The following is a 56,242-nucleotide window of genomic DNA, read 5'->3' on the forward strand; positions in this document are numbered from 1 at the left end:
CTGCCACTTAACCGGCAACAGCACGCAGCAGGTTTGGCTTCGCCCGCCCATGTAAGGCCCAAAATTGGAGCCTCCATTGCGGTTGACCATGAACCAGTTGATCGCCGCCCCCGTATGGTTCCACCCCTCGATCGGCGCACCCAGCTTGCTCGGCGGCTTCGGCGTGCAACCCACCAAAAACACCACACCCAACAGCGCAAGCAGCTGGATGACGCGGATAAATGCATCAGTCATGGCGCGGGGCATGTGGCGGGCTCCTGCATGTTTGAAGGGAAGTCGAAGGGATAGCCCTTCATGCCAGGCAGTTCGGCCACCGCAGACACCGCGATCTTGTCGCAAGGCAGGAAATGCACATCGACAACACCCAGCTTGTCGTAGGGCGCTACCTCGACCCAGGCGCTGTGGTGGGTGTATTTGGCTCGGTGATCAGCCATTCGCTCATGCCAAGCCTCCGAAAACATTCGCTCTTTCCAATATCGCGACGCCCCGACATTCGGATCCTTCTCCCACTCCACCAACACCTTCAACCCCGGCTGCCACCTAACCGGCAACAGCACGCAGCAGTTCTGCTTGCCTCCCCCACCGTAGGGCCCAACGTTCGGCCCCCCATTGCGGTTCACCATGAACCAGTTGATCGCCGCCCCCGTATGGTTACGCCCCTCGATCGGCGCACCCAGCTTGCTCGGTGGCTTCGGCGTGCAGCCCGCCAGCACCATCACCACTGCCGCAAGCCATCGGTAGGAAACGTTCATCAAACCTGCCAGGTGCGGGCGCTGTATTCGCTGTGCTGTGCCAGCCACTCGTCGACATAAGCATCCAGTTCCAACGCCACGGCTTTGTTACGTTGGGCAGCCATATGGGCCATCCATACGTGATGCGCCAGTGCTTCGCGCAAGGTGATGCCGTAATCACCCGAGCGCAGCAGGCGCTGCCGACACCAACGCTCCGCCTGGCTCCAGGCAGCGAAAGCATCCATCTGGTACGCATTCAGGGTCAGGGGTGCGTCGGGCAGCACGTTGTTGGCCAGCGGCTGGTCCAGCCCATACACTTGGCAAGCTACCCCGTCACGGTCACGCCACTGCCAATGGACAATGCCGGCGTGCAGCAGGCTGGTTTGCCCAGGGTGGAGCTGCTCCAGCACCGCACCGAACAGCACAGGGTCGTAAAAACGAAAGATGCCGCTTTTCTGGCCACCGTCCCACACGCCCTGAGTGAAGTACATGAGCTGCGCAGCCAGGTTTTCCAGCGGCCAGCGGCTGGCGATGACCAGGTAGCAGGGGTTGCGGTGGTGGGCGATGAGCAGTTGGGCCATCCAGGCGCAGTGGCTGGGCTCGGCCCACTTCAGGCGCAGCAGGATCGGGCCCTGGGTGGCCAGCGCGCGCTCCGGGGTGGCGGCCAGCAGTGGGCATTCGACGAGGGGCTGCGGCAGCGCCAGGCGGCTAGCCCATACAGGGCAATCCAGCGCGGTAGCGTCCACCAGCAAGTCGAGGTGGCTGCGGCCTTCCTGCTGGCTTTGCAGGCTCAGGTGTTCAATCCATTGCTGGGCGGTGGGTTGCATACAGGCTCCAGAGGGTCAGCGGGCGATGGACAGTTCAGCGTGCGCCTTGGCTCGCTGCAGGCAGGCTTCGCACACCACCGGGGTGCGCTCTTCAGGCGAGGGAGCAACCGAAACGACAGGGGGGCGAAGGGCCATCAGCCGACCTGCTGCCTCCTGGGCAGTTTCGCCAGGGCGCTGCGGCAACCCTTGCAGCAGAGCTGCGCCTGCCGTAGGCGCGCCGCCCTGGTCGATGGGCACGCTGCTGGTAATCCCGGCGTCGGTGATCATCAGAAACTGGCCGCCCACCCGCAGGGTCAGCGAGCTTGATGCACTGAGCACCAGGTGGCTGCCCGCCTGCAGGCTCAGGTCCTGGTCGCTGTGCAATACGCCGTGGCCGCCGAGGTGGATATGCTGGCTGCCTGTGACACGCAAGTAGTCGTCGGCCTGCAATTCGGTCTTCCGGGCCCCGACCACACTGACGTGCAGCTCGCCCTGCACTTGCTGGTAACGGTTACCACCGATCAGCACCCGATCGTCGCGGCCCACTTGACGTGCCTGATCATTGCCCACCACTTGTTCCAGGTTGCGCTGGGCATGGATATAGATGCGCTCCGCGCCCTTGCGGTCTTCGATCTGCAGTTCGTTGCTGCCACCGCCACCCGGGGAGCTGAGGCTCTTGAACACGCTGCGGGTCTTGTTCGCCGGCAGCTCGTAGGGCACGTGATTCTTGCCGTTGGGCAGGCAACCGGTGATCAGGGGTTGGTCCGGGTCGCCATGCAGGAAGGTGACCAGCACTTCCATGCCGATGCGCGGGATGACCATGGCGCCATACCGGTTGCCGGCCCAGGCGCTGGCCACCCGAATCCAGCAACTGCTGTGCTCGTCGGGGCTGGCGCTGCGGTCCCAACAAAAGCGCACGCGCACCCGACCATGGGCGTCGCAGTGGATTTCTTCCGTGGCGGGGCCGCATACCTGTGCGGTCTGAGTCAGGGGCACCACCGGTTTGGGGTGGGCCAACGCGGGGCGGAAGAATACGTCCCAGGGGCTCACCTTGAAGCGGTTGCGGTAGCCTTGGGTGAGCGCCCCATCCTGCTCGACGGCAACGCTGCCGTGCTCCTCGAGCGCTTGTGGCTGGCGGCCCTCATGCACGACTTCGTACAACAGCCACTGGCCATTGAAATCACCACGCGGGTGGTCATGCAAGGTCATCAGGCAGCCGCTGAGCAAGCGCGAGACATCGCTGCTGCCCTCGGCACGGTATGCCTCGAAACGTTGACGCTCCAAAGCCCTGGCCACATGGCGCTTGCCTGCCTGGGCCGTGGGCAACGGCTGGGGAAAACTGAACACTTCCAATTCGTTGAGCGGTATCGCGCTTCCAGTGGGCGCGGGACGGGCCTCGTATTCGGGAATGAAGCTTGGGTGTTCGAAATCGTAACCGCGCTGGGTCACCCGCACCGGCAAGGTTTGCGCCAGGGCGGTGAAACGCGATACCACAACCTCTTCAGCCGCCATGCCCGAATCGGCGACAAAACGCACCGGCTGCTCGAGCCGGGGGAAAAAGCTCTGGCTGTCCCCGAACACCAGCACATGCTGGCCGGGGGAATGCTGGAAGCGAAAATGCCACCCCTCCTCCTCGCACAGGCGCTGGATGAAGTACAGGTCGCTTTCGCCGTATTGGGTGCAGTAGTCACGCGGGGCATAGGCCACGGGACTGAGTTCGAAGCCCACGCGGTCAGCCAGCAGGCCATGCTCCTTGAGCACCTGGGTAATGATTTGCTGGACGCTCTGGCCCTGGAAGATTCGCTGGTTGACGCGATGGCGCAGGTTATCCAGTTGCGGCACCAGGGTCAGGTGGTAATGGTGCAGACGCGTGCCACGCTCGCCCGCCTTGAACGCCCTGATCACGCCGTGGAAGCCACCGCCATCGATATCGAGGTACGCCGGACACTGAAGGAACTCGGCCGGGTTGAGATCGGGGCGGTCGCTGACCACCTCAACCTCAAAATGATAAAGCTGGCTGACACCCTCGGTGCCACTGAAGCCCAGCACCCTGAAGTCCTGATCAACGCCTTGGAGGGTGAGGTGGAAGCGGCTGGGGTGCGTGGCAGTGTCGAGCATCCGGGATCCTTGAACGCTTGGGTGCGCAAAGGATCCAGTGTCCGGGAGCCGTCAGGGGTTAAATGCCGGACCATTCCCAAGACCATGTAGGAAGTTTCTCCTTCTTGGATTTCCTCGGGTTTTGCGGTTGTGGCCGCCAAAAACCAGGCCTATTGTGGGCCTGTCCCGTCTGATGCGGGATGAGGTTTGACGGCCTCCGACCAAAGAACCGCACAACTGCCAATGCTGTGTTCGTGCATACTCATGCCCGAAACACAGCTCCATGGTGACTGTGCGAGGGGCACCCACGGGTGCGCCGGGTTTTTCCTTTGGACCGGTCCGTCAACCCCCGCGCAGTTGCCACCCATTTGTTTGACGGCGAATGGCTGGCACCCCACTTTCAAAGGAAATATATCGATGAATACTCTATCTCAAGTTTTTACTCAGCCCTCGACCTTCGGCCAAACCACTTCCGGAGCCCCCCTATATAGCGTCCAGGCAGGGCTCCCCCTATCCGAGGTACTGGAACAGGTTGCTATCAATTTGGACAACGCTGCCGTTCTCTGTGCAGAGACGGTGGATGCCGACCTGCAAACCGGCCGCTCGATGAACCAAATCATTGCGCAGTTGGTTGAGGCGAGCCGTGGCTTGATAGATGCGGCGCTGGACGGATGCAATCATCCAGGCCACCTGTTGGATGAGGTGCTGTAAACGCTGAACTGGCCAGACACGCCGCGTAGCCTGGCAGCAGCTACAGGACGGCGTCGACTGCATCGCGGCCAAGGCCGGCTCCTACCACGGACGGCGTAGGAGCCGACTTCAGTCGCGATGCAGACGACGCGGTTTCAAGACAGTTGCTGCTACGGGTCAGACTGGCGCGCGGCGCAAGGTGGCCAGCAAGGTGGCAGCGGCGATGAACAGACCGGCAAAGGTACGGTTCACGCGCTGTTGCTGCCGTGGCGTGCGCAGCAGGCGCAAAACCTTGGACGCCAGCCCGGTATAACCCGCCATCACCAGCAGATCAACGGTGATCATGGTCAGGGTAATGGTGACATATTGGGGCAGTAGCGGCTCATGCGGGTTGATGAACTGCGGCAGCACCGCCAGCATGAACACCAGGGCCTTGGGGTTGCTGACGTTGACCAGGAAGCCACGGAATACGAGGCTCATCGGCTTGCCGATAGGGCGTATGGCCGAGTCGGACGACATGTCCATGGGCAAGGCACGCCATTGCTTCACGGCCAGGTAGACGAGATAGAACACGCCAAACCATTTGATCAGGGTGAAGGCCGTGGCAGAGGCCGCCAGTACCGCGCCCAGGCCAGCGGCGATAATGGCGATCTGCAGGATCAGGCCCAGCTGCAAGCCCAGGGCATTCCAGTAGCCACGCACGAAACCGTACTGCAGGCCGCAGGACATAGAAGCTATTGCGCCAGCACCGGGGGAAAGACTGATGATCCAGCAGGCGGCAAAGAATGCCAGCCAGGTTTGCAGCGCCATGACGCACCTCGTAACAAAATCTGTAGATCGGTAAACCTACTGCTTGTGCACGAAAAACGCCACGACAATATACGTATGCGTGGAGGCCGCGAAGGCCCGCACAGCGGGCCCGCGATTGGCATGACCGATTAAGGTCCTGCGGACCTTTTCGCAGCCTATCGGCAGCTCCGACATCCAACGCATACAAGACAGTTGCTGCTACAAGGGCATGACCGCGCCATGACCACCTAAGACAGCGATTCGAGCTCGGCCTGCAGGGTTTCCAGGGCTTCCAGTGCCATCATCCAGGCCTCTTCAAGCTCCGCTTCACGGACCTTGAGCTTGGCCTGCTGGGCAAGCTGGTCGCGCAATTCATCCTTGCGCGCTGCTTCATAGATGGAGCTGTCACCCAGCGCCGCCTCGACCTTGGCCAGCTGCTCATGCACCTTGCCCAACTCGGCTTCCAGCTTGTCGGCTTCGCGCTTGTGCGGGGCCAGTTGCTGGCGCAGGGCCGCAGCGGCCTGGCGCTGGGCTTTCTTGTCAGTCTTGTCGGCGTTTACCGGGGTGTTGCTGACCGGTGCGTTGCGCAGGCGGTAATCCGCCAGCCAACGGGTGTAGTCGTCAAGGTCGCCGTCAAAGGCCTCGACCTTGCCATCCGCCACCAGCAGGAAGTCGTCGGTGGTGCTTTTGAGCAGGTGCCGGTCGTGGGAAACCACCAGTACCGCGCCGCTGAACTCCTGCAAGGCCATGGTCAACGCCAGGCGCATTTCCAGGTCCAGGTGGTTGGTGGGTTCGTCGAGCAACAACAGGTTGGGCTTTTCCCAGGCGATAAGCGCCAGGGCCAGCCGGGCCTTTTCACCACCCGAGAAGTTCAGTACGGGCTCGTCAATGCGCGCACCTCGGAAGTCGAAACCGCCGAGGAAATCGCGCAGGGTCTGCTCGCGTTCGGTGGGCGCCAGGCGCTGCAGGTGCAACAGCGGGCTGGCCTTGCTGTCCAGCGAATCCAGCTGATGCTGAGCGAAGTAACCCACGGTGAGGTTCTCGCCTCGCACCAGGCGCCCGCCGATGGGCGACAGCTCGCCGGCGAGGTTCTTGATCAGGGTGGACTTGCCCGCGCCGTTAGGGCCCAGCAGACCAATGCGTGCGCCCGGGGTCAGTTGCAGCTTGACCTTTTCCAGGATGACTTTGTCGCCATAACCCAAGCGGCCTTCGGACAGGTCCAGCAATGGGCTGGAGATCTTGTTGGACTCGCGAAACACGAAGTCGAACGGCGAATCCACATGGGCGGCAGACAGCTCTTCCATCCGCTCCAGCGCTTTGATGCGGCTCTGGGCCTGGCGGGCCTTGGTGGCCTGGGCCTTGAAGCGGGCGATGTACTTTTCCATGTGCGCGCGCTGGGCCTGCTGCTTCTCGTAGGCTTGCTGCTGCTGAGCCAGGCGCTCGGCGCGAGCGCGCTCGAAGGCCGAGTAGCCACCCCGGTAAAGGGTGAGCTTGCACTGTTCGACGTGGGCCACATGGTCCACCACCGCATCCAGGAAGTCGCGGTCGTGGGAAATCAGCATCAAGGTGCCGGGGTAGCTCTTGAGCCACTCCTCAAGCCACAGGATGGCGTCCAGGTCCAAGTGGTTGGTGGGTTCGTCGAGCAGCAACAGGTCGGAGGGGCACATCAGTGCCTGCGCCAGGTTCAGACGCATCCGCCAACCACCCGAGAAACTGCCTACCGGCCGGTCCATCTGCTCGTTGGTAAAGCCCAGCCCGGCCAGCAACTTGCGCGCCCGCGCGTCGGCGGTATAGCCGTCGGCGCTGTCGAGTTCGGCGTGCAGGCGCGCCTGCGCGGCGCCGTCGTGTGCGGCCTCGGCGGCGGCCAACTGCTGCTGGACCTCGCGCAAACGCAAATCCCCGTCGAGAACGTAGTCTACGGCTATTCTCTCGAGGGTATCAATTTCCTGCCGCATGTGAGCAATGCGCCAATCGGCCGGTAACTGGCAGTCACCGGAATCGGGCACGATCTCGCCGCGCAGCAAGGCGAACAAGGTGGATTTGCCGGCGCCGTTGGCGCCAATCAGGCCGGCTTTCTGACCGGCGTGCAGGGTCAGCTCGGCGTCTTCTAGCAGACGCTGCGGGCCACGCTGTAAAGTAAGGCTTTGAAGTCGAATCATAATGGCGGCGGAGTCTACCAGCTTCGGCGGCAACTGGCGCGAGAAGGACTATGCACTCTGACCTGTGGAGCTTTTCCCTGGATCTTTACACTCGCCTTGGCATTGAGCAGGCCTGCCTTGAACTGCAGGCCGAAGGCGCCAACGTCTGCCTGCTGCTGGGCGCCGCATGGCTGGGCCAACTGGGCGTGGCGTGCAATGGCGACCGCCTGGCGCGCCTGCGCGACTTGGCCCAGCCGTGGCACGACGAAGTCATACGCCCGCTGCGCCATCTGCGCCAGAGCTGGCGCGAGGCCGCCGCCCACGATCCGGAGCTGGACGCGTTGCGAGATCAGGTAAAGGCGTTGGAGCTGGAAGCCGAACGGCAACTGCTTGAGCGTATTGAAACGCTTGCCCAGGACTGGCAGGCAGAAGGCGCCAACGATTTGTCAGCGTGGCTGGACGGCGTGGCGCCGCCCGTTGCCCGGGAAAAACAACGCGGCGCGCTGCAAAGGCTGCACGCCGCGAGTGCCGCCGGTTAAGAAGCGCTGGGTGCCGGTGCGCTGCTGTTGGCCGGGCTGGAAGGCGCTGCCGCAGCCGGTGCTGGTGCACTGGCAGGCGTGGGAGTGGCCGCCGGCTTGGCTGCAGGGGTTGCGGGCTTTTTCGCCGCCGGGCGCGGTGCGGCCTTGGTGGCCGGTTTCGCCGCTGCTGGCTTGGCGGCAGCAGCAGGTTTGGCCGCGACCGGCTTGGCGGCAGCAGGTTTAGCGGCCGCCTTGGCGGCAACTGGCTTGGCCCTGGTGGCCTTGGCGGCTGGTTTTGCGGCTACAGCCTTGGTAGCGGCAGGCTTGGCAGCCGGTTTGGCAGCCGGTTTGGCAGCCGCAGTGCGGGTAGCGGGCTTGGCGGCGGCCTTGGTGGCCGGTTTGGCCGCAGGCTTGGCAGCAGCAGTTTTGGCCGCTGGTTTAGCTGCTGGCTTAGCTGCCGCAGGCTTGCTTGCGGCCGGCTTGGTCGCAGCACGCGCCGGTGCCTTGCGGGCCGCAACCGGGGTGGCAGTAGGCTTGGCTGTACGCGCGGTCAACGCCTTGCCGGCTGCTTCATGTACTCGCCCAACACCTTGGGCCAGTTTCAAACTTTCCTGGGCATCACGCTTGAGTTGCACAATGTAATTACGTGTTTCAGCCTGCCGATCTTTCAAGGCGTCGAGCAGTTCCTCAAGTTCAGCGCCAGCGGCTTTTGCCTTGGCCTGGGCCTTGGCTTTGCCAGCGGTGGCGGATTCCTGAAGTTTGGTACGCGATTTGTGCAGTTTTTCCTGCGCCTTGCCACGTTGTTTTTCCAACTTGGCAAGCAGTTTCTCGGCATCAGCCAGGGCTTGGGAACAGGCACCTTCCAAATGCTCGAGCAGGCTGCTCGAAAGCTGTTGGAGCAAATGCAACGGGGTATTGACTGGCTTCTTGTTAGCCGACATGGGTTACCTCCTGGCTGACGTGATTGCGGCTCATACTAGACCTGTGCAACTGTTGCCGCTAGGCATAGTTGACAGTATCCAACGGGCCGCGTTGCATGCCTGGGCAAAGTTGTTTTGGCAGTTCGAGACAAGTGTAGAAGTTGTGGAAAAGTCTGCTGTCATCGGCCTGAAATCTCTTCGCTTGGCAACTTGCGAGACTGGCATAATCCCCCGCATTCGAACAGGTATATTCTCCATGCCGCGTCACCTGCTGTTGTCACTTTGGCTACTGCTGCCGCTTGCTCACGCAGCCGAGCCGGCTTCGCCCACAAGCCCGCACGACCTGGCCTACAGCCTGGGTGCCAGCTTGGGCGAACGCCTGCGCGAAGAGGCCCCTGGCGTGGATATCCAGGCGCTGGTGCAAGGCCTGCAGCAGTCCTACGAAAACAAGCCCCTGGCATTGCCACCTGAACGCATTGAACAGATCCTGCGCGAACATGACGCCCAGGCCAGCGAGGCGCCAGCGCCCTCCCCGACGGAAAAGGCGCTGATGGCCGAACAGCGCTTCATGGCGGGCGAGCGCACAAAGGCCGGCGTGCATGAATTGGCCGACGGCATTCTGATGAGCGAGTTGACCGCAGGCGACGGTCCGCATCCCACGGCCGATGGCAGGGTGCAGGTAACCTACGTGGGGATGCTGCCTGATGGCACAGTGTTCGACCAAAACCAGCAAGCACAGTGGTTCCGGCTGGACAGCGTGATAAGCGGTTGGCGCGTTACCCTGCAGCAGATGCCGAAGGGCGCGAAATGGCGGGTAGTGATTCCGTCAGACCAGGCCTACGGCGCCGACGGTGCGGGTGACCTGATTCCACCCTACACGCCTCTGGTCTTCGAAATCAGCCTACTGGACGTTGGCGCCTGACGCCTGCCGCCCAGGGGGGTTGAAGGCAGCCGTCATGCCTGGACGGCGGCGTCTTCCTTGTGTGCGTTGTGCAGCACTTCGATCAGGCAGTCTTCAAGTTCGAAACGCTCGTGCAAGTGGCTGCCCAACTCCTTGAACTTGGTTGTCAGCGTGGTGGCGCAGGAGCAATCGCCCTTGTCGCAGTGGTCATTGAACGCCAGCGCAAACTGGGTAATAGCTTCTATGCGCGGGAACAGTGTGTCCTCCGCCAGCTCCAGACCACGCTTGTCATCAAATGCATTGGCCTCGGCGATCAATTGTTCGTAGACCTCGAAGTGACCCGCCGACACGTAGTCGACCAGCACGCCACAGAATTCCTTGAGCTTCTTGCGATTGCCGGCCAGTGCCTCGGGCGTTTCAACGAGTACATCAAACGCCTCCACCAGCGTCTGGCGCTCTTGCAGCCACCGATCAATCAGCTTGTGAACCCCGCCCCAACGTTCCTGAGCATTCTGACAACTTTCCAACATGGTCTTTTCTTCCCTTTTGGGTCATGCCGCTATCGGCCCATTCCAAGACAACGCAGAACCGGGACCGTTCGAAAGGCGGCAATCAAAGCAGCCTGATTTCTATGGTGCGTGCTGGGAGATTATGCCCGTGCGCCTACAGCTTCAAGGTGCCCCATCGATAAAGTTCATACAAGTGTTTAATCCGCAGCCCGGCTTTTCGGCCCCGTAGATTCGGGCCCAAACCCGCCTATGAAAGGTTGCCCGCCCGTGGGCGCAGGGCGTGCAGCCATCCCAGAAGGGTCAGCAGCAGCAACCCGGCCAGTGCCAACAGGCTCCATTCCGGGACGCTCATGTCCAGTAGCGTCCAATTGACGCGGGCGCATTCAGGGGTACCCAGCAGCAAGGTCTTGAGTGCCTCGGGAAACGGCAGGGTCGCCAACAGGTAATCCAGGCCTGGCTGGCAGGCCACCTTGGGCTGCTCGCCATTGGCCTGCAACCACAATTGGCGCAAGGCGGCGGCAACCGCCCCGGCGATGAACAAGGTGTTGGCCATCAGGTAACCATACACGCCCCGCAAAGCCGGCCGATGAAGGAAGCCGGCCAGGCAGGATACCGCCAGCGCAGCGATGAAGAAGCGCTGCACCAGGCACAACGAACAGGGCACCAGGCCCACCCGGTATTGAAGGAAATAGGCGGCGCCCAATACGCCCGCCGACGCAAGGAAACCTAGCAGAAACAAGGAACGCGAGCGAGCCAGTACCATGACCAATCCAGTAACGCGATAGTTGGAAACCACGTTAGAGGAAAGATGGGAATGCTTTCAAGGCGACTCCCGACGGACATTTCCCTAATTCTGTAGGGAAAGTCCGACGGACAGGAGAGGATGTTGTGCAGATGCTCGTAGGAGCTTGCCTTCAGGCCCGCGCAGCATCTGGCAGGGGCAGTGCCAGCAGGCGCTCGTCCAGCAACCCCAGCCCTTCTTGGAACAGTTGGTTGCTGCGTTCAGTATCACCCAGACGGGCCAGCAAACGCGCCAGTTCGGCACAGGCCTCGGGGTTTCGCTGCAAACGCAGGCTGCTTTCCAGGTAATCGCGCGCCTTGCCCCACAGGCTGTTTTGCAAACTGAGACGGCCCAGCGTCAACAGCAGGCTGGAGTCATCGGCATGCTGCTTGAGCCAGCCTTCCGCGGTATGCAGCTGTTTGGCCGGGTCACTGCCCACTACCAGCCCGTAAAGACGCGCCAGATGACTGTCGTAGTCGCGCTTGAGTGCCCCACGCAAAACAGCTTCGGCTTCGGCCTGGGCGGCCAGCTGACGCAGTTGGTCGGCGTAGGCCAGTACCAGCGTCGGTTCCTGGCGCTGCTCGGCACTAAGTTGCTCCCAAGCGAGTTTGAGCGCTTGCAGGGCGGCTTCGCCTTGCTCATGAGCCGACACCAAGGTGAGGTTCTCGCCCCACGCACGATGCTCGAGCGCCGTGAGTTCGGCAGCGGTGACGGCCTTGCTCTTGCGCAACTGCGGCAACAACTGGATGACGGCCATCCAGTCACCGCGCTGCTGGTGCAGGCGTTGCAACTGGCGCAATACCTGGACATTGCCAGGGTGGCGTTCGCGCATGGCCTCAAGGGCGCTGCGGGCGCCCTCGGTGTCGCCGACATCGGTCAGCAATTGGGCATGGGTAAGCGCCACGGCCAGTTCGGCCTGGGGCTGGCGCTGCAGGGCGCGCTCCAGCAGGTTGTCACGGTCCTCCGGACGGCCCAGTTCATTGGCAGCGCGTGCAGCGCCCAGGTAGTACAGCAGAGGCTGGCGCTCGCTTTCCGCAGCCCGATGGAGGTTGCGCTGGGCACTGGCCCAGCGGCCCTCTGCCAAATCCAGCTGGCCTTGCTCGATGGCGATCTGCACACGGCGCTGGCGATTGCGGCCGGACCAGGGGTTGACTACCCCCGCCGATACCAGCATCAGGTGCAGCAGCACCCAGACGATGAACACGGCGACCACGATGGCGACCAGGGCAGCCAGGGTTGACCACAACCCCGACTCGTAGCGGAACACATGGGGATAGTCGATCAGCACATAGCCCGGGTGCTTGGCGATACCCAGCCCCAGCCCGACGGCTGCGGCAATGGCGACAAAAATAATCACATAGACGCGCTTCATGGGCGCGCCTCCGGCTGTACCTGGGCTCCCGGCTGGGTCATCAGCGCTTCGGCAGGCATGTGCCGATGCTCCAGGTAGTTCTGCACGGCCTCAAGGCTGGCATTCAGGTCGGGGGTCAGCACCGACACCGGCTGGCTCTTGAGTTCGTCGATACGCGCCAGCATCGAACGGCTTTCGGTGTTGTCCTGGTTGAAGCTGACGAGCAGGATACTGCGCGCCTCGTCCAGCGCCTGGCCATACACCTTGGGCTCGCCATTGAGCGCGGCCCACTGGGCCTGCTCCAGCGCCAGGCTCAAGGCCAGGCGTACCTGGTTCAGGCTTTGCCCGGCCAGCAGCGGTCGAATGTTCTCGTCTGGCCGGAAGTCGACGCGGAAGTAGCTGGATATCTTGTCCCACCAACGCTCCCAGCGGTTGTCATCGCTGGCCAGGCGCACGCGCTCGGCGTCACCCTGGGCCTGGAATTCCGGCGCCAGGGCTGACAGCCCCACGGTCTGGTCGCGCAGGGCACCCAACTGCAGGAACAGGCCGGTACGATCTGGCTGCTGCACGCTGCTCAACGATGCCAGGGACTTGGCCAATTGCTCGCGAGCGGCGAACGCCGACGGGTCGTCCTGTTCACGCAGAATCTCGTCCGCCCCTTGCACCAGCGCCTTGGCGCTGGCGATGTCCTGCAACGCCGACAGGCGCAAGCTGGCCAGGCGCAACAGGTGCTCGGCCTCGGCCAGCCGCCAGTCCTTGCGGCTGGCGCCCAGCACGCTTTCCAGGCGCTGGCTGAGGCGTTGCTGATCACCCTGCAACTGGGCCACCAGGCGACGGCGCTCTTCGAGCTCATCGGCGCTGGGCAATTGCCCCAGGCGCGCGGTGAGCGCCTGCTCACCCTGACTCAAGGCACTGGCCTGGCTATCGAGGGCCTGCAACTGGCCAGACTGGGCCTGGTGCCCCGCCTGCAGCTGGCGCAACTGCCAGACACTCCAGCCACCGACCGCGACGCCTGCGGCACCCAGCAGCAATGCCACGACCGCGATACCGGCCGCACCGCGACCGGGCTTTTTCACCGCAGGGGGGACAGCCGCCTCGGGCGTCGACTGCAGATCATCTTGGGGCAAGACTGTTTCGCTCACGTATCCATCCTTTGCATTGGGCAGGTTTCACCCGGGTAGGCGGTATTCTTGCAAGGCCGCCAGCAAGGCCGTGGTACTGGCACCACGGCAATCCACGACATGACGAGCACCGGCGGCCTGGGCCTGGGCGGCAACTCGCGGGCTGGGCACGAACAACGGTAGCCCGGCCAATTGTGGCCAGTGTTCACCAGCCAGCTGCTTCAAATGCTCAAAACCCTGCCCACTGCTGACCACCAGCGCGTTCAGGCGTTCCGCCGTCACCCGCTCGTACAGCGCCTGGGCCGGGTAATCGGGCAGGCTGCGTTGGTAGAGTTGCAGATAATCGACAGTAGCACCCTGCTCGCGCAAGTGCTCAGCCAACAATTGCCGACCGCCCTCGCCTTTCAGGATCAGCACCTTGGGATAGGGCTGGGCCAAGGCCTCGGCCAAGGCCGGCAACGCCATCAGGGCTTCGCTGTCATCGCCCTGAGGGGGCGTGTGCACGCGCAAGCCGTAGCCTTCAACGATGGCGGCCGTCGCTGCGCCCACGCTGAACCAGCTCTGGCTAGGCAACTGTGGCCAGTACTGATCAATCAGGTCCAGCCCCAGACGCGCCGCCGGCTTGCTAATCACGATCACTGCACAGTAATGCGCCAGGTTCAGTACCTGAGTGACCATGGCCGGGGTAACCGGCAGGGGTTCGATGTGCAGCAACGGCAGGCTGGCACTGTAGATTCCGGCAGCCGCCAGCTCTTGCGCCACCGTGACGGACTCCTCGGCCGGCCGGGTCAACAGCAGGCGCCAGTCATTCACGGATGGCCTTCCTCGCCATACACTGCCTTGAGGATCTGATCGGCACCCTGGCGCAGCAGCGCTTCGGCCACATCGATGCCCAATTGCTCGGCTGCGGAGCGCGGCGCCCGAGCATCGGCAGTGAGCAGGCGGGCACCATCAGGCTCGCCCACCAGGCCGCGCAACCACAACTGATCGCCTTCCAGTACCGCGTAGCATGCAATCGGTACCTGGCAGCCGCCATTGAGGTGCTTGTTCAAGGCACGCTCGGCGCTGACCCGCGCGGCGGTGTCGGCATGATGCAGGGGCGCCAGCAGCGCGTGGATCTCGGTATCGGCGGTACGGCATTCGATGCCCACGGCGCCCTGGCCACCGGCCGGCAGGCTGTGTTCGATACTGATGCTGTCGGTGATGCGGTCTTCAAACCCCAGGCGGATCAGGCCGGCGGCAGCCAGAATGATCGCGTCATATTCGCCGGCATCCAGCTTGGCCAGCCGCGTGTTGACGTTGCCGCGCAGGAAACGGATTTGCAGGTCGGGGCGGCGCGCCAGCAACTGGGTCTGGCGACGCAGGCTGGAGGTGCCGACGACGCTGCCGGCTGGCAGCGCATCAAGGCTGTTGAAAGTGTTGGAAACAAACGCGTCACGCGGGTCTTCGCGCTCGCAGATGCAGAACAGCCCCAGGCCCTCGGGGAAGTCCATGGGCACGTCTTTCATGGAGTGCACGGCAATGTCGGCTTCGTTGTCGAGCAGGGCATTTTCCAGCTCTTTGACGAACAGGCCTTTGCCGCCGATTTTCGACAGGGGCGAGTCGAGCAGCTTGTCGCCGCGGCTTGCCATCGGCACCAGGGTCACGGTCAGGCCGGGATGCGCCTGTTCCAGGCGGGCCTTGACGTAGTCGGCCTGCCACAGGGCCAGGGCGCTTTTACGGGTGGCGATGCGGATCTCGCGAGTAGGCATGAATCAATCCGTGCTGGGTAGAGGGGCCGATCATACCAGCATCGCAGGAACAGCATGACGGCTGGAGCGGGCTGCCCCGCCCCGGCCGCGCTACAACTGTTGCATCATTTTGCGCACACCCGCCACGTGCCTACGGCTGACTATCAGCGCATCGCCATTGAGGCCTTTCAAAAATAATTGGAAGTGGCCAAGCGGCGTTCGCTGCAAGCGCTCGATGCGGTCACGGGCCACCAGCGCGTTACGGTGGATGCGCACAAAGCGGTCACCGAACTCGTCTTCCAATGCTTTGAGGGGCTCGTCGAGCAGCACCTCGCCGCCTTCATGGCGAAGCGTCACGTACTTGTGGTCGGCAATGAAGTAGATAACCTGGTCCAGCGGGATAAGCTCGATGCCCTTGCGGGTCCGGGCACTGATGTGGGTCCGGGGGCCGCTGCCGCTCTCGGCAGCCGGACGGGTCAGGGCGGCCAATTGCGCGCGGTTGGGACGCTCGGCCTTTTTCAGCGCCTCAAGCAGGTGCTCGGCGCGAACCGGCTTTACCAGATAACCCAGCGCGCTGGTCTGGAATGCATCCAGGGCGAACTCGTCATGGGCAGTACAAAACACAACCGCCGGCGGCGCTTCGCGCTCGCACAGCTTGGCTGCGACCTGCAGTCCGTCAAGGCCGGGCATACGGATGTCGAGCAACACCACATCCGGCTTGAGGCTGTCGATAAGGGCCAGGGCCTCCTCGCCATTGGTGGCGCTGGGCTCAAGCACACTGTAACCCTCGAGATCGCTGACCAATCGGCTCAAGCGCTCGCGGGCTAGGGGTTCGTCATCAACGATCAGGACATTCATATTGCACTGGATTCCTGCGTGAGTCTCGCACAAGGATAGCGTAGACAGGTGAAGTGACGACCGTCACGGCGATCCACGCTCAGACTCGCGCGCGGGCCAAAAAGTGCCGCAAGTCGAGCACCAATATTCGACAATGCCTGATGGGTACCGCCCGAAACCTGCGGGTGGGCGGCTTCGTCGTAGGGATTGCTTACACACAATATGAACTCTCCCCCTTTATAGTCGGCTTCTACCCGGATCACACCCCCTTCTACTCGAGGGGCCACTCCATGGACCAGGGCATTTTCCAACAACGGTTGTAAGGTTAGCTGCGGGATCGGCAAATCATCGGGAATTGTGTTGATCCTCCAGTCCAACTGTAGACGCTCGCCAAGACGATATTGCTCAATCCGTAAATATCGTTTCGACAAAGCCAACTCCTCCTCCCAGGTCACCAGGGTGCCGACCTTGCCCAGAGTGGCACGAAACAGGTCGGAGAGATCCAGCACCGCCTGCTCGGCGCGTACGGCGTCCACCGCCACAAGGCTGGCGATGCTGTTGAGCGTATTGAACAGGAAGTGCGGCTTGATGCGCGCCTGCAGGGCTTCCAGCCGTGCCTGAAGTTCGGCCTGCTGCTGGAGGCGCCACTGGCTCTGCAGGTAAAAATAGCGCAACAGCAACGCCGACATGATCAGCGCGATCAGCGCATGCCGCAGGTAGCGGGTGAATTCGCTGAAGGAAAAATCCACCGCCTCGGTCAGCCGCGGCACCAAGTGAAAATAGTCGGTCAGGGCCGTGGCGAGCAGCGTCAGCCCCACCACGATAGCGCAGCACAAACCGCCGGCAACCCCGGCATGCAGGCCCGAAAGCCAGGGCCGCAGGCCGCACAGCACCGCGGCGGACAGCAGCACGATCCACTGCACGAACAGCGAAGTCAGCGCCAGCCGCGACCAGTCGAAGCCTGGCGCCATGGGCTCGGCCAGCACCAGCACCATCACCAGCAGCTCGGCCAGCATCACCAGCACCAGCAAAGCCTGGGCTTCACACAGTACCGGCAGAAAAAACTCCTGTTGCGCCCGCTCATGGCGGGCGGCCTTGCGTCCATCTGTGGGCATTATGCGTATTCCGCTGGGCGTTCGATCCCCGACGGGATTGAACCCCTGTTATTATTGCAGGCAATTTCCCGTTCACGCCTTCAACGAGCGAATTCATGAGTACTGACAAGACCAACCAGTCCTGGGGCGGCCGCTTCAGTGAGCCCGTCGACGCCTTTGTCGCCCGCTTCACCGCATCCGTCAACTTCGACCAGCGCCTCTACCGTCACGACATCATGGGCTCGATCGCCCACGCGACCATGCTGGCCAAGGTCGGCGTGCTCACCGATGCCGAGCGCGACACCATCGTCGACGGCCTGAACACCATCCAGGGCGAAATCGAGGCCGGCACGTTCCAATGGCGTGTGGACCTTGAAGACGTGCACATGAACATCGAGGCACGCCTCACCGACCGCATTGGCATCACCGGTAAAAAGCTGCACACCGGCCGCAGCCGCAACGATCAGGTGGCCACCGATATCCGCTTGTGGCTACGTGACGAGATCGACCTGATCCTGAGCGAGATCACCCGCCTGCAAAAAGGCCTGCTGGAGCAGGCAGAGCGTGAAGCCGACACCATCATGCCCGGCTTCACCCACCTGCAGACCGCGCAACCCGTGACCTTCGGCCACCACCTGCTGGCGTGGTTCGAAATGCTCAGCCGTGACTACGAGCGCCTGGTGGACTGCCGCAAGCGCGCCAACCGCATGCCCCTGGGCAGCGCCGCGCTGGCCGGCACCACCTACCCCATAGACCGCGAGCTGACCTGCCAGCTGCTGGGCTTCGAAGCCGTGGGCGGCAACTCGCTGGACGGGGTGTCGGACCGTGACTTCGCCATCGAATTCTGCGCCGCGGCCAGCATTGCCATGATGCACCTGTCGCGCTTCTCCGAAGAACTGGTGCTGTGGACCAGTGCCCAGTTCCAGTTCATCGACCTGCCCGATCGCTTCTGCACCGGCAGCTCGATCATGCCGCAAAAGAAAAACCCTGACGTGCCAGAGTTGGTACGTGGCAAGAGCGGCCGTGTGTTCGGCGCGCTGATGGGCCTGCTGACCCTGATGAAAGGCCAGCCCCTGGCCTACAATAAAGACAACCAGGAAGACAAGGAGCCGCTGTTCGACGCCGCCGACACCCTGCGCGACTCCCTGCGAGCCTTCGCCGACATGATCCCGGCCATCAAGCCCAAGCACGCCATCATGCGCGAAGCAGCCCTGCGCGGCTTCTCCACCGCCACGGACCTGGCCGACTACCTGGTACGCCGCGGCCTGCCGTTCCGCGACTGTCACGAAATCGTTGGCCATGCCGTGAAGTACGGCGTGGACAGTGGCAAGGACCTGGCCGAGATGAGCCTGGAAGAACTGCGCCGCTTCAGCGACCAGATCGACCAGGACGTCTTCGAGGTGCTGACCCTGGAAGGCTCGGTCAACGCCCGTGACCATGTCGGCGGCACTGCCCCGGCACAGGTTCGCGCAGCCGTCATCCGCGGCCAGTCGCTGCTGGCCCAGCGCTGATACGCCCGACCCTGTAGGAGCGGACTGCGTCCGCGAAGGATGCATGGCGCAATGCCTGATACGACGCGGCGCATTCTTCGCGGGCACAGCACGCCTTCCCTGGCCATGCCCACGCTGCAGAGAAAGTAGATATCGGCAAGGCTGGGCTCTGCGGCGAGGGGCCAGCCTATATTTCAACACGCGTCCGAGGTGCAAAGCGTCCCAATACCGTTAAACTGGCGACCTAACGTGAGGAATCCCGCAATGACCGACGCCACCCAACGCGACGACGAAGACGAACAGTTCGCCGAAGACACCCTGATTCAGGCCATCGAGAACCAGATCGAGTCCGACAACCCGCCGGCGGCCAAGGCCACGCTCAACAAGCTGACGCTGGTGGGCTACGAGCGTGACGACATACTGGAAATGATGGCCCACGTATTAGCCGTTGAAATCGACAAGATCCTCGAAGAAGATCGCGCGTTCGACACCGTTTGGTACGAAGCTGCCCTGCGCGCCCTGCCAGAGCTGCCGCCCGAGGCAAAGCCTGAACAAGACTGACTTTCCCGGCAAAACCGCTGCGGCCTTACTACACTGGAAATGCCCCGCTGCCCCGCACGCAAACCGGGGCCGCCACGGCCCTGCCCCTGAGGCGGTCGTCTATTCCTAGAAAAGTCCGGAGTACCTATGTCGTATACCCCTGAGCTGGTCGCCGAACTGGAAATCCTCGTACTGTTCAACCTGGACAACACGCAGGAAGGCCTGAAAGTCCATCATCACACTGCGACGCCGCTAGCGATCGCGGCTGCGCAACGGCTGTACGACAAGGAACTGATCACCCAGCCCGACGGCGGTTACCTGACCAGCGGCGGGCTGCAGGCAGCCCAGCACGCCCAGGCCTTGCTGACCGTGCTGGCAGTGACTGCGGCCGAGCCGGCCTGACTCGGGCGATGTGCCGGTGCCCGCCTTGCGGTACCGGCGTACCATCTTTTTTTGAATTCTGGCTCAAATTCCTCTCAAAGTCGCCGATAACAGACTGAGGGCGACTATCTCGTGCGCCCCTGTCACGTCGCCCAGCAGTCGATTCGAGCCGCAAATGCCGCGCAACCAGGAAATTCGCCCCGATCTGGACGAGGGAATCGATCGCAAGGTTCTCGGGGTTTTGCGCGCCCGCTTTCTGACCCTGAACCAGGGCCGGCTGCACCGTGCCATGGACGGGCTATCGACGCGCCAACAGCAAGTGCTAAGGCTGTTGCCGCTGTTTTTCCACGTCAACCACCCCTTGCTGCCTGGCTACGTATCCGGCAACACGCCGGCCGGCCTGTCAAACTATGAGCCTGACGCCGAGGTATTGGCCGAGGCCCAGCGCCTGACCCGCTCGTTCTCCTACAAGGCGCGCCACGGCAACCCGCCACGGCCGTTGCACGGCCTGTTCCTGATGGGCAGCCTCGGCACCCTGGCCCAGGCCGAGCAGAGCGACATGGATTTCTGGGTGTGCCACGACACCGAACTGGCTGCCGACGAGGTGGCTGAGCTGCGCAAGAAATGCCAGCTCCTGGAAACCTGGGCCGCCAGCCAGGGCGCCGAGGCGCACTTTTTCCTCATCGACCCACCGCGATTCATGCGCGGGCAACGCGATAACCAGCTCAGCTCTGAAGACAGCGGCACCGCGCAGCATTACCTGCTGCTGGACGAGTTCTACCGCACCGCCATCTGGCTGGCCGGACGTACCCCCTTGTGGTGGCTGGTACCGGTATACGAAGAAGGGCGTTATGCGCAGTACACCGCCACCTTGCTGGGCAAGCGTTTCATTCGCGCCGAAGATGTACTGGACCTTGGCCACATGGCCCACATACCCGCCGGCGAATTTATCGGCGCCGGCCTGTGGCAGTTGTTCAAGGGCATCGACTCGCCCTACAAGTCTGTGCTCAAGCTGTTACTGACCGAGGTCTATGCCAGCGAACACCCCAACGTCCAGTGCCTGAGCCTGCGATTCAAGCAAGCGGTGTTCGCCAACCAGCTGGACCTGGACGAGCTGGACCCCTACATGGTGGTCTACCGGCGGATCGAGGAGTACCTGCTGGCGCGCGGCGACGTCGACCGCCTGGAACTGGTGCGTCGCAGCCTATACCTGAAGGTGAACAAGAAGCTCAGCGTCAGCACTCGCGTGCGCCCCGCCAGCTGGCAACGCCAACTCATGGCGCGTCTGGCGCAAGATTGGAGTTGGGACGCCAGGCAGCTGGCACTGCTGGACAGCCGCAGCCAGTGGAAGGTACGCCAGGTCACCAGTGAACGCCGCGCCCTGGTAAGCGAGCTCAATTACAGCTACCGCTTCCTGACGCAGTTCGCCCGCACCCAGCAAGCGGTAAACCTGATCAACAAGCGCGACCTCAGCATTCTTGGCCGCCGCTTGTACGCAGCCTTCGAGCGCAAGGCCGGCAAGATCGAATTCATTAACCCCGGCATTTCCCCGGACTTGGCCGAAGACACGCTCACGCTGGTGCAGTCGCCCAACCGCAAGGAGCCGGGCCAAACGCTGTGGGGCCTGTATAACGGCAACCTGGGCGCTTACGAGTGGGAGCACTTCGCGCCCTTCAAACGCAGCCGACATTTGCTGGAATTGCTGACCTGGTGCCACCGCAATGGCGTGATCGACAGCAGCACCCGCCTGGCCCTGCACCCCGGCGAAAGCGACCTGACCGAGTTCGAACTGTTCAACCTGATCGCCAGCCTGCAACACAGCATTCCCCTGCCCTTGCCCAGCGTTGCCGATGAGCAGTTGCTCAAACTCAGCGTGCCGGTGGAAATCCTGTTCCTGGTGAACGTGGGCGTCGACCCGCTCAAACATCATCGCGACCTGAACATCCTGATGACCACCGAGCGCACCGATTCCCTGAGCTACGCCGGGGTGAAGGAAAACCTGGTGCTGACACTGGACCAGGTCACGTTGAACAGCTGGCATGAAACATCAGTGAACCGCTTCGACGGGCCCACCGCGCTGCTCGACTGCTTGCGCGACTACCTCAATTGCCTGCCGCACGGCACGCCGCCACGGGTCAGGGTGCGCTGCTTCTGCCACAACCGCGCGCAGGCCATCGCCCAGCGCGTGGAAACCCTGCTGGTCACAGCCCAGCAATTGCTGGTCAGCAAACTGAACTATCGCTACGTCATCCAGATAGAAAAACAGTACCACGTGCTTGAACTGGTACCGGGCAAGGTCCGCCACGTGGCACTGCCCACGGTGACGGGGCTGGTACAGTACCTGGGTGAGGATTTGTCCAGCTACAGCCCGGTGCACCTGGACGGCCAGGCCTTGGCGGAACATGACCTGGGGCTGTTGCTACCCCAAGGGCAGCCAGATTGCATCCAGCTGTTCTACCGTTTGCAGGACAGCTGGGCTGATATTTATGTGCTCGATGAGAACAACGCCCTGTGGCACCAGCGCCTGCCCTTCCATGACGAGGCCAGCCTGCTGCTGCCCTTGCAGCGTTTTCTGGAAGCGGTTGTCTATCGACGCAACGCATTGCTTCCCATCGAGAACAAACTGCAGGGCCAGGCGGGCGAGGTGCTGTATTACCAACTGCTGCCCAACGGCAATGGCCGTGCACGCAGCGTTGAACCACGGCCGGGGCCGCCGACCGCAGCCGACCAGCGTTATTTCGAGGTGCAGGCGATTGTCGAGCGCTCGTTGCCGGGCCACACGCATGTGACCCTGTATTGCAACCAGCGGGAATTTTCAGAAGTGGAGCACGGCGGCCAACTGTACGCCGTTGTGGCCAGGCAAATCCTGGAACAGCGTACGCCAGGCATGGCCTACCGCTGCTACATCACCGACCTGGACCTCTCCGGCCTGCTCGGTGATGTGCCCGGCGCCACCCATCTGTACCTGCGCTACAAGGCCGACCTGGAACGGTCATTGAACAACGCCTTGAGCCAGTTGTAGGGAGCCAGCTGCAGGGCTAGAGGAGCGCCCGGCGCGACGCCGCTTCGCGATTGATCTGCCGACGACGATCGTCATCGGCCGAGCGCCATTCGCGGATGTCTTCCACGTGGCGGTAACAGCCCTTGCATACTTTTTGCTCATCCAGCCGGCACAGGCTGATGCACGGTGACGGCACCGCCGGGCTGACGTTGCTGTACAGGGGCTTGGGCGGGCGGGCCGCCGGGGCTTGGCTGCTCACACTCAGATATCTTCGAATTCCAGGTGGATGCCAGCCTGTTCCCAGGTGGCGCGGGTCAGGATTTCACCCAGCAGCTCCTCGGATTTCTCGCAGGCCCACTTTTCGGAGGTTTCGTCGTAATCAAAGTGATAGCCGCCGGAGCGCGCGGCCAGCCAGAGCTGCTGCACAGGTTCCTGGCGGCTGATGATCATCTGGCTGCCGTTTTTGAACGTGATGGTCATCAGGCCGGACGAAATCTCGACGTCATCGGCGTGGTCTTCAAACAATACTTCCAATGCCTGCTGGGTGGCATCGACCAGGTCGTGAAAGCGCGCTTCGGTCAAACTCATTGCGGGAACCTCGATAAGTGTCTACTCACACTGCAAGCGCGGGAAGATACGAGCAGCGGCCGCCGATTGCAAAGTTATTACGACCTGCGGGGTACATCGCCCGGGCCAATGCTGCATCACTTCGTGGGAGCGGGCTCTGCCCGCGAAGCAGGCAATGGGGCGTTTCAGGCACAACAGGTCGGTCTTGTTCGCGGGCAGAGCCCGTTCCCACAGAAATAAAGTGGCGGCCAATGACCTCGAATCGGGTTGCATAGGCAAGCCGCCGGGTGGCCGGTATACTCGGGCGCAATTAATGCTTTTACAAAGGATTTCGTCATGAAGCGCCTGATTTCCGCCATTGCTGCGCTGGTCGCGGTTGCCTGCCTGGTTTCTGCCTGCGGTCAGAAAGGCCCGCTGTACCTGCCCGATGGCGAAAAATCCACCGTGCAACAGGACAACCCGACGAAGTCGCACAAACACATGCTGTAAGGGAAGACCATGGACGCTTTCAACTACCGCGGCAGTGAGCTGTTCGCGGAAGGCGTATCGTTGGCCTCCATCGCCGAACGCTTCGGCACGCCGACCTATGTCTATTCCCGCGCGCACATCGAGCAGCAGTACCGTGCCTATGCCGACGCACTCAGCGGTATTTCGCACCTGGTCTGCTTCGCGGTCAAGGCCAACTCCAACCTCGGCGTGCTGAATGTGCTGGCACGCCTGGGCGCCGGTTTTGACATCGTCTCTGGTGGTGAGCTGGAACGCGTCCTGGCCGCGGGCGGCCGCGCCGACCGCGTGGTGTTCTCGGGGGTCGGCAAGACTCGCGAGGACATGCGTCGCGCCCTGGAAGTGGGCGTGCACTGCTTTAACGTAGAGTCGGCCGAGGAGCTTGAGCGCCTGCAGGCTGTGGCCGCCGAGATGGGCGTACGTGCCCCGGTGTCGCTGCGGGTCAACCCCGACGTCGATGCAGGCACCCACCCCTACATCTCCACCGGCCTCGCCGAGAACAAGTTCGGCATCGACATTGTTGCCGCCGAGGATGTCTACCTCCGCGCGGCGCAATTGCCAAACCTGGAAGTGATCGGCGTGGACTGCCACATCGGCTCGCAGCTGACCAGCCTGGCGCCATTCCTCGATGCGCTGGACCGCCTGCTGGACCTGGTGGACCGCCTGAGCGACTGCGGCATCTTCCTGCAGCATATCGACCTGGGCGGTGGCCTGGGCGTGCAGTACCGCGATGAAGAACCGCCCCTGGCCAGCGACTATATCAAGGCCGTGCGCGAACGCTTGCAAGGCCGCGAGCTGGCGCTGGTATTCGAACCCGGCCGCTACATCGTTGCCAATGCCGGGGCGCTGCTGACCCGGGTCGAATACCTCAAGCATACCGCCCACAAGGATTTCGCCATCGTCGACGCCGCCATGAATGACCTGATCCGCCCAGCCCTGTACCAGGCCTGGATGGACGTCAGCGCCGTGCAGCCTCGCCAAGGCGAAGGCCGCAGCTACGATATCGTAGGGCCGATCTGCGAAACCGGTGATTTCCTCGCCAAGGCGCGCCAACTGGCCCTTGAGGAAGGTGATTTGCTGGCTGTGCGCTCCGCCGGGGCCTATGGTTTTGTCATGAGTTCGAACTACAACACCCGCGGGCGAGCCGCCGAAGTGCTGGTCGATGGTGACCAGGCCTTCGAAGTGCGCCGCCGTGAAACGGTCGCCGAACTGTTCGCGGGCGAAAGCCTGTTGCCGGAGTAACCCCATGCTGCTGCGCTTTACCAAAATGCATGGGTTGGGCAATGACTTCATGGTCCTGGACCTGGTCAGCCAACACGCGCACATCCTGCCCAAACATGCCAAACAATGGGGCGACCGCCATACCGGCATCGGTTTCGACCAACTGCTGCTGGTCGAAGCTCCCAGCAACCCTGACGTGGATTTCCGCTACCGCATCTTCAACTCCGACGGTTCGGAAGTGGAGCAATGCGGCAACGGCGCGCGCTGCTTCGCCCGCTTCGTGCTGGACAAGCGGCTGACGGCGAAGAAGCGCATCCGCGTCGAGACCAAGAGCGGCGTCATCGAACTGGACATCCGCAACGACGGCCAGATCAGCGTCGACATGGGGCCGCCGCGCCTTGTGCCCGCCGATATCCCGTTCGTGGCCCCGGCCCAGGCGAAGAACTATGACATCGAGGTCGACGGCCAGGTGGTGAACCTGGCGGCAGTATCCATGGGCAACCCCCATGCGGTGCTCAAGGTCGATGACATCAATGCCGCGCCGGTTCATCAGTTGGGTCCCAAGATCGAACACCACCCGCGCTTCCCGGCACGGGTAAACGTCGGCTTTCTGCACGTGGTCGACCGCCAGCGCGCACAATTGCGCGTATGGGAACGTGGTGCCGGGGAAACCCAGGCCTGCGGTACCGGCGCCTGCGCGGCAGCCGTCGCTGCCATCAGCCAGGGCTGGATGGATTCGCCGCTGTTGATCGACCTGCCAGGCGGCCGCCTGTCCATTGAGTGGGCCGGCCCAGGCCAGCCCGTGCTGATGACAGGCCCGGCGGTGCGGGTTTACGAAGGACAAGTGCGTCTATGAGCGAGCAACGACCATGACCGACAAGCCCCAGGCACCAGCCCCACAGCCCCTTGATACCGTTGAGGACAGCGCGGCACCGGTCCTTGGGGCCGATGCGGTCGCGGCGTACCTGCGCAGCCACCCGGATTTCTTCGTCGACAACGACGATTTGCTGGTCAGCCTGCGCCTGCCCCACCAGCGCGGCGACACCGTGTCGCTGGTGGAACGGCAGATGAAAGTGCTGCGCGAGCGCAACATCGAGATGCGCCACCGCCTGTCGCAACTGATGGACGTGGCCCGCGACAACGACCGGCTGTTTGAAAAGACTCGCCGGCTGATGCTCGACATCCTTGATGCCGGCAGTCTGGAAGAAGTGGTCATTGCCGTCGAAGACAGCCTGCGCCAGGAGTTTCAGGTGCCCTTCGTCAGCCTTATCCTGTTCAGCGAAGTCGCCACGCCAGTGGGCCGCTGGGTCAGCAGCAGCGAGGCGCACCACGCCATCGGTGCGCTGTTGTCGGGCGGCAAAACCGTCAGCGGCAGCCTGCGCGACCATGAACTGGATTTCCTGTTCGGTGAAGACCAGCGCAAGCAAGTCGGCTCCACGGCCGTGGTTGCCCTCACCCACCAGGGCCTGCATGGCGTGCTGGCCATCGGCAGCCGTGACCCGCAGCACTACAAGAGCTCGGTGGGCACGCTGTTCCTCAGCTACATCGCCGAAGTGCTGGGCCGCGTGCTGCCACGTCACACCAGCAGCCTGCGCTCGGTACGCTGACCGTGCAAACGCACCTGGACGCCTACTGCGCGCACCTGCGCAGTGAGCGACAAGTGTCGGACCACACCTTGCTGGCCTACCGCCGCGACCTGGACAAGGTGCTGGCCTTCTGCGAAAAGGAACAACTGGCCAGCTGGAATGCCCTGGACATCCAGCAACTGCGCCGCCTGATTGCTCGCCAGCACCAGCAAGGGCAAGCGTCGCGCAGCCTGGCTCGCCTACTGTCGGCAGTGCGCGGCCTGTATCGTTACCTGAATCGCGAAGGTATTTGCAGCCACGACCCGGCCAACGGCCTTTCCCCGCCCAAGGGCGAGCGCCGCCTGCCGCGCACTTTGGACACCGACCGCGCCCTGCAACTGCTGGAAGGCGCCGTGGAAGACGACTTTCTCGCCCACCGCGACCAGGCCATGCTGGAGCTGTTCTACTCCTCCGGCCTGCGCCTATCGGAGCTGACCAGCCTGAACCTTGAGCAATTGGACTTGGCCGACGGGCTGGTGCAAGTGCATGGCAAGGGCAGCAAGACCCGCGTGCTGCCGGTTGGCCGCAAGGCCCGCGAGGCATTGCAGCAGTGGCTGTCATTGCGAGGCTTGAGCAACCCGGCCGACGACGCCGTATTCGTCAGCCAGCAGGGCCGCCGCCTAGGCCCACGGGCCATTCAACTGCGGGTCAAGGCCGCTGGCGAGCGCGAGCTGGGCCAGAACCTGCACCCGCACATGCTGCGGCACTCTTTCGCCAGCCATTTGCTGGAGTCTTCCCAGGACCTGCGCGCCGTGCAAGAGATGCTCGGCCATGCCGATATCGCCACCACGCAGATCTACACCCACCTGGACTTCCAGCACCTGGCCACCGTCTACGACAGCGCCCACCCCCGGGCCAAACGCAGCAAGGACAGTGACACATGAGCATCAAGCTGATCACCTTCGACCTGGACGACACGCTGTGGGATACCGCGCCGGTGATCATCAGCGCCGAAGCCGTGTTGCGCGATTGGCTGGCCGCCCACGCACCAAAGCTGGGCGCAGTGGAAGTCGAGCAGCTTTTCGCCATTCGCAAACGGCTGGTCGACGCTGAGCCTGGCTTGAAGCACCGTATCAGTGCATTGCGCCGCCTGGTGCTGTGGCATGCACTGTGTGAGGCTGGCTATACACAGCCTGAAGCCCACCCCCTGGCCGACAAGAGCTTCGAGGTGTTCCTGCATGCCCGCCACCAGATCGAGATCTTTCCCGAAGTGCAACCCGTGCTGGAACAGCTGAGCCAGGGCTACACCCTGGGCGTAGTCACCAACGGCAATGCCGACGTGCGTCGCCTGGGCCTGGCCGATCATTTCGCCTTTGCCCTGTGCGCCGAAGACCTGGGCATAGGCAAACCCGACCCCGCGCCTTTCATGGAAGCCCTGAAACGCGCTGGCAACGTGGCGGCGAGTGCCGCCGTGCATGTGGGCGACCACCCCGGCGATGACATCCTTGGCGCGCAACAGGTGGGCTTCAAGGCCATCTGGTACAACCCGCAGGGTAAACCCTGGGAAGCCGACCACGCGCCGGATGCCGAAGTACGCAGCCTGCTGGAAATCCCTCACGTCATTGCCCGCTGGTAACCCTGACGGCAGCGGGTACAAAATCCCAGGCATGAAAAAGCCCGCAGCGACGGCGGGCTTTTTCAGGCAAGCAGGGGCTCAGATAGGGCGGCTGCCATATTTGTTGTCCGGCTTCTTGGGCGGGTCGGCGACCACATTGGCCTCGACTTCCTGCACCTTGCCACCACGCGCCAGGAATTCATCCATGGCACGGGCAAGGGCATCACGCTCCTTGTTCTTGGCTTCAATGCTCGGCAGTTCGTCTACCGACACAGCAGCCTTGGACTTGCCTTTGGCCGAGGGCGCGGGGGTATCGTCGCCGCTGTCGTCAGCAACGTCTTCGGCTGCCGCCTCCAGGCCTTCCTCGGTATCGTCCTCGTCACCTACTTCGAGTTCGTCGTTTTCCAGATCATCGTCGCTCATGTTCTACCTCATGACTTGCGAAAAGCAGATTATTTATAGCGCAGCCTGACCGTCTGTCGATGGCTGCCAGGAAAAATTCATGGTCGTCGTTTTATCGACGCTCATGGGGTCTCGCCCTGCAACGTGGCGATCACCCTGCGAGCACCGCCGTGATCGCGGTGTTCGCCCAAATACACACCTTGCCAGGTACCCAGCGCCAACCGCCCGTCCCTCACTGGCAACGTAAGCTGACAGCCTAGCAAACTGGCCTTGAAGTGTGCCGGCAGGTCATCAGCGCCTTCGTCGTCATGTTCGAAACCGCTGTCACCCTGGGGTACCAGGCGGTTGAAGAAACGCTCGAAATCACGACGAACCGCCGGGTCGGCGTTTTCGTTAATGGTCAACGACGCCGACGTATGTTGCAGCATCAGGTGCAGCAAGCCGATTCGACATGCACGCAACTCGGGCCAGTCGGCCAGCAGTTCATCCGTCACCAGATGAAAGCCGCGCGGCCTTGGCTTCAAGGTGATCAACCGTTGCTGCCACATACCATTCTCCACACGTTCGGGGCGCATTCTAGCGCGCTCTGGGAAAAAGCAAAGGGGCTAAATTCATCATTATCTGTAAGCCAAACGCCTACTGGACAAGGATGCTGGAACTTGGCTAGCAGAAACCGTTTGCGTCTCCAGCAAATGACAAATTGCAGGCGAAAAAATGCCCGGCGAGCCGGGCATTTTTTCGCAAGCGGCGGTTACAGGTTGTAGCCGCGCTCGTTGTGTTGCGCCAGGTCGAGGCCGACCGACTCTTCTTCTTCATTGACCCGCAGGCCCATGACCACATCCAGCACCTTGAGGATGACGAAGGTCACCACGGCGGTGTAGACGATGGTGAAGGCGACGCCTTTGCACTGAATCCACACTTGTGCGGCAATGTCGGTCACGGTGCCGAAGCCGCCCAGCGAAGGCGCTGCGAACACACCGGTGAGGATCGCGCCGAGGATACCGCCGATACCGTGCACGCCGAAGGCGTCCAGGGAGTCGTCGTAGCCCAGTTTGCGTTTCAGGGTAGTGGCGCAGAAGAAACACACTACGCCTGCGGCCAGGCCGATGACCAGCGAGCCCATCGGGCCGACGGTACCAGCTGCCGGAGTAATGGCTACCAGGCCCGCAACCACGCCCGAGGCGATGCCCAGTGCGCTAGGTTTGCCGTGGGTGATCCACTCGGCGAACATCCAGCCCAGTGCGGCGGCGGCGGTGGCGATCTGGGTAACCAGCATGGCCATGCCGGCGGTGCCGTTGGCAGCAGTGGCGGAACCGGCGTTGAAGCCGAACCAGCCTACCCACAGCATGGCGGCGCCCATCAGGGTGTAACCCAAGTTGTGCGGGGCCATCGGAGTGGTAGGGAAGCCCTTGCGCTTGCCCAGCACCAGGCAGGCAACCAGGCCGGCAACACCGGCGTTGATGTGCACCACGGTACCACCGGCGAAGTCCAGCACGCCCCAGTCGCCCAGCAACGAGCCAGGCCCCGACCAGACCATGTGCGCGATCGGTGCATAGACCAGGGTGAACCAGATGCCCATGAACACCAGCATGGCCGAGAACTTCATGCGTTCAGCGAACGCACCGACGATCAGCGCTGGGGTGATGATGGCAAAGGTCATCTGGAAGGCCACGAACACTGCCTCAGGGATCAGCGCCGAAGGGCCAGTGATGCTGGCTGGCGTGATACCGGCCAGGAAGGCCTTGGCAAAACTGCCGACAAACGAGTTGTAGTTGACGACGCCAGCTTCCATACCAGTGGTATCGAAGGCCATGCTGTAGCCATAAATGGTCCACAGAATGCTGACCAGGCCGGTAATGGCGAAGCACTGCATCATCACGGAAAGAATGTTTTTGGAACGAACCATGCCACCGTAGAACAGGGCAAGGCCCGGGATGGTCATGAACAGCACCAGCGCCGTGGACGTCAGCATCCAGGACGTGTCGCCTGAGTTGAGGACCAGTGCCGGAGCAGGGACCGGATCAGCCGCCAGGGCCATGCCGGGTATTACGAGGGACAACAGGGCTCCTAGCCCTGCGAATTGACGCAGAGTCATATTGTTTTCTCCTGGGGCGTTGGGGTTTGGTCGGCTTAGATCGCGTCGGTATCGGTTTCGCCGGTACGGATGCGAATCGCCTGTTCCAGATTGACCACGAAAATCTTGCCGTCGCCGATCTTGCCGGTGTTGGCCGCCTTGGTGATCGCCTCGATCACACGGTCCAGATCCTTGTCGTCAATGGCGACATCGATCTTCACCTTGGGCAGAAAGTCGACCACGTATTCCGCGCCGCGATACAGCTCGGTATGACCCTTCTGGCGCCCGAAGCCTTTCACCTCGGTAACGGTAATGCCCTGCACGCCGATTTCGGACAGCGACTCGCGTACGTCGTCCAGTTTGAACGGCTTGATGATGGCAGTGACTAGCTTCATGAAACTCTCTCCCGAATTAGTGGACTTGCCCCAGGAAAACAAACCCAGCTCAAGTCTAAGCGCAGTGTCTGGCTTTGTAACGCGTCGTCGGTCCTGCATCCCCTGACCGACCACCAGTACCGCTCCTGACGAAACACGTCCCGCTCCGCCTGCGCACTGCATTCGTCACATCGACTGCATCAGTGCATGGGTCAATTGTGTCTAAGCAGAAAGCTTGCCATGTCCGTGCAACTCAACAAATTCGGCCTGTTTGCCACTATTGCCCAGGTTTGACTCACGCCTGATCAATGGTTGCGCCCCATCCTGGTGCGCAGCGAATCGCGACGATGCGCAAAAAGCGTGCGCCCGCCACGCCACTGACTATAGACGGCTGCGTGTTACACTCCAGGCCATCAGATTCAGGAATTTGCCCATGCTTGCGCCCAAAGCCTTTCTCGACGCCCTTGGCGACCACGCCTCGCGCCTGTTCAGCGGCGACACTGGGCAGCCTCGCGCCGAACTGGAAAGCCAGTTCAAGGTGCTGCTGCAAAGCGGTTTCAGCAAGCTGGACTTGGTGAGCCGCGACGAATTCGACACCCAGATGGTGGTGCTGGCCCGCACCCGCGCGCGGCTGGAAGCACTGGAAGCCAAGATGGCCGAGCTCGAAGCGCGCCTGGCTCCGCCAGCAGAGTAATCGCGCACGCATCTGACTTCTCGTGGGAGCGGGCTCTGCCCGCGAAACATACGCCGCGGGGGGCCAGACACTGCGCGGTGCGGCTTTCGCGGGCAAAGCCCGCTCCCACAGGCATTACCACCAGCAGTTTGTAGCATTGCGCCATACAAAGCTGGCCCTCTACACTCCAGCCATAATGCAAAATGGACCGGGGGCAAGCGCCAATGAATCGCAATGAATTGCGCAAGGCCGACATCAACCTGATGGTGGTGTTCGAAACCTTGATGCTGGAACGCAACGTCACCCGCGTCGCGGAAAAGCTGTTCCTTGGCCAACCCACCATCAGCTCGGCGCTCAACCGCCTGCGCAGCATGTTCAACGACCCATTGTTCGTGCGCGTCGGCCACCGCATGGAGCCCACCGCCCGCGCCGAAGAGCTGGCGCGGCACCTGTCGCCGGCCCTGGACGCCCTGTCCATCGCCATCAGCCTGAGCCACGACTTCAACCCGGCCAGCAGCACCTCAACGTTCCGCATCGGCCTGTCCGATGACGTCGAGTTCGGCCTGCTGCCGCCCTTGCTGCGCGCCCTGCGCCTGGAAGCACCGAAAGTGGTGTTTGTGGTTCAACACGTAGACTACTGGCGCGTGCCGGACCTGCTGGCCTCCGGTGAAATCACCGTGGGCATCAGCCAGACCCGCGGCCTGCCGGCCAACGCCAAGCGCAAGCTGCTGCGACGCATCCAGCCGCGCATCCTGCGCGCCGACAAGTCCGACCACCCGCTCACCCTGGATGAATACTGCGAGCGCCCCCACGTGATCGTCTCGCACATGGCCAACACCAGCGGCGTGGTGGACGAATGGCTGGAAGAAATCGGCCGCAAGCGCAACGTCGTCCTCTCGGTCCCCCAATACAGCGCCCTGCCCGCCCTGCTGGCCGGCACCGACCTGCTCGCCGGCGCCCCGGACTACACCGCCAATGCCATGGTCACCTACGGCAACCTGTACACCGAGCCACTGCCGTTCGACACCCCCACACTGGACCTGTCGATGGTGTGGTTGAGCGTGATGGATACAGATCCGGGGGAAAGGTGGTTGCGTTCGCGGCTAGAGGCGTTCATGAGCGATTTGCCGCGCTAATCGACAAACCGCATTGAGCGTAGTGCCGTCGTCCTGACAGTGGGACCGGGAAACACCCTGACCCAATGTCCCCATGGCATTCCCGCCCCCGCCCACTACCCTTCAAAAACCGCAGGACGCGGCCCCCCCTTCAACGCACGGAGCAACCATGTCCCTAGCCATCGTCCACAGCCGCGCTCAGGTCGGGGTCGGCGCGCCGGCCGTCACGGTGGAGACTCATCTGGCCAATGGCTTGCCGTCGCTGACCCTGGTCGGCCTGCCGGAAGCCTCGGTGAAGGAGAGCAAGGACCGGGTGCGCAGTGCCATCGTCAATTCGCAGCTGAATTTCCCGGCGCGGCGCATTACGCAGAACCTGGCGCCTGCCGACCTGCCCAAGGATGGCGGTCGCTATGACCTGGCCATCGCCCTTGGCATTCTCGCGGCCAGCGGGCAATTTCCGTGCGAGGCTTTGCGGGATGTGGAGTGCCTGGGCGAGTTGGCGCTATCGGGTGAAATTCGCCCGGTGCAAGGCGTGCTACCCGCCGCGCTGGCGGCGCGCGAAGCCGGGCGAGCGCTGGTGGTGCCTTGCGAGAACGCCGAGGAAGCCAGCCTGGCAACGGGGCTTGTGGTGATCGCAGCACGCAATCTGCTGGAGTTGGTGTATCACTTCAATGAGCAGCAACGCATCAGCCCTTTCAGTTCCAATGGGCTGGTACTGCTGGACCGGCCCTACCCCGACCTCAGCGAAGTGCAGGGCCAGCAAGGTGCCAAGCGTGCGTTGCTGGTTGCTGCGGCAGGCGCCCACAACCTGTTGTTCAACGGGCCGCCCGGTACCGGCAAGACGCTGCTCGCCAGCCGCCTGCCCGGCCTGCTGCCACCACTGGATGAGCGCGAGGCGCTGGAAGTGGCGGCCATTCAATCCGTCGCCAGCCTCACGCCACTCAAGCATTGGCCCCAGCGGCCATTCAGACACCCTCACCACTCGGCTTCCGGCGCGGCGCTGGTGGGCGGAGGCAGCCGCCCGCAGCCCGGGGAGATCACCTTGGCGCATCACGGCGTGCTGTTTCTGGACGAGTTGCCCGAGTTTGATCGCAAGGTGCTTGAAGTGCTGCGCGAACCGCTGGAATCGGGCGAAATCGTTATCGCCCGGGCCCGCGATAAGGTCCGCTTCCCGGCGCGCTTTCAACTGGTTGCCGCCATGAACCCCTGCCCCTGTGGATATCTCGGCGACCCCAGCAGCCGTTGCAGTTGCAGCACTGACCAGATCGCCCGCTACCGCAACAAACTGTCCGGCCCGCTGCTGGACCGCATCGACCTGCACCTGACCGTCGCCCGGGAAACCACCGCACTGAACCCCACCCCGCAACCCGGCGACGACACGGCCCACGCGGCCGCTCGCGTGGCCAGCGCGCGGGAGCGACAACTCAAGCGTCAAGGCTGCGCCAATGCCTTCCTCGACTTGCCGGGATTGAAGCTGCACTGCACGTTATCCACAGACGACGAGCAATGGCTGGAAACCGCCTGTGAGCGGTTGACCCTGTCATTACGGGCGGCGCATCGGCTGCTGAAAGTGGCGCGCACGTTGGCGGATCTGGAAGAGGTGGAGCAGATCGGGCGCGGGCATATCGCGGAGGCGCTGCAGTATCGGCCAACGAGTCCGTAACAAATGGTCTCGTTTCGTTTAGCCAATTACCCAGGAAGCCGCCGACCTGCTCAGCGTATCGCGCCCCCATTTAGTCAAGCTATTGGAGCAAGGCGCTTTGCCATTTACCAAAACGGGGCGACACCGAGCAAGAGCCCAGTCACTGAGCTCGGTTCATTGCGCCCGAGTACACCAGCCGCGCCAGACGAATCGCAACTGCATCACCGCTGCCCGCGCAAGCTCCTGCCTGCGCGCGGTCAACGAATCATCAGCATCCAGTACCGCCAGCAACCGCTCACTCGGTTCGTCCAACAGCGCACTTTGCTCCGGTGCCGGCGGCCCTTGCTTGAGCAGCCGTGCCACATCGCGAAGGTAGCGGTCACGTTCACTGGCCATAACGCCGCTGGCGTCGATGAGGCAACCACGCAAATGCAACAGTTCGCCGCCCAGGTCCAGGCCATAAAGGCCGTTGTGCCACTGCAGGTTGGGTTCGTCAGGGTGCTGGGTGCGGTAGCGCGCCAGGCGCATCAAGCGGTCTGCCATGCGTCCGCCGAACCAGCCTTCGGCGTGGCTGAGCGGGCGCCGGGTAAGCTGCGAAAGGTCGGCCAGCGAGGCTTCCACCAGGCGCCGATAGTGGCGCACGCCGGGCCCCAGGGATACCAGGCGGAACACCACGACGGATATACCGACCCCGAACATCGTCGCCAAGGCCTTGTTGATGAACTGTTCAAGGTCATAGGACATGACGTTGGCAGGGGCGACGTTGTTGACGAAGAAGATGCAGAACGACGAGGCGATGGGCGCGATGCTCGGCTGGCTCAGGCACAGCGAGGCCATGAACAACGGCACCCCCAGGCCCAGGCAGAGCATGGGGAAGCCTTCCCAGCCCGGCAGCAGGCCGTAGGCAACCAGCGCCGCCACCGGTACCGACACAGCAATGCCCTTGAGGAAGTTCAAAGCCGCGCCAGCCGGTGCCTCGCGGCCCGCGAACAGGCTCAGTACCACGCCGCAGATGGAGACGGCGCCCAACCCTGCCGGCCAGGCGGTAAACACCCAAAGGCCCGCCACGGCCAGGAATGCCAAGGCGCTGCGCAGGCCGGACATGGCCCCCTGCTCCATATCGCGGTGCCAGGCCAACGGGCCGGGCGCGTTGGTCACGGGCTTGCCCTGCTCCAAGGCCTTGAGTGTCTGCACAGCAACGGTGGCCAGCCTTACCACCACCGTCAGGCGCATGAGGCAGGCGTGCGCCTGAGGATCCAGGCCGGTCACCAGCAGGCTTTCGTCAAGCACCACGGCCTGCTGGTCAAGGGCGGTTTCGCCGCCGTCGGCCAGCGCCTTGGCGACACTCTGGATCAGCGGATCGACATATTCACCCCCCGCCTGGTCGAGCATCAGGCGCAGCCGCGCAACGCCACGCGCCACCCGCAGCAGGCTGAGCAAATCACGGCTCATTACCCGCAGCGCTTGCTCACGCAGGCGCCCCTGCGAGCCTTCGAACGCGGCGTGGTCACGCTGTGCATCTACCGAGACAATGCGCCCCAAGGCATCCAGCAGGCCCTTGCGCTGGTCTACGCCCAGCAACTCCGAAGCCGCCGCAGCCATCCCCGCCTGCCAGGCGCCACGGGCCTGCACAGCGAGTTGCTGTTCGACACGTCGCGGCCACAGCACGGTGCTGACCAGTGAAGCGCAAACGATACCAAGGGTGATTTCGAAGAACCGCGCCTGGGCCTGGTCGAACACGTTCAGCGGCGCTGCGGTGGACGGCAAGGCGATAATCGCGGTGGTGTAGCCGGCCAGCACGAAGCCGTAGGAAGCATTATTGCGGTACAGCGACGCACCCGCCGTGCAGAAGCCCAACCATAAGGCCATACACAGCACAAACAGCAGCGACGCCTGGCTGAACACCGCGATCATGCCCAGGGAAACCACCGCACCGACAAAAGTGCCCAGCAACCGATACGCCCCCTTGGACAGCACCATGCCGCTCAATGGCTGGTTGACGATGAATACCGTGGTGAGTGCCCACTGCGGCTGCTGCATGTCGAGGATGAACGCCAGGTACAGCGCCAGGCCACCGCCCAGCATGTTCTTGATGGCAAATTGCAGCGCCGGGGCCGACGGGTTGAAGACCGCCTGGAAGAAATCGCTCAGCGCGCGAGGGAATGTCGGCATTCTATGCAGATCTACATAGCAAGCTAATGATTAGCATCGTATCCATATCCCTGCGCAAGAACCAGCCCATTCATTCAATAACCGCGGTGGCGGTGCAGGCGATACTCGAACACACTGTGTCCTGTCTTCGAAATACGTTCTCTTTTGACGAGTGGCTGTTGTTGCCAGGCTAGGCGCGGCGACGAGTCATAGCAGGGCTATGGCGAGGAGTCGCAACGCCGCCTGGTAACGGCAGACGCCGTCAAAAGTGAACAGCTTATTTCGGAGCCAGGACACTAGACCAGCCGATCTAACTTGGGGCCACCATGTTCGCACTCATCAGCAATCATCCGTTGGCCATCGGCAGCGTGCTGCTGTTGGTCGATCTTGCCGTGTGGCATTCGATCGCGGCACAGCACCGCATCGCTCGGCTGGCGACCCGCGCCACGGCGTTCGTGCTGTTCAGCTGGGTGCTCAACTCCACGGGCATGAGCCCACTGACACCGGCGCCGTGGCCCGACGATGCCACCCTGAACATGGTCGCCACCTTGCTGGAAATCGTCTGGTGGCTGTTCGCCGCACGCCTGCTCACGGTGATCCTCGGCGCGGTGCTGTTCCAGCGCGGCCACACCGGGCGGCTGCTGCAGGACGTGATGGGCGCGGTGATCTTCCTCATCGCCATTGTCGCCGCCGCGGCGTACGTGATGCAGTTGCCGGTCAAGGGCTTGCTGGCCACTTCGGGCGCCATGGCGATCATTGTCGGCCTGGCCTTGCAGAGTACCCTCAGTGACGTGTTCTCCGGCATCGTGCTGAACACCACCAAGCCCTACCAGCTTGATGACTGGATCTCCATTGACGGCACCGAAGGCAAGGTGGTCGACATCGACTGGCGCGCCACCCACCTGATGACCAGCAATGGCGCCATGGCGGTGATCCCAAACTCGGTGGCGGCCAAGGCCAAGATTCTGAATTTTAGCCGCCCCAGCAATATCCACGGCGTTTCCATCAGTATCGCGGTGCCCTCGGACGTGCGCCCGCGCAAGGTACTCGACGCATTGGAAAAGGCCCTGCAAGGCACCACGGCGTTGCTGATTTCGCCCAAGCCCAAGGTGGCGGTGAAGGCCTCGACCCTGGAGTACATGGAATACGAGGCCACCGGCTTCATCCGTTCCATGGACCAGAAAACCGATGCGCAGAACCTGCTGTTCGACTTGGCGCACCGGCACCTGCAAGCCTCGGGCGTCAGCTGGGCAGCCGAGGACTCGGCGCGCCCATGGACGCGCCAGCGCGCGGTACTGGAAGATGTGCGTGTATTCCGCTCACTGAACAGCGACGAAAAGGACCGCCTGGCCGAACACATGACCCCGGTGGAGTACCCGGAAGACCAATTGATCCTGGCCTATGGCGCCGCGTCCGAAGACTTGCTGGTGATTGGCACGGGGGTTGTCTCGGCGAGCATCAAGGACGGCGAAAAAATGATCGAGGCCGGCCGCCTGGGGCCCGGCGAAATTCTGGGCGAGGACAATCTGGTGTCCGAAGGCAACTCACTGGCCCAGTTTCGCGCGCTGACCACCTGCATGCTGTACCGCATCGACAAGCAGGAACTGAAGGCCTGCATGGCGGAGCGCAGCGAGGTACTGGCTGCATTCACCAAACTGCAGCACTATCGCCAGCACAAGAGCCAGTCCTTGCTGATGCAAAAACCAGCGGAAATTCGCAAGGGCGGCTTCCTCAACTGGTTGCACATCAAACCGTAGCTGCTTGTCGCTACGCGTGTAGCCGCAGCCTGACGGCAGCGGCAACAAGTCAGCGATCAGGGGGCAAGGCTCAGAGCACCACCCGCAGGCACTGCCCGGCGTGGTACAGGGAAAAGCCGGTTTCGTAGAAGCCGGTACGCAGCGCCGGCCGTGTTACAGGCTTGTCCAGCGAGAACGGCAGCGGCAACCCCTCCGGGTCGTCACTGAGCAGGTAATCCGCCAATGCCTTGCCCACCACGGTACCCGTGGTATTGCCGCGACCGTTGTAGCCCGTCACCGACACAACCCCTGGCGCCGGCTCGAACAGGCGCATCAAATGGTCAGGGGTAAAGTCGATGATGCCGGTCCAGTGCATTTCCCAGTCGACTCTACCCAATGCCGGGAAATAATGGCCCTGGATACGGTCGGCCCAGCGTCGTACAAACCAGGCCGGCTTGTTGTCGACGCGGCCCATGCTGCCCAGCAGCAGGCGGCCATCGGCGTCACGGCGAATGCTGCTCAGCACGGTACGCGTGTCCCATGACCCTTGCCCATGGCGCAATACCGCGTCCGCCGCAGGGCCGGTCAAAGGCCTGGATGCCACCTGGTAGTAATAGCCACGGAAATAGCGACGCTTGAGGTCAGTCCAGTCGCCTTCGGTGTAGGCACCGGTGGAAATCACCACCTTGGCGGCGCTGACCTCACCCTGGGCGGTCTTGATCAACCAGCCATCGCCCTGGCGTTGCAGTTGCTCCACGGGCGACTGCTGGTAAAGCTCGCCGCCCAGGCGTTTCACCGCCGCAGCTAACCCTTGCGTATAGGCCATAGGGTTGATGGTGCCAGCGCGGCGATCCAGCAGCGCGGCGGAAATTTTCGTGGTACCGCAATATTCCTCGCAGCGGGCACCCGTCAGCAATTCGACATCGGCACCACGCCGGCGCCATTGTTCATGGCGGCTTTCAAGGTCGGCGACACCCGTGGCGTTGTGGGCCATGTGCAAGGTGCCGGTGTTGCGCGCCTGGCAGTCGATACCCAGGCGCTCAATGGTAGCGAACACGGCCGCGGGCGCTTCGCCCAACACCTTGTTCAGGCGTGCGCCTTGCTCGCGGCCCAGGGTGGCTTCAACGTCATCGGGGCGAATCCAGGTACCTGCGTTGACCAGGCCGACGTTGCGGCCCGAGCCGCCGTGCCCGACCTGATGGGCTTCCAGCAGTACCACGCGTTGGCCTCTCTCCAGCAACGCAATGGCCGCATTGAGGCCGGTGATGCCGCCACCGATCACGCACACGTCGGCCTTGACCGCACCGCCAAGGCCGCCAGTGGCCGCGGGCGAAGGTGTTAGGTGTTCCCAAAGACATTCCTGACGCAATTGAGTCATGACTCGAACCCGGCCAAATCAAAGGAAAAAACGCCCAATAAACCACCCTGTAGCCACTGCCGCAGGCCGCATCAGAAGCCGACACCGATGTGCCGGCTGACGCGGCCTGGCGGCAGTTGCTACGCCACCTCAATCGAACACGATGCCCTGGGCCAGCGGCAGCTCGCGCGAGTAGTTCACGGTATTGGTCTGGCGGCGCATGTAGGCTTTCCAGGCGTCGGAACCCGATTCGCGACCACCGCCGGTTTCTTTCTCGCCGCCAAAGGCACCGCCGATTTCCGCACCACTGGTACCGATGTTGACGTTGGCAATACCGCAGTCGCTGCCCGATGCGCTCTGGAAGCGTTCGGCTTCACGCAGGTCGGTGGTGAAAATGCACGACGACAGGCCTTGGGGCACTTCGTTGTTCAAGCGCAGCGCATCTTCGAACTCATCGTAGGTGAGCACATAGAGGATCGGCGCGAAGGTTTCATGGCGCACCACTTCACTCTGGCCAGGCATTTGAGCAATAGCCGGGCTCACGTAGTAAGCCTGCGGATATTGCTCAGCCAACTGACGCTCGCCACCAAACACCTGGCCGCCTTCGTCCCGGGCCTTGGCCAGCGCGCCTTGCATGGCGTCAAACGAGGCCTTGTCGATAAGCGGGCCGACCAGGTTGTCCTTGCGCGGGTCACCGATGCGCACTTTGCCGTAGGCCGCTTTCACACGTGCTACCACTTCGTCCTTGATAGACGAGTGCACAATCACTCGGCGCAAGGTAGTGCAGCGCTGGCCAGCGGTACCGACCGCCGAAAACAGGATGCCGCGCACGGCCAGGTCCAGGTCGGCACTGGGCGCCACGATCATGGCGTTGTTGCCACCCAATTCCAGAATGGTGCGGCCGAAACGGGCTGCCACACGCGGGCCCACTTCACGGCCCATGCGGGTGCTGCCGGTGGCGCTGACCAGGGCCACGCGCGAATCGTCCACCAACGCCTCGCCAGCGTCGCGATCACCTATCACCAGCTGGCACAGGCCTTGGGGTGCCTCGCCGAACTGCTTCAAGGCCTTTTCGAACAGGGCCTGGCAGGCCAAGGCTGTCAGCGGGGTCTTTTCCGACGGCTTCCACACCACCGAGTCGCCGCACACCAGCGCCAGGGCGGTGTTCCACGACCATACCGCCACCGGGAAGTTGAACGCACTGATCACGCCGACCACACCCAGCGGCTGCCAGGTTTCGCGCATGTGGTGGCCTGGGCGCTCGGAGGCGATGGTCAGGCCGTACAGCTGGCGAGAAAGGCCGACGGCGAAGTCGCAGATGTCGATCATTTCCTGCACCTCACCCAGGCCTTCCTGGGTGATTTTGCCGGCCTCGATGGACACCAGTTCACCCAATTGCGCCTTGTGCTGGCGCAGTACCTCGCCAAACAAGCGAACCAGCTCACCACGACGTGGCGCCGGCACATCGCGCCAGGCCAGGAAGGCTTTTTGCGCAACCTCGATCTTGCCCAGCACCTGGGCCTTGCTTTCCAGGGTGACCGAGGCGATCTGGCTGCCATCGATGGGGGTGTGAACGGGATGGTTGCCGTGGGTGTAGGCAGTGGTGGCGACACCTAGGCTCTGAAGCAGTCCATCAACCATTGTCTTCTCCTGCAGGCGATGAGTTGTTGAAATCCAGCGATGGGATCAGTATTAATCCGAATAGTGACGCGCAACAAACGACCTTTATTCAGCACATCATTCCACTGCGGCATGATGTTTTCTTCTTACCACCCGAGACCGACATGTCCAAACGCCTGGTGCCTTCCATGGCCGCCCTGCAGTGCTTCGAAGCCGCCGCGCGCCACCTGAGTTTTACCCGCGCTGCCGAAGAGTTGCACCTGACCCAAAGCGCGGTCAGCAAACAGGTAGCGCAATTGGAGGAAATGCTGCGTCACCATTTGTTCCTGCGCATCCGCCGGCGGCTGCAACTGACCCCGGCTGGCAGCCTGTACCTGACCGAGGTGAACAAGATCCTGGTGCAGGTGGACATGTCCAGCCGCTACATCCTGTCCTACGGGCAGGAAACCGAGGTACTGACGGTGGCTACGCAACCGAGTTTCGGCGTGGGCTGGTTGATTCCGCACCTGAAGGGCTTCGGCAAGCGCCATCCGAATATTCACCTGGACATTCGCAACGAACTGGAACCCTTCAACCTGTTGCAGGCCAAGGCCGACGTGGTGTTCTTCTTCGGCCAGGGCACGTGGCCCGGGGCAACCTGCATGGAATTGTTCCGCGAGGAGGTGATCCCGGTGTGTGCCCCGGACCTGCTGGGCGGCCGGGTGCTGAGCAGCGCCGAGGCGTTGGCCCAGCAGGTGTTGCTGCAAAGTACCTCGCGCCCGGAAACCTGGCATGAGTGGTTCCTTGAACAAGGCCTGCACTCGGCCAACAGCTACCACGGGCCACGTTTCGACACGTTCTACATGTGCATCAGCGCGGCGCTGTCTGGCTGCGGCGTGGCACTGGTACCACGCTACCTGGTGGCACGCGAACTGGCCGAAGGCAAGCTGGTGGTGCCATGGGACCATGCGATGCCCAGCAACGGCGCGCACTTCCTGGCCTACCAGGAACACTCGGCCGAGGTACCAAAGGTGCGGGCGTTGGTGGATTGGGTATCCGGGCAATTGGCGCTCACGCGCTGACGCAGCCCCCCGGGGCTGCCGCCAGGCTGCGGAGGCACGCGCAGCGGGCCCGCGATCGGCATGACACCGCCGAAGGTCCTAAGGACCTTCAGCAGGGGCCGGGATCACGTGGTAGCAGCAAGAATTCAAGGAATGACCCAACTACTTTTTTTCGCTTGCAGCATCAGGTCATTCCCCGCTTTCATACGCACAGCCCCCTCTTTCGGAGTTTCGCCATGCCCAGCTTCGTCAGCCCCGACGAGATCCGCGCCCGGTTTTCCCGTGCCATGTCCGACATGTACAAGCAGGAAGTGCCGCTGTACGGCGCACTACTGGAGCTCGTCGGCGAGGTCAACCAGAGCGTCATGGCGCAGCAACCCGATATTGCTCGCGCCCTGCAATGGACCGGCGAAGCCCAGCGCCTGGACATGGAGCGCCATGGCGCGATTCGCGTGGGCACGGCTGCCGAGTTGGGGACTCTCGCCCGCCTGTTCGCGGTCATGGGCATGCAGCCGGTAGGCTACTACGACCTGACGCCGGCGGGCGTACCGGTACACTCCACGGCCTTTCGCGCGGTGCACGAGCAGTCTCTGCAAGTCAGCCCCTTTCGCGTATTCACCTCGCTGCTACGCCTGGAACTGATCGACAACGCCGCCCTGCGCGAACTGGCCGAGGAACTGCTGGCCCAGCGGCAGATCTTCACGCCCCGCGCCCTGCACCTGATCGAGCAATGCGAGCGCGACGGCGGCCTGAACGAAACTGATGCGCAGGATTTCGTCACCCAGGCACTGGAAACCTTCCGCTGGCACCACGACGCCACGGTCAGCAGCGCGCAGTATCAGCGGCTGCACGACCAGCATCGCCTGGTAGCCGATGTGGTGGCCTTCAAGGGCCCGCACATCAACCACCTGACGCCACGCACTCTGGACATCGATGCCGTACAGGCCGCCATGCCGGGCAGGGGCATCACGCCCAAGGCTGTGATTGAAGGGCCACCCACGCGCAAGCATCCGATACTGCTGCGCCAGACCAGCTTCAAGGCACTGCAGGAAGAAGTCGCTTTCACTGATCAGCATGCCGCCAGCGGCAGCCACACAGCCCGTTTTGGCGAGGTAGAGCAGCGCGGCGCCGCCCTTACGCCCAAGGGCCGCGAGCTTTACGACCGCCTGCTGAACACTGCCCGCGATGCACTGGCCAGCTTTCCCAGCGAAAGCAACGCAGGCGAGTACCTGCGCCAATTGGGCGAGCATTTCGCGGAGTTTCCCGATGACCTGGCGCAGATGCGTGAGCAGGGCCTGGCTTATTTTCGCTATTTCGTCACTGAAAAGGGCGTTGCCGCCAGTGAGCTCCCCGCCACCCTGCAAGGGCTGATCGACGCCGGGCACTTACACTTCCAACCTTTGGTATACGAGGATTTCCTGCCGGTGAGCGCCGCCGGGATCTTTCAATCCAACCTGGGCGACGACGCCCAGAGCCATTACGCGGGCGGCTCGACCCAGGATTCTTTTCACCAGGCATTGGGCCGCGAAGTGCTCGATGAGCTTGAGCTGTACGCCCAGACTCAACAGCGCTCGCTGCACGACTGCGCCGCGCAGTTGGGGCTGCCAAGCCTGGCGTAACCTCAGCGGCCGACGCGGAAGCGGTTCACTTCCTGGCGCAGGTCAGCCGCCAGCGCTTCCAATTCGCGGGCGGTGATGGCCAGGTTGGAGACCACTTCGCGCTGCTCGCTGTTGGCCAGCGCGATGCTTTGCAGGTTACTGCTCAGCAATGTCGCGGTGCTGCTCTGTTCCTGGGTGGCCGTGGTAATGGCCGAGAACTGCTGGCCGGCGGAACGACTCTGCTCATCGATGTGCGACAACGCGGCCGCCACCTTGGCATTGCGCGACAGGCCCTCCTCCATCAGCTCCTTGCCTTGCTCCATGGTGCTGATGGCGTTGTTGGTCTCGTGCTGGATACTGCTGATCATCACCGAGATCTCGTCGGTGGCCTGACGGGTGCGCGACGCCAGGCTGCGCACCTCATCGGCCACCACCGCAAAGCCACGGCCCTGCTCGCCCGCACGGGCAGCCTCGATGGCCGCGTTTAGCGCCAGCAAGTTGGTCTGGTCGGCGATGGAGGTGATCACGCCAACAATACCGCCAATTTCCTGCGAGCGCTGGCCCAGGTTGTTGATCACCGTGGCGGTGCTGTTCAACGCACCGGAGATCTGCTCCAGCGAGGAAGACGCTTCGTCCATGGAGCTGCGACCAATGCGCGTCTGCTCGGCGTTTTCCTGGGCCATGCGCTGGGTGCTGCCCATGTTGTCGGCGATGTTCAGCGACGTGGCGCTGAACTCTTCGACCGCGCCGGCCATGCTGGTAATTTCGCCAGACTGCTGTTCCATGCCTTCGTAGGCACCGTTGGACATGCCCGACAGCGCCTGGGCGCGGCCACTGACTTCGTGGGCGGCGTTGCGGATGTGGGTCACCATGGTGGCCAGCGCTTCGCCCATGTGGTTGAAACTGCGGGCCAACTGGCCGATTTCGTCATGGCTGGACACGTTCAGGCGCGCATCCAGATCGCCGGCGCCCAAGGCTTCGGCCTGACGCACCAGGTCGCCCAGCGGCTTGAGCTTGGAGCGAAGCAGCCACATCGACACGCCTACCGCCAGCAGCATCGCCAACAGGCTGCCAATGGCCAGGCGCAGGCCCACGCTCCAGGTTACGGCGCGAATCTCGGCCTTGGGCATGGTTGCCAGAACGCTCCACGGGCCGCCGTCGAAGCGCACGGCAACGCTGTAGAAGTCTTCGTCGGTATCACTCCAGAATTCCCCTGTGCCTGGGTGCTTGATGAAGTCATCCAGCACGTCGGTGGCCTTGTCCAGGGCCTTGACGCCCGCCGGGGCCACCAGCCATTTGCTGTTTTCGTCCAGCAGGGCCAGGGAGCCGGTGTGGCCAATGCGGAAGCGACGCAGGTTATCGAACTGGGCGTTCTGCGCATCGGTGTAGTCGAAGCCCACGAACAGCACGGCGATGACTCTGCCGCTGCTGTCGCTGACCGGCGTGTACTGGGTCATGTAGTAACGGTCGAACAGCAACGCTCGGCCCACGTAATTCTGCCCTGCCAGCAGGTGCGAATAGGCCGGGTGCTGGTGATCCAGCAGCGTACCGATGGCGCGGCTGCCGTCCTGCTTGGTCAGCGATGTGCTGACACGCACGAAGTCGTCGCCTTTGCGCACGAATACCGTGGCAACGCCAGCAGTCATCTGGCGGAAGTCGTCCACTTCGCGGAAATCGTTGTTCAACGGCTTGCCGTTAAGCAGCAGTGCAGGTGTGACCACACCACCCACCGTGATCGATTCTTCACTGTTGAGGCTCACGCCACTGCTGAAGCGCTTTTCAAACAGCCCGCTCAAGCGCTGGGTGCTGTCGCGCAAGGTGCCGTGGAAAGTACTCAGTTGATCGGCGAGCAGGCGTGCCTCGCTGGCCAGGTGTTGTTCACGGGTGGCCAGGTTGGCGCTGTCCAGCGAACGCAGGGCAAAGACAGTACTGCCAGTAATGACGACCGCAAGAATGGCCGCAAGGGCGATACCGAGCTGCGAGGCAATTCGGGCACGGGGTTGAGACATGATGGCTCCTGACCGCAGGGCACGCCCGAAAAGCTCGGGGCCAGGCGGCGTGATGTTCGATTCGGTTTTAACGGACCTTTCTGGGGAGGTCCTGCACCAGTAGATTCGGCTGCGAAAGCCAATACTTGAGTGCCGAGAGGGGTGATACGCAAACGTTAAACTAGTGGCATTTTAATCTCTTTTAGCCACTAATCCCAACATTTCGACGACCGGCAGCTCCATCGCCTCCACCTCTGCCTGAAGGAAGCCGCTCAAGCGCTTCAAACGTTCACCGCCCGGGCGGGTGCGCGGCCATACCAGATAGTAGTTCAGCCCGCTGGCCACTGCCGTCGGCCACGGTAGGCTCAGCCGGCCTTGAGCAACGTCTTCGGCCACCATCAGCAGATCGCCAATGGACACGCCGTAGCCGCGGGCCGCGGCGATCATGCCCAGTTCCAGCGTATCGAAGGCCTGGCCGCCCTTGAGCGAGATCTGCCCCGCCAGGCCCATGCGCTCCAGCCAGTCGCGCCAGTCACGGCGGTCGGGCGTGGGGTGCAGCAGTTCAACACTGGCCAACTGCTCGGCGGTCCAGGGCGCGTCATTGATCAGCGCGGGGGAGCCGACCGGGATCAGCAATTCGGGAAACAGGAAGGTGGCCTCCCAATCTGGCGGAAAGCTGCCATCGCCAAGCAGCACGGCGCAATCGAAGGGCTCGTGGTTGAAGTCCACATGGTCCACGTCCATCCAGGCGCTGGTTAGCTGCACTTCGTTGCCCGCCTGCAAGTGGCGAAACCGGCTCAGGCGCGCCAGCAGCCAGCGCATGGTCAGCGTGGATGGCGCCTTCATGCGTAGCACATCGTCTTCGCTCTGCAACGTGGCGCACGCCCGCTCCAGCGCGGCAAAGCCTTCGCGAACGCCGGGCAACAGCAGGCGCGCCGATTCACTGAGCTGCAGGTTGCGGCCATTGCGCTGAAACAGCCGGCAGGCAAAATGGTCTTCCAGCGTGCGGATATGCCGGCTGACCGCGCTTTGAGTAATCGATAACTCATCCGCCGCGCGGGTGAACGAACTGTGACGCGCCGCCGCCTCAAAGGCACGCAACGCATACAAGGGCGGCAGACGACGGGACATTGGGAAATTTCCTACTCGGGCTATTGGCTTTGCATGGCCATACTATGCGCATGATTAAAACTCATGCGAGCCATCGTTTTTATCCTTTTGTGCAGACGTGAGCAACCGCACAGAATCGACGCTCTCCTGCTACCGGTGAAACGAGCCTGCCCATGCCTTCTGCCATCCGTATCGAACTCGGTGCCCTGCTCCGCCTGGCAGGCCCGTTGATTGCCTCACAACTGGCGCACATGCTGATGGTGCTCACAGACACCCTGATGATGGCGCGCATCAGCCCCCAGGCACTGGCCGGCGGCGGGCTGGGCGCGGCCAGCTACACATTCGTGTCTATTTTCTGCATCGGCGTGATTGCCGCGGTGGGTACCCTGGCCTCGATTCGCCAAGGCGCCGGCGACACCTTGGGCGTAACCCGCCTGACCCAGGCCGGCCTGTGGCTGGCCTGGGGCATGGCGCTGGTGGCCGCCCTGGTACTGTGGAACCTGGCCCCGGTGCTGCTGATGCTTGGCCAGACGCCCGAAAACGTCGAGAGCGCCCGCCAGTTCCTGTTGCTGCTGCCCTTCGCCCTGCCCGGCTACCTCAGCTTCATGGCCCTGCGCGGCTTCACCAGCGCCCTGGGCAAGGCCGGGCCGGTGATGATGATCAGCATCGTTGCCACGGTGGCCAACTTTGCCCTCAACTACGCGCTGATCGAAGGCCTGTTCGGCCTGCCCAAACTGGGCCTGACCGGCATCGGCCTGGTCACCGCCATCGTCGCCACGGGCATGGCCCTGGCATTGGCGTTGTACATCCGCCTCAACCGCGCCTACCTGGCCTACCCCCTGCGCCAGGGCCTGGCGCGGCCATGGCTGCCGGCGTTGCGCGAACTGTGGCGGCTGGGCCTGCCGATTGGCGGCACCTATTCGGTGGAGGTCGGGTTGTTTGCCTTCGCGGCGCTGTGCATGGGCACCATGGGCAGCACGCAACTGGCCGCGCACCAGATAGCCCTGCAGATCGTCTCGGTGGCGTTCATGGTGCCCGCCGGGTTGTCTTACGCGGTGACCATGCGTGTCGGCCAGCACTACGGGGCCGGCAACCTGCAGGCGGTGCACCTGGCAGGCCGCGTGGGCATCGGTTTCGGCACCTTTGCCATGCTGGGCTTCGCATTGCTGTTCTGGCTGGCCCCGCAGGCGCTGGTAGAGCTGTTCCTGGACCGCAACAATCCCGGCTTCACCGGCGTTATCCAGCTGGCGGTGATGCTGTTGAGCGTGGCGGCCTGGTTCGAGCTGTTCGACGGCATGCAAACCATCGCCATGGGCGCCATTCGCGGCCTGAAAGACGCCAAGACCACGTTCCTGGTGGGCCTGGGCTGCTACTGGCTGATTGGTGCACCGGCGGCGTGGGTTCTGGCCTTTCCCCTGGGCTGGGGGCCTCAGGGCGTGTGGTGGGGCCTGGCGCTGGGGCTGGCGTGCGCGGCCATCAGCCTGACCCTGGCGTTCGACTGGCGCGTACGGCGGCTCAAGGCCGCCGCCGCGCTCAGCCCTGCACCGCGCGCTGCGACAGGCCGAACATCAGGTACTCCTGAAGCTCGGCAAGCGGCAGAGGCTTGCTGATCAGGTAGCCCTGCACCTGGTCGCAGCCAAAGCCACGCAACATGGCCAGCTGCTCGGGCGTTTCGACACCCTCGGCCACCACTTCCAGGCTCAGGTTGTGCGCCAGGTTGATCATGGCGTGCACCAGCTTGCGGTTCTCTTCGCGCGTTTCCATGCCGCCGACAAAGCTCTTGTCCACCTTGAGCAGGGCAATGGGCAGGCTGTTGAGGTGCACGAAGGATGAGAAGCCAGTGCCGAAGTCATCCAGGGAAAAGCGCACGCCCAGGCGCCCCAAGGCATCCATGGTGTGCTTGACCAGGTCATTGCGGCGCATCACTGCGGTCTCGGTCAGTTCGAACTCCAGCCAGCGGGCATCAATGCCGCGCTCGGCAATCAGCCGGCTCAGGGTGGCGAGCAACTGGCTGTCCTGGAACTGACGGAACGACAGGTTCACCGCCATGTGCAGCTCGGGCAGGCCGCTCTCGCGCAATGCCTGCATGTCACGCAGCGCCCGGGAAATGACCCAGTAGCCCAACGGCACGATCAAGCCGCTCTGCTCGGCCAGCGGCACGAACTCACTGGGCGGCAGCAGCCCCCGTTCGGCATGGCGCCAGCGCACCAGGGCCTCCAGGCCAACGATTGCGCCGCTTTGCAGGTCCATGCGCGGCTGGTAGTGCAGCTCCAGCTCATCGCGGCGCAGGGCGCGGCGCAATTCGCTCTCCAGGTCGGCGAGGCTGCGCGCGTTGCGGTTGATGCGTTCGTTGAAGATATGGAAAGTGCAGCCCTGAGTGCTCTTGGCCTGCTGCATGGCAATATGCGCATGCCACATCAGCGGGTCTGCCCCGGCCTGGGCGCGTGAATGGGCAATACCCAGGCTGCAGCCGATCAGCAGGCTCTCGCCGTCCACCCAGTAGGGCTCGGCCATGGCCTCGACAATGTTCTCGGCCAGGCGCTCGGCCCTTTCGGCGTCGCGTCGGGTATCGATCAGCAGGGCAAACTCGTCGCTGCCCAGCCGCGCCAGCTGATCGCCGGCTTCCAGCTGGCCGCGCAGCCGCGACACCACTTGCAGAATGAGCCGGTCACCGGCCTGGTGGCCAAGGGCATCGTTGGCGTGGCGAAAGTTGTCCAGGTCAATATGCCCTAGTGCCAGGCCGCGGCCCTCGAACTCGGCCAGGCGGGCATTGAGCAGGGTCTGGAACCCCTGGCGGTTGGCAATGCCAGTCAAGGGATCCTGCTCGGCCAGGCGCTGAAGGGTATTTTCCAGCACCCCGCGCTCGCGCACATGGCGCAGGCAGCGGCGCAGGGCATCCGCGCTGAGGCCGTCTTTCACCAGCCAGTCGCTGGCCCCCATGGGGGCCGTTTCCGGCTCGTGGTCCAACAGAAGCACTACCGGCAGGCCACAGCGCCCGGGCGCTGGCTGCAGTTGGGGCGTGGCCAGGACCACAGCGGCTCGATCATCCTGAAAAAGGTCGTCAACAGCCTCGAAAGACTGCGCCACTACCAGCACCGCGGCCGCCCCCAGGGGTGCCAGGCACTCGCGCAGCGATGCCGCCCACGCTGGGTCTTGGGCCAGAAGCAGCAGGCGCACAGGTTCGACGGGCGTAGACAAGCGGGCTCCTCAGGAAAATCCACAGGCAGTGACGGCTGGAAAGGCACAGCATCGACGGTCAAAGGGTGCCCGCATATTATTCGGGATCATCCCTAACCGCTATTTTCGACTATCTGCGGTAATTTTGTTACGTATCCTGCTGCAAAGTATCAAAACCGGCAAATTTAGATAGAGGGGCACGTCACAGTGTCGGATGGTCGCGGCATAATCCTGCGACCCTGTTAAAATGCCCGGCCATTTCCGCTAGCGACCCTATTTTCGCATGTCCCGACTCAACCCCCGGCAGCAAGAAGCCGTGAACTACGTCGGCGGCCCACTTCTGGTGCTCGCCGGTGCCGGTTCCGGCAAGACCAGCGTGATCACCCGCAAGATCGCGCACCTGGTACAGAACTGCGGCATCCGCGCCCAGTACATCGTCGCCATGACCTTTACCAACAAGGCCGCGCGCGAGATGAAGGAGCGCGTGGGCACCCTGCTGCGCGGCGGTGAAGGCCGCGGCCTGACCGTGTCGACGTTCCACAACCTGGGCCTGAACATCATCCGCAAGGAGCATGTGCGCCTGGGCTACAAGCCTGGTTTCTCGATCTTTGACGAAACAGACGTCAAGGCGCTGATGACCGACATCATGCAGAAGGAATACTCGGGCGAAGACGGCGTGGACGAGATCAAGAACATGATCGGCGCCTGGAAGAACGACCTGATCCTGCCGCCTGAGGCCCTGGAAAACGCCCGCAACCCCAAGGAGCAGACCGCCGCCATCGTCTACACCCACTACCAGCGCACGCTGAAGGCGTTCAACGCCGTGGACTTCGACGACCTGATCCTGCTGCCGGTCAAGCTGTTCCAGGAACACGCCGACATTCTGGAAAAATGGCAGAACAAGGTGCGTTACCTGCTGGTGGACGAATACCAGGACACCAACGCCAGCCAGTACCTGCTGGTGAAACTATTGATCGGCACCCGCTGCCAGTTCACCGTGGTAGGCGACGACGATCAGTCGATCTACGCCTGGCGCGGCGCGCGCCCGGAAAACCTGATGCTGCTCAAGGATGACTACCCCTCCTTGAAGGTGGTGATGCTGGAGCAGAACTACCGCTCCACCAGCCGTATCCTGCGCTGCGCCAACGTGCTGATCTCCAACAACCCCCACGCGTTCGAAAAACAACTGTGGAGCGAGATGGGCCACGGTGACGAGATTCGCGTGCTGCGGTGCAAGAACGAGGATGCCGAGGCCGAACGCGTGGCCATGGAGATCCTCACCTTGCACCTGCGTACCGACCGCCCCTACAGCGATTTCGCCATCCTGTACCGTGGTAACTACCAGGCCAAGCTGATCGAACTGAAGTTGCAGCACCACCAGGTGCCCTACCGCCTGAGCGGCGGCAACAGCTTTTTCGGCCGCCAGGAAGTGAAGGACCTGATGGCCTACTTCCGCCTGATCGTGAACCCGGACGACGACAACGCCTTCCTGCGGGTGATCAACGTGCCGCGCCGGGAAATCGGCTCCACCACGCTGGAGAAGCTGGGCAACTACGCCACCGAACGCAAGGTGTCGATGTATCAGGCAACCGACGAGCTGGGCCTGACCGAGCACCTGGATGCGCGCTTCACCGACCGCCTGTCACGCTTCAAGCGCTACATGGACAAAGTGCGCGAGAACTGTGCCGGCGAAGACCCGATCGCGGCGCTGCGCAGCATGATCATGGACATCGACTACGAAACCTGGATTCGCACTAACAGTTCCAGCGACAAAGCCGCCGATTACCGCATGAGCAACGTGTGGTTCCTGGTGGAGGCGTTGAAAAATACCCTGGAAAAAGACGAAGAAGGCGGCATGACCATCGAGGAAGCCATCGGTAAACTGGTGCTTCGCGATATGCTTGAACGTCAGCAGGAAGAAGAAGACGGTGCCGAGGGCGTGCAGATGATGACCCTGCATGCCTCCAAGGGCCTGGAATTCCCCTACGTGTTCATCATGGGCATGGAAGAGGAAATCCTTCCGCACCGCTCCAGTATCGAGGCCGACACCATCGAGGAAGAGCGCCGCCTGGCCTACGTGGGCATTACCCGCGCCCGCCAGACCCTGGCGTTCACCTTCGCGGCCAAGCGCAAGCAATACGGCGAAATCATCGATTGCGCGCCCAGCCGCTTTCTCGATGAGCTGCCGCCGGATGACCTGGCCTGGGAAGGCAATGATGACACCCCCACGGAAGTCAAAGCCGTAAGAGGCAACAGTGCATTGGCCGATATTCGCGCCATGCTCAAACGATAATTCAACAACGCCTCGGCCCCGTAGCCGGGGCCAATACGTATATTGAGGAACTGCCGTGGAAGCACTGCACAAGAAGATTCGCGACGAAGGCATCGTGCTTTCCGATCAGGTACTGAAGGTCGACGCCTTCCTGAACCACCAGATCGACCCGGTGTTGATGCAGCAGATCGGCGACGAGTTCGCCCGCCTGTTCGCGGATTCCGGCGTGACCAAGATCGTCACCATCGAAGCCTCGGGCATTGCCCCGGCGGTGATGACCGGCCTGAAGCTGGGCGTGCCGGTGATTTTCGCGCGCAAGCACCAGTCGCTGACCCTGACCGAGAACCTGTTGTCGGCCACCGTCTACTCGTTCACCAAGCAGACCGAAAGCACCGTGGCCATCTCCCCGCGCCACCTCAACAGCAGCGACCGCGTGCTGGTGATCGACGACTTCCTGGCCAATGGCAAAGCCTCCCAGGCGCTGATTTCCATCATCAAGCAGGCTGGCGCCAGCGTTGCCGGCCTGGGCATCGTGATCGAGAAGTCGTTTCAGGGCGGCCGCGCCGAACTGGACGCCCAGGGTTACCACGTGGAATCCCTGGCGCGCGTGAAGTCGCTGAAAGACGGCGTGGTTACCTTCATCGAGTAACCCCTCAAGACTTGTGGGGGCTGGCTTGCCAGCGAGCTGTTCAGGGCCCTCAAAGCTCGCTGGCAAGCCAGCTCCCACAAAGATCTTGCTGGCTACCCCCGCAGGTAGCTCAAGGGCTCCGGCTGCGCAGTGGCCTGCAACCCCGCCAACAGCAGCCGTTGCAACAGATCCTCGCGCAAGCCGTCCGGCTGCGCCAATTGCATGCGCATCAGGTGCACGGGAAACGCCGAGGCAGCGGGCGCGTCCAGTGCCGCCTTGCCCAGGTCCAGTAACTCGGTGAGCTTGAACTTGCTCTTGAGCCAGTTCAACGCACGTAACAAGTCACGCTCTTCAGCGGTGAAATCACAGCCAAGCGGGTATTCGGGGAACAGTGACGCGTGCTTGTTCGCCAGCGCCTGCAACCGTTCGGGGCTGTTATGAGTGAAGCGCGGGTGCAGCCGGAAGTCGTTGGGCAGCTTGCCGGCTATCTGCGCCTGCTCGATCAAGGCCGTCTGGAAGCGCGAATCGGTGATGGTCAGCATCGCCTCGATGACCTGGGCATCAGTACGCCCGCGCAGGTCGGCGATGCCGTACTCGGTGACCACAATGTCGCGCAGGTGGCGAGGAATGGTGCAGTGACCGTACTCCCAAAGAATATTGGAACTGACCTCACCACCTGCCTCGCGCCAACTGCGCAACACCAGAATCGAGCGTGCGTCGTGCAGCGCATGGCCCTGCACCACGAAGTTGTACTGCCCACCCACTCCGCTCAACACCCGCCCATCCTCCAACTGGTCGGACACGGCCGCCCCCAGCAGGGTCACGGTGAACACCGTGTTGATGAAGCGTGCATCGCGACGCTGCAAGCGCTTGAGCTGTTCCTGGCCATACAGCTCGTTGATGTAGCTGATGGCCGTCATGTTGAAGTTTTTCAGGCTGTGCGGCGGCAATTCCCGCAGCCGCTGATAGAAACTGCGCGGGCCCAGGAAAAACCCGCCATGCACGCTCACCCCGTCAGGCTCGCCGCCGTCCAGCCGGCCAGCATTGGCCAGCGCCTGGGTGGCCAGGTCGGGGTAGACCTTGCGCCGTACGATGCCGGCATCTGCCAGCACCATCAGGCCGTTGACGAACATCTCGCTGCAGCCATAAAGGCCTTCGGCAAAGGCTTCCAGCCCCCCTTCGCGCTCGATCAATGGCCGCCAGGGCGCCAGGTCAATGTCTTCCAGCAGCGCGCGGTAGCCCGTGTTATCAGCCTGCCGCGCCAACAGCGCGGCGGTCAAGGCATCGCCCATGGAGCCGATACCAATCTGCAAGGTGCCCCCATCGCGCACCAGGGCGCTGGCATGCAGGCCGATGAAATGGTCCTGCAACCCCACGGGCATGTTTGGTGTGGAAAACAGCGTGGTGGTGTCGGACTCGTCGATCATCAGGTCGAACAGGCTGCGGTCCACCTCGGCATCGCCCGCCATGAACGGCAACTCGGCGTGCACCTGGCCCAGCATCAGGATGGTCTCGCCGGCCTCGCGGCGCCGCGCAATCATGGGCAGCAGGTCCAGGGTGATATCGGGGTTGCAGCTAAGGCTCAGCTTGGCTGGCTGATACGGGTCCTGGGCAACCAGCTGGGCCACCAGGTTCAGGCCCTGGGCATTGATATCGCGGGCCGCGTGGCTGTAGTTGCTGCTGACGTAGGATTGCTGCGCCGTATGGCTGTGCAGCAGGTTGCCTGGCTGCATGAAGAACTGCTCGACCCGGATATTGGCCGGCAGTCTGTCAGCGTGCAGGTCGCTCAGGAAATCAAGCTCGGGGTAGTCGCCATACACCCGCGCCACGAACGGCTCCAGGAATCGCTTCTGCAAGCCATCCCCCAGCTTCGGCCTGCCCAGGCTCAGCGCGGTGTAGATCGTCAGCCGCCGCTGGGGCAACTGGCGCATGCGCGCATACAGCGCATTTACGAACAGATTGGGTTTGCCCAGCCCCAACGGCAAGCCCATGTGGATATGGGCTGGCAGACGCGCCAGTACCTCATCCACGGCTCGATCGATCGAACAGACTTGCGTCATCGGCACCTCCGCTTGCGTCCAGTTGGGGTTTGACCGTTTATTACACAGAATCAATCCATGGAATATGTTTCCAGACAAAACATACCGGTAGCCGCAGCCTGGCGGCAGCGGCTACGGCGTTAATGGGGGCGGTTACAGGCCGGACATTTTCTTGATGGCGCCCTTCAGCTCGTCGTCGGTGCAGTCGGAGCAGGTGCCCTTGGGCGGCATGGAGTTGATGCCGGTGATGGCCTTGGCCAGCAGGCCGTCGACGCCGCCCTGCTCTTTGGCGCGCTTGCCCCAGTCGGCGGCGTCGCCGATTTTCGGCGAGCCCAGCAGGCCGGTGCCATGGCAGGCGTTGCAGTGTTTGGCGATAACGTCGTCGGGGGTTTTCGCGGCGCCGCCGGCTGCCACAGCGGTCACCTCCATGCCAGGGCATTGCTTGCCCTGCACGCAAACCTGCCCTACAGGTTCCAGGCGCTTGGCAATATCGTCAGTGGTGGTTGCCTGGGCAGTCAGGGCCCAGAGGGCCAGTACGGTTGCTGGTGCGGCCAGCATCTTGTTGATTTTAAAGTTCACGCGTACACCCTCATGGTGGCTAATCGCGCCCGCGGCCACGGTTTCGCGGGCAGCGTCCAGTATAGCGACAAAGCCTGCCGCCCCGGAACGACCCTATTATTCTAGTGGGTATTGCCGTGAATCACGTTGGTCACGGCTCCCCTGATAACTGAGTGTAGCGGTGTATGGGCGATCAGAAGTTCGCTGGCGTGGCGGCGCTGATCAGCCGCGCAGGCTGGTCATAGGGGTTGCGAAAACGATGGGGCTTGGTGCTTTCGAAGTAGTAGCTGTCGCCTACTTCCAGAATGAAAGTTTCCGCACCCACCACCAGCTCCAGTTTGCCTTCGACCAGGATGCCGGTCTCCTCGCCCTCGTGGGTGAGCATTTCCTCACCGGTATCGGCGCCCGGCGGGTAAATTTCGTTGAGAAACGCGATAGCGCGGCTCGGATGGGCCTTGCCGACCAGCTTCATGGTCACGGCGCCGTCGGAGATGTCGATCAGCTCGTTGGCCTTATAGACGATCTGGGTCGGGTTTTCGGGCTGCAGCTCTTCGGAGAAGAATTCCACCATGGACATGGGAATGCCCCCCAGCACTTTGCGCAGGGAGCTGATCGAGGGACTGACGCTATTCTTCTCGATCATCGAAATGGTGCTGTTGGTGACGCCCGCACGCTTGGCGAGTTCACGCTGGGACAGACCTTTGAGTTTGCGAATGGCTTGCAGTCGTTCACCGACGTCCAATGCGGGAGCCTCCAGGGGGTATTCACGGTCAAGGGGTGTTTTTTGAACG

General features: G+C 62.8%; 52 protein-coding genes and 1 pseudogene. 23 read left to right on the top strand and 30 right to left on the bottom strand.

What is annotated here, in order from left to right:
* The 4 genes from PMM47T1_RS05735 to tssI form a co-directional block, all read right to left on the bottom strand.
* A partial coding sequence (locus PMM47T1_RS05735) for a DUF3304 domain-containing protein (protein WP_008366681.1) occupies positions 1-246 on the bottom strand: 246 nt, incomplete at its 3' end.
* The gene (locus tag PMM47T1_RS05740; RefSeq protein ID WP_008366684.1) at positions 231-752 is read right to left on the bottom strand and encodes a DUF3304 domain-containing protein; all 522 of its coding nucleotides are present in this window, start codon (positions 750-752) and stop codon (positions 231-233) included. The genes PMM47T1_RS05740 and PMM47T1_RS05735, both read right to left, overlap by 16 nt.
* On the bottom strand, positions 752-1,558 hold the full coding sequence (locus tag PMM47T1_RS05745; protein ID WP_008366686.1) for a DUF4123 domain-containing protein: 807 nt from the start codon (positions 1,556-1,558) through the stop codon (positions 752-754). The genes PMM47T1_RS05740 and PMM47T1_RS05745 overlap by 1 nt, the downstream gene beginning before the upstream one ends.
* Before the next feature lie 15 nt (positions 1,559-1,573).
* Positions 1,574-3,655: a type VI secretion system tip protein TssI/VgrG gene (gene tssI, locus PMM47T1_RS05750; RefSeq protein WP_008366688.1), complete on the bottom strand. Its 2,082-nt coding sequence runs from the start codon at positions 3,653-3,655 to the stop codon at positions 1,574-1,576.
* A 396-nt stretch (positions 3,656-4,051) separates the two neighbouring features.
* Between tssI and PMM47T1_RS05755 the strand changes: the two genes are divergently transcribed.
* Entirely contained in the window at positions 4,052-4,345 is a 294-nt protein-coding gene (locus PMM47T1_RS05755) for a hypothetical protein (protein ID WP_008366691.1), read from the top strand.
* A gap of 156 nt (positions 4,346-4,501) precedes the next feature.
* Here PMM47T1_RS05755 and PMM47T1_RS05760 read toward each other — a convergent pair whose 3' ends face one another.
* Together PMM47T1_RS05760 and PMM47T1_RS05765 are read right to left on the bottom strand one after the other, a co-directional pair.
* Positions 4,502-5,134 (bottom strand): LysE family transporter, encoded by a 633-nt coding sequence (locus PMM47T1_RS05760; protein ID WP_008366692.1) that lies wholly within the window; start codon positions 5,132-5,134, stop codon positions 4,502-4,504.
* Between the two features lie 227 nt (positions 5,135-5,361).
* The gene (locus tag PMM47T1_RS05765) at positions 5,362-7,272 is read right to left on the bottom strand and encodes an ATP-binding cassette domain-containing protein (RefSeq protein WP_008366695.1); all 1,911 of its coding nucleotides are present in this window, start codon (positions 7,270-7,272) and stop codon (positions 5,362-5,364) included.
* 50 nt (positions 7,273-7,322) lie between these two features.
* On the opposite strand from PMM47T1_RS05765, the gene PMM47T1_RS05770 reads away from it, so the two are divergent.
* Entirely contained in the window at positions 7,323-7,790 is a 468-nt protein-coding gene (locus PMM47T1_RS05770; RefSeq protein ID WP_008366698.1) for a TIGR02444 family protein, read from the top strand.
* Here the strand turns inward: PMM47T1_RS05770 and PMM47T1_RS30175 are convergent.
* The gene (locus tag PMM47T1_RS30175; RefSeq protein WP_008366699.1) at positions 7,787-8,710 is read right to left on the bottom strand and encodes an AlgP family protein; all 924 of its coding nucleotides are present in this window, start codon (positions 8,708-8,710) and stop codon (positions 7,787-7,789) included. The two genes, PMM47T1_RS05770 and PMM47T1_RS30175, sit on opposite strands and share 4 nt — an antisense overlap.
* Positions 8,711-8,945: 235 nt before the next feature.
* Between PMM47T1_RS30175 and PMM47T1_RS05780 the strand changes: the two genes are divergently transcribed.
* Positions 8,946-9,611: an FKBP-type peptidyl-prolyl cis-trans isomerase gene (locus PMM47T1_RS05780; RefSeq protein WP_008366701.1), complete on the top strand. Its 666-nt coding sequence runs from the start codon at positions 8,946-8,948 to the stop codon at positions 9,609-9,611.
* A 32-nt stretch (positions 9,612-9,643) separates the two neighbouring features.
* Here the strand turns inward: PMM47T1_RS05780 and PMM47T1_RS05785 are convergent, their stop codons facing one another.
* From PMM47T1_RS05785 to PMM47T1_RS05820, 8 genes are all read right to left on the bottom strand, one after another.
* Positions 9,644-10,120 (bottom strand): Rsd/AlgQ family anti-sigma factor, encoded by a 477-nt coding sequence (locus PMM47T1_RS05785; RefSeq protein ID WP_008366703.1) that lies wholly within the window; start codon positions 10,118-10,120, stop codon positions 9,644-9,646.
* A 226-nt stretch (positions 10,121-10,346) separates the two neighbouring features.
* Entirely contained in the window at positions 10,347-10,862 is a 516-nt protein-coding gene (locus PMM47T1_RS05790; RefSeq protein WP_008366705.1) for a disulfide bond formation protein B, read from the bottom strand.
* Between the two features lie 151 nt (positions 10,863-11,013).
* The gene (locus PMM47T1_RS05795) at positions 11,014-12,252 is read right to left on the bottom strand and encodes a heme biosynthesis HemY N-terminal domain-containing protein (RefSeq protein WP_008366707.1); all 1,239 of its coding nucleotides are present in this window, start codon (positions 12,250-12,252) and stop codon (positions 11,014-11,016) included.
* Positions 12,249-13,373, bottom strand: coding sequence for a uroporphyrinogen-III C-methyltransferase (locus PMM47T1_RS30270; protein WP_043300793.1), 1,125 nt, complete (start codon positions 13,371-13,373; stop codon positions 12,249-12,251). The genes PMM47T1_RS05795 and PMM47T1_RS30270 overlap by 4 nt, the downstream gene beginning before the upstream one ends.
* Positions 13,374-13,400: 27 nt before the next feature.
* A complete protein-coding gene (locus PMM47T1_RS30275) occupies positions 13,401-14,165 on the bottom strand; it encodes a uroporphyrinogen-III synthase (protein WP_008366710.1) in 765 nt (254 codons plus the stop codon).
* Positions 14,162-15,103, bottom strand: a complete 942-nt coding sequence (hemC, locus tag PMM47T1_RS05810; protein ID WP_008366711.1) for a hydroxymethylbilane synthase — start codon at positions 15,101-15,103, stop codon at positions 14,162-14,164. The genes PMM47T1_RS30275 and hemC overlap by 4 nt, the downstream gene beginning before the upstream one ends.
* A 90-nt stretch (positions 15,104-15,193) precedes the next feature.
* Positions 15,194-15,940, bottom strand: a complete 747-nt coding sequence (locus PMM47T1_RS05815) for a LytR/AlgR family response regulator transcription factor (protein WP_008366713.1) — start codon at positions 15,938-15,940, stop codon at positions 15,194-15,196.
* Positions 15,937-17,034 carry a sensor histidine kinase gene (locus tag PMM47T1_RS05820; protein WP_008366715.1) on the bottom strand — a complete coding sequence of 366 codons (1,098 nt, stop codon included), beginning with the start codon at positions 17,032-17,034 and terminating at the stop codon, positions 15,937-15,939. The genes PMM47T1_RS05815 and PMM47T1_RS05820 overlap by 4 nt, the downstream gene beginning before the upstream one ends.
* 95 nt (positions 17,035-17,129) lie before the next feature.
* Between PMM47T1_RS05820 and argH the strand changes: the two genes are divergently transcribed.
* The 4 genes from argH (at position 17,130) to PMM47T1_RS05840 (ending at position 22,446) form a co-directional block, all read left to right on the top strand.
* The gene (gene argH, locus PMM47T1_RS05825) at positions 17,130-18,524 is read left to right on the top strand and encodes an argininosuccinate lyase (protein WP_008366717.1); all 1,395 of its coding nucleotides are present in this window, start codon (positions 17,130-17,132) and stop codon (positions 18,522-18,524) included.
* 243 nt (positions 18,525-18,767) lie between these two features.
* Positions 18,768-19,064: a hypothetical protein gene (locus PMM47T1_RS05830; protein ID WP_008366718.1), complete on the top strand. Its 297-nt coding sequence runs from the start codon at positions 18,768-18,770 to the stop codon at positions 19,062-19,064.
* Between the two features lie 126 nt (positions 19,065-19,190).
* Complete coding sequence (locus PMM47T1_RS05835; RefSeq protein ID WP_008366719.1) at positions 19,191-19,445, top strand: TIGR02647 family protein; 255 nt, start codon at positions 19,191-19,193, stop codon at positions 19,443-19,445.
* A 154-nt stretch (positions 19,446-19,599) separates the two neighbouring features.
* Positions 19,600-22,446 (top strand): class I adenylate cyclase, encoded by a 2,847-nt coding sequence (locus tag PMM47T1_RS05840; protein ID WP_008366721.1) that lies wholly within the window; start codon positions 19,600-19,602, stop codon positions 22,444-22,446.
* Positions 22,447-22,462: 16 nt separating this feature from the next.
* Here PMM47T1_RS05840 and PMM47T1_RS05845 read toward each other — a convergent pair whose 3' ends face one another.
* Both PMM47T1_RS05845 and cyaY read right to left on the bottom strand, forming a co-directional pair.
* On the bottom strand, positions 22,463-22,684 hold the full coding sequence (locus PMM47T1_RS05845) for a DUF1289 domain-containing protein (protein ID WP_008366722.1): 222 nt from the start codon (positions 22,682-22,684) through the stop codon (positions 22,463-22,465).
* Positions 22,685-22,686: 2 nt separating this feature from the next.
* Positions 22,687-23,013: an iron donor protein CyaY gene (gene cyaY / locus PMM47T1_RS05850; protein WP_008366725.1), complete on the bottom strand. Its 327-nt coding sequence runs from the start codon at positions 23,011-23,013 to the stop codon at positions 22,687-22,689.
* A gap of 315 nt (positions 23,014-23,328) precedes the next feature.
* Here cyaY and lptM point away from each other — a divergent pair, with 315 nt between their 5' ends.
* Genes lptM through PMM47T1_RS05880 form a run of 6 tightly spaced genes read left to right on the top strand, consistent with a single transcriptional unit; the run spans position 23,329 to position 27,918 of the window.
* Positions 23,329-23,481: an LPS translocon maturation chaperone LptM gene (gene lptM, locus PMM47T1_RS28885; protein WP_008366727.1), complete on the top strand. Its 153-nt coding sequence runs from the start codon at positions 23,329-23,331 to the stop codon at positions 23,479-23,481.
* Between the two features lie 9 nt (positions 23,482-23,490).
* A complete protein-coding gene (lysA, locus tag PMM47T1_RS05860) occupies positions 23,491-24,738 on the top strand; it encodes a diaminopimelate decarboxylase (protein ID WP_008366729.1) in 1,248 nt (415 codons plus the stop codon).
* A 4-nt stretch (positions 24,739-24,742) separates the two neighbouring features.
* A complete protein-coding gene (gene dapF / locus PMM47T1_RS05865) occupies positions 24,743-25,573 on the top strand; it encodes a diaminopimelate epimerase (protein WP_008366731.1) in 831 nt (276 codons plus the stop codon).
* 13 nt (positions 25,574-25,586) lie between these two features.
* A complete protein-coding gene (locus tag PMM47T1_RS05870) occupies positions 25,587-26,324 on the top strand; it encodes a DUF484 family protein (protein ID WP_008366733.1) in 738 nt (245 codons plus the stop codon).
* Between the two features lie 2 nt (positions 26,325-26,326).
* Positions 26,327-27,226: a tyrosine recombinase XerC gene (xerC, locus tag PMM47T1_RS05875; RefSeq protein WP_008366736.1), complete on the top strand. Its 900-nt coding sequence runs from the start codon at positions 26,327-26,329 to the stop codon at positions 27,224-27,226.
* Complete coding sequence (locus PMM47T1_RS05880; RefSeq protein WP_008366738.1) at positions 27,223-27,918, top strand: HAD family hydrolase; 696 nt, start codon at positions 27,223-27,225, stop codon at positions 27,916-27,918. Before xerC ends, PMM47T1_RS05880 begins: the two co-directional genes overlap by 4 nt.
* 78 nt (positions 27,919-27,996) lie before the next feature.
* Here the strand turns inward: PMM47T1_RS05880 and sutA are convergent, their stop codons facing one another.
* From sutA to glnK, 4 genes are all read right to left on the bottom strand, one after another.
* Entirely contained in the window at positions 27,997-28,320 is a 324-nt protein-coding gene (sutA, locus tag PMM47T1_RS05885; protein ID WP_008366740.1) for a transcriptional regulator SutA, read from the bottom strand.
* Between the two features lie 101 nt (positions 28,321-28,421).
* Complete coding sequence (locus tag PMM47T1_RS05890) at positions 28,422-28,847, bottom strand: secondary thiamine-phosphate synthase enzyme YjbQ (protein WP_008366741.1); 426 nt, start codon at positions 28,845-28,847, stop codon at positions 28,422-28,424.
* 203 nt (positions 28,848-29,050) lie between these two features.
* Complete coding sequence (locus PMM47T1_RS05895) at positions 29,051-30,394, bottom strand: ammonium transporter (RefSeq protein WP_043300796.1); 1,344 nt, start codon at positions 30,392-30,394, stop codon at positions 29,051-29,053.
* 35 nt (positions 30,395-30,429) lie between these two features.
* Positions 30,430-30,768 carry a P-II family nitrogen regulator gene (glnK, locus tag PMM47T1_RS05900; RefSeq protein WP_002555808.1) on the bottom strand — a complete coding sequence of 113 codons (339 nt, stop codon included), beginning with the start codon at positions 30,766-30,768 and terminating at the stop codon, positions 30,430-30,432.
* A 412-nt stretch (positions 30,769-31,180) separates the two neighbouring features.
* Between glnK and PMM47T1_RS05905 the strand changes: the two genes are divergently transcribed.
* The 4 genes and pseudogenes from PMM47T1_RS05905 to PMM47T1_RS28890 form a co-directional block, all read left to right on the top strand.
* A complete protein-coding gene (locus tag PMM47T1_RS05905; protein ID WP_008366745.1) occupies positions 31,181-31,441 on the top strand; it encodes an accessory factor UbiK family protein in 261 nt (86 codons plus the stop codon).
* 203 nt (positions 31,442-31,644) lie between these two features.
* Entirely contained in the window at positions 31,645-32,556 is a 912-nt protein-coding gene (locus PMM47T1_RS05910) for a LysR family transcriptional regulator (RefSeq protein WP_008366747.1), read from the top strand.
* A 148-nt stretch (positions 32,557-32,704) separates the two neighbouring features.
* Positions 32,705-34,198, top strand: coding sequence for a YifB family Mg chelatase-like AAA ATPase (locus tag PMM47T1_RS05915; RefSeq protein WP_008366749.1), 1,494 nt, complete (start codon positions 32,705-32,707; stop codon positions 34,196-34,198).
* A 28-nt stretch (positions 34,199-34,226) separates the two neighbouring features.
* A pseudogene (locus PMM47T1_RS28890) lies at positions 34,227-34,325 on the top strand (excisionase family DNA-binding protein); the annotation flags it as partial.
* A 26-nt stretch (positions 34,326-34,351) separates the two neighbouring features.
* Here the strand turns inward: PMM47T1_RS28890 and PMM47T1_RS05920 are convergent.
* Positions 34,352-36,349: an FUSC family protein gene (locus PMM47T1_RS05920; protein WP_008366752.1), complete on the bottom strand. Its 1,998-nt coding sequence runs from the start codon at positions 36,347-36,349 to the stop codon at positions 34,352-34,354.
* Positions 36,350-36,654: 305 nt separating this feature from the next.
* On the opposite strand from PMM47T1_RS05920, the gene PMM47T1_RS05925 reads away from it, so the two are divergent.
* Positions 36,655-38,085, top strand: coding sequence for a mechanosensitive ion channel domain-containing protein (locus PMM47T1_RS05925; RefSeq protein ID WP_008366754.1), 1,431 nt, complete (start codon positions 36,655-36,657; stop codon positions 38,083-38,085).
* A gap of 70 nt (positions 38,086-38,155) precedes the next feature.
* On the opposite strand, the gene amaA is transcribed toward PMM47T1_RS05925, so the two are convergent.
* Both amaA and amaB read right to left on the bottom strand, forming a co-directional pair.
* Positions 38,156-39,442 (bottom strand): L-pipecolate oxidase, encoded by a 1,287-nt coding sequence (gene amaA, locus PMM47T1_RS05930; RefSeq protein ID WP_008366756.1) that lies wholly within the window; start codon positions 39,440-39,442, stop codon positions 38,156-38,158.
* A 129-nt stretch (positions 39,443-39,571) separates the two neighbouring features.
* Positions 39,572-41,062 carry an L-piperidine-6-carboxylate dehydrogenase gene (gene amaB, locus PMM47T1_RS05935; protein ID WP_008366759.1) on the bottom strand — a complete coding sequence of 497 codons (1,491 nt, stop codon included), beginning with the start codon at positions 41,060-41,062 and terminating at the stop codon, positions 39,572-39,574.
* A 143-nt stretch (positions 41,063-41,205) separates the two neighbouring features.
* Here amaB and gcvA point away from each other — a divergent pair, with 143 nt between their 5' ends.
* Both gcvA and hglS read left to right on the top strand, forming a co-directional pair.
* Positions 41,206-42,102: a transcriptional regulator GcvA gene (gene gcvA, locus PMM47T1_RS05940; RefSeq protein ID WP_008366761.1), complete on the top strand. Its 897-nt coding sequence runs from the start codon at positions 41,206-41,208 to the stop codon at positions 42,100-42,102.
* A 215-nt stretch (positions 42,103-42,317) separates the two neighbouring features.
* Positions 42,318-43,700: a 2-oxoadipate dioxygenase/decarboxylase HglS gene (gene hglS, locus PMM47T1_RS05945; RefSeq protein WP_008366762.1), complete on the top strand. Its 1,383-nt coding sequence runs from the start codon at positions 42,318-42,320 to the stop codon at positions 43,698-43,700.
* Positions 43,701-43,702: 2 nt separating this feature from the next.
* On the opposite strand, the gene PMM47T1_RS05950 is transcribed toward hglS, so the two are convergent.
* Both PMM47T1_RS05950 and PMM47T1_RS05955 read right to left on the bottom strand, forming a co-directional pair.
* Entirely contained in the window at positions 43,703-45,688 is a 1,986-nt protein-coding gene (locus PMM47T1_RS05950; RefSeq protein ID WP_008366764.1) for a methyl-accepting chemotaxis protein, read from the bottom strand.
* 171 nt (positions 45,689-45,859) lie between these two features.
* Positions 45,860-46,798: a LysR substrate-binding domain-containing protein gene (locus tag PMM47T1_RS05955; RefSeq protein WP_008366766.1), complete on the bottom strand. Its 939-nt coding sequence runs from the start codon at positions 46,796-46,798 to the stop codon at positions 45,860-45,862.
* Positions 46,799-46,950: 152 nt separating this feature from the next.
* Here PMM47T1_RS05955 and PMM47T1_RS05960 point away from each other — a divergent pair, with 152 nt between their 5' ends.
* Positions 46,951-48,387 carry a NorM family multidrug efflux MATE transporter gene (locus PMM47T1_RS05960; protein WP_008366769.1) on the top strand — a complete coding sequence of 479 codons (1,437 nt, stop codon included), beginning with the start codon at positions 46,951-46,953 and terminating at the stop codon, positions 48,385-48,387.
* Here PMM47T1_RS05960 and PMM47T1_RS05965 read toward each other — a convergent pair.
* The gene (locus tag PMM47T1_RS05965) at positions 48,311-49,975 is read right to left on the bottom strand and encodes a putative bifunctional diguanylate cyclase/phosphodiesterase (RefSeq protein ID WP_008366770.1); all 1,665 of its coding nucleotides are present in this window, start codon (positions 49,973-49,975) and stop codon (positions 48,311-48,313) included. The two genes, PMM47T1_RS05960 and PMM47T1_RS05965, sit on opposite strands and share 77 nt — an antisense overlap.
* A gap of 262 nt (positions 49,976-50,237) precedes the next feature.
* Here PMM47T1_RS05965 and rep point away from each other — a divergent pair, with 262 nt between their 5' ends.
* Complete coding sequence (gene rep / locus PMM47T1_RS05970) at positions 50,238-52,247, top strand: DNA helicase Rep (RefSeq protein ID WP_008366772.1); 2,010 nt, start codon at positions 50,238-50,240, stop codon at positions 52,245-52,247.
* Between the two features lie 55 nt (positions 52,248-52,302).
* A complete protein-coding gene (locus PMM47T1_RS05975; protein WP_008366774.1) occupies positions 52,303-52,875 on the top strand; it encodes a xanthine phosphoribosyltransferase in 573 nt (190 codons plus the stop codon).
* 92 nt (positions 52,876-52,967) lie between these two features.
* Here PMM47T1_RS05975 and PMM47T1_RS05980 read toward each other — a convergent pair whose 3' ends face one another.
* The 3 genes from PMM47T1_RS05980 to PMM47T1_RS05990 form a co-directional block, all read right to left on the bottom strand.
* Positions 52,968-54,914 carry an acetyl-CoA hydrolase/transferase C-terminal domain-containing protein gene (locus PMM47T1_RS05980; RefSeq protein ID WP_008366777.1) on the bottom strand — a complete coding sequence of 649 codons (1,947 nt, stop codon included), beginning with the start codon at positions 54,912-54,914 and terminating at the stop codon, positions 52,968-52,970.
* Between the two features lie 132 nt (positions 54,915-55,046).
* Positions 55,047-55,451: a c-type cytochrome gene (locus PMM47T1_RS05985; RefSeq protein WP_043300825.1), complete on the bottom strand. Its 405-nt coding sequence runs from the start codon at positions 55,449-55,451 to the stop codon at positions 55,047-55,049.
* Between the two features lie 193 nt (positions 55,452-55,644).
* The gene (locus tag PMM47T1_RS05990) at positions 55,645-56,193 is read right to left on the bottom strand and encodes a cupin domain-containing protein (protein ID WP_008366781.1); all 549 of its coding nucleotides are present in this window, start codon (positions 56,191-56,193) and stop codon (positions 55,645-55,647) included.
* Between the last annotated feature and the right edge of the window lie 49 nt (positions 56,194-56,242).

This window comes from Pseudomonas sp. M47T1, from assembly GCF_000263855.1.
In the GTDB taxonomy this organism is placed as follows: Bacteria; Pseudomonadota; Gammaproteobacteria; order Pseudomonadales; family Pseudomonadaceae; genus Aquipseudomonas.

What these genes read in the sequence shown, in the direction of transcription:
- PMM47T1_RS05740 (WP_008366684.1), bottom strand. Translation starts at nt 752, where the DNA reads ATGAACGTTTCCTACCGATGGCTTGCGGCAGTGGTGATGGTGCTGGCG.
- PMM47T1_RS05745 (WP_008366686.1), bottom strand. Translation starts at nt 1,558, where the DNA reads ATGCAACCCACCGCCCAGCAATGGATTGAACACCTGAGCCTGCAAAGC.
- tssI (WP_008366688.1), bottom strand. Translation starts at nt 3,655, where the DNA reads ATGCTCGACACTGCCACGCACCCCAGCCGCTTCCACCTCACCCTCCAA.
- PMM47T1_RS05755 (WP_008366691.1), top strand. Translation starts at nt 4,052, where the DNA reads ATGAATACTCTATCTCAAGTTTTTACTCAGCCCTCGACCTTCGGCCAA.
- PMM47T1_RS05760 (WP_008366692.1), bottom strand. Translation starts at nt 5,134, where the DNA reads ATGGCGCTGCAAACCTGGCTGGCATTCTTTGCCGCCTGCTGGATCATC.
- PMM47T1_RS05765 (WP_008366695.1), bottom strand. Translation starts at nt 7,272, where the DNA reads ATGATTCGACTTCAAAGCCTTACTTTACAGCGTGGCCCGCAGCGTCTG.
- PMM47T1_RS05770 (WP_008366698.1), top strand. Translation starts at nt 7,323, where the DNA reads ATGCACTCTGACCTGTGGAGCTTTTCCCTGGATCTTTACACTCGCCTT.
- PMM47T1_RS30175 (WP_008366699.1), bottom strand. Translation starts at nt 8,710, where the DNA reads ATGTCGGCTAACAAGAAGCCAGTCAATACCCCGTTGCATTTGCTCCAA.
- PMM47T1_RS05780 (WP_008366701.1), top strand. Translation starts at nt 8,946, where the DNA reads ATGCCGCGTCACCTGCTGTTGTCACTTTGGCTACTGCTGCCGCTTGCT.
- PMM47T1_RS05785 (WP_008366703.1), bottom strand. Translation starts at nt 10,120, where the DNA reads ATGTTGGAAAGTTGTCAGAATGCTCAGGAACGTTGGGGCGGGGTTCAC.
- PMM47T1_RS05790 (WP_008366705.1), bottom strand. Translation starts at nt 10,862, where the DNA reads ATGGTACTGGCTCGCTCGCGTTCCTTGTTTCTGCTAGGTTTCCTTGCG.
- PMM47T1_RS05795 (WP_008366707.1), bottom strand. Translation starts at nt 12,252, where the DNA reads ATGAAGCGCGTCTATGTGATTATTTTTGTCGCCATTGCCGCAGCCGTC.
- hemC (WP_008366711.1), bottom strand. Translation starts at nt 15,103, where the DNA reads ATGCCTACTCGCGAGATCCGCATCGCCACCCGTAAAAGCGCCCTGGCC.
- PMM47T1_RS05815 (WP_008366713.1), bottom strand. Translation starts at nt 15,940, where the DNA reads ATGAATGTCCTGATCGTTGATGACGAACCCCTAGCCCGCGAGCGCTTG.
- PMM47T1_RS05820 (WP_008366715.1), bottom strand. Translation starts at nt 17,034, where the DNA reads ATGCCCACAGATGGACGCAAGGCCGCCCGCCATGAGCGGGCGCAACAG.
- argH (WP_008366717.1), top strand. Translation starts at nt 17,130, where the DNA reads ATGAGTACTGACAAGACCAACCAGTCCTGGGGCGGCCGCTTCAGTGAG.
- PMM47T1_RS05830 (WP_008366718.1), top strand. Translation starts at nt 18,768, where the DNA reads ATGACCGACGCCACCCAACGCGACGACGAAGACGAACAGTTCGCCGAA.
- PMM47T1_RS05835 (WP_008366719.1), top strand. Translation starts at nt 19,191, where the DNA reads ATGTCGTATACCCCTGAGCTGGTCGCCGAACTGGAAATCCTCGTACTG.
- PMM47T1_RS05840 (WP_008366721.1), top strand. Translation starts at nt 19,600, where the DNA reads ATGCCGCGCAACCAGGAAATTCGCCCCGATCTGGACGAGGGAATCGAT.
- cyaY (WP_008366725.1), bottom strand. Translation starts at nt 23,013, where the DNA reads ATGAGTTTGACCGAAGCGCGCTTTCACGACCTGGTCGATGCCACCCAG.
- lptM (WP_008366727.1), top strand. Translation starts at nt 23,329, where the DNA reads ATGAAGCGCCTGATTTCCGCCATTGCTGCGCTGGTCGCGGTTGCCTGC.
- lysA (WP_008366729.1), top strand. Translation starts at nt 23,491, where the DNA reads ATGGACGCTTTCAACTACCGCGGCAGTGAGCTGTTCGCGGAAGGCGTA.
- dapF (WP_008366731.1), top strand. Translation starts at nt 24,743, where the DNA reads ATGCTGCTGCGCTTTACCAAAATGCATGGGTTGGGCAATGACTTCATG.
- PMM47T1_RS05870 (WP_008366733.1), top strand. Translation starts at nt 25,587, where the DNA reads ATGACCGACAAGCCCCAGGCACCAGCCCCACAGCCCCTTGATACCGTT.
- PMM47T1_RS05880 (WP_008366738.1), top strand. Translation starts at nt 27,223, where the DNA reads ATGAGCATCAAGCTGATCACCTTCGACCTGGACGACACGCTGTGGGAT.
- sutA (WP_008366740.1), bottom strand. Translation starts at nt 28,320, where the DNA reads ATGAGCGACGATGATCTGGAAAACGACGAACTCGAAGTAGGTGACGAG.
- PMM47T1_RS05890 (WP_008366741.1), bottom strand. Translation starts at nt 28,847, where the DNA reads ATGTGGCAGCAACGGTTGATCACCTTGAAGCCAAGGCCGCGCGGCTTT.
- PMM47T1_RS05895 (WP_043300796.1), bottom strand. Translation starts at nt 30,394, where the DNA reads ATGACTCTGCGTCAATTCGCAGGGCTAGGAGCCCTGTTGTCCCTCGTA.
- glnK (WP_002555808.1), bottom strand. Translation starts at nt 30,768, where the DNA reads ATGAAGCTAGTCACTGCCATCATCAAGCCGTTCAAACTGGACGACGTA.
- PMM47T1_RS05905 (WP_008366745.1), top strand. Translation starts at nt 31,181, where the DNA reads ATGCTTGCGCCCAAAGCCTTTCTCGACGCCCTTGGCGACCACGCCTCG.
- PMM47T1_RS05910 (WP_008366747.1), top strand. Translation starts at nt 31,645, where the DNA reads ATGAATCGCAATGAATTGCGCAAGGCCGACATCAACCTGATGGTGGTG.
- PMM47T1_RS05915 (WP_008366749.1), top strand. Translation starts at nt 32,705, where the DNA reads ATGTCCCTAGCCATCGTCCACAGCCGCGCTCAGGTCGGGGTCGGCGCG.
- PMM47T1_RS05920 (WP_008366752.1), bottom strand. Translation starts at nt 36,349, where the DNA reads ATGCCGACATTCCCTCGCGCGCTGAGCGATTTCTTCCAGGCGGTCTTC.
- PMM47T1_RS05925 (WP_008366754.1), top strand. Translation starts at nt 36,655, where the DNA reads ATGTTCGCACTCATCAGCAATCATCCGTTGGCCATCGGCAGCGTGCTG.
- amaA (WP_008366756.1), bottom strand. Translation starts at nt 39,442, where the DNA reads ATGACTCAATTGCGTCAGGAATGTCTTTGGGAACACCTAACACCTTCG.
- amaB (WP_008366759.1), bottom strand. Translation starts at nt 41,062, where the DNA reads ATGGTTGATGGACTGCTTCAGAGCCTAGGTGTCGCCACCACTGCCTAC.
- gcvA (WP_008366761.1), top strand. Translation starts at nt 41,206, where the DNA reads ATGTCCAAACGCCTGGTGCCTTCCATGGCCGCCCTGCAGTGCTTCGAA.
- hglS (WP_008366762.1), top strand. Translation starts at nt 42,318, where the DNA reads ATGCCCAGCTTCGTCAGCCCCGACGAGATCCGCGCCCGGTTTTCCCGT.
- PMM47T1_RS05950 (WP_008366764.1), bottom strand. Translation starts at nt 45,688, where the DNA reads ATGTCTCAACCCCGTGCCCGAATTGCCTCGCAGCTCGGTATCGCCCTT.
- PMM47T1_RS05955 (WP_008366766.1), bottom strand. Translation starts at nt 46,798, where the DNA reads ATGTCCCGTCGTCTGCCGCCCTTGTATGCGTTGCGTGCCTTTGAGGCG.
- PMM47T1_RS05960 (WP_008366769.1), top strand. Translation starts at nt 46,951, where the DNA reads ATGCCTTCTGCCATCCGTATCGAACTCGGTGCCCTGCTCCGCCTGGCA.
- rep (WP_008366772.1), top strand. Translation starts at nt 50,238, where the DNA reads ATGTCCCGACTCAACCCCCGGCAGCAAGAAGCCGTGAACTACGTCGGC.
- PMM47T1_RS05980 (WP_008366777.1), bottom strand. Translation starts at nt 54,914, where the DNA reads ATGACGCAAGTCTGTTCGATCGATCGAGCCGTGGATGAGGTACTGGCG.
- PMM47T1_RS05985 (WP_043300825.1), bottom strand. Translation starts at nt 55,451, where the DNA reads ATGCTGGCCGCACCAGCAACCGTACTGGCCCTCTGGGCCCTGACTGCC.